This window comes from Streptomyces sp. NPDC047085 (assembly GCF_040643735.1).
In the GTDB taxonomy this organism is placed as follows: domain Bacteria; phylum Actinomycetota; class Actinomycetes; order Streptomycetales; family Streptomycetaceae; genus Streptomyces.
In genome coordinates, this window is sequence record NZ_JBEYUW010000016.1 from 1 (window position 1) to 57,110 (window position 57,110).

Here is a 57,110-nt window from a genome sequence, read left to right on the forward strand (position 1 = left end):
CGCCCGGTTACATTCCGAACCCGGAAGCTAAGCCTCACAGCGCCGATGGTACTGCAGGGGGGACCCTGTGGGAGAGTAGGACGCCGCCGAACAATCTTTGGAGGACCCCTGGTCCCAGCGTTCAGCTGGGACCAGGGGTCCTTTCGTTTTTACAATGCTTGTGGTACCGAAGACAGGAGTCACCATGTCCACCAACTCTCCCGACGACCGACCGGAGCGCGACCAGCGGCGACGGGACAGTGGTGACCGCGGTGAACGCGGCGGCTACCGCGGGGACCGTGGCGGCTTCCGGCGCGACAACGACCGTACCGATCGCGGCGGTTACGGCCGGCGCGACGACAACCGCGGTGGCGGTTCCGGAGACCGCGGTGACCGTGGTGGCTTCCGTCGCGATGACCGTCGTGACGACCGCGGCGGCTTCCGTCGTGACGACCGCCGCGATGACAACCGAGGCGGCGGCTACGGGCGCCGGGACGACCGGGGTTCGCGTCCGGGGTTCCAGCGTGACGACCGTGACCGTGGGCCGCGTCGTGACGACCGCGGTGACCGCGGCTTCCGCCGCGACGACCGGGGCGGCGACCGTCCCGCCTTCCGTCGTGACGAGCGCCGTGACGACCGGGGCGGCGACCGCCCCGCCTTCCGTCGCGACGACCGTCGTGACGACCGCGGTGGGTTCCGCCGTGAGGACGACCGTGGCGACCGTGGTTTCCGCCGCGATGAGCGTCGTGACGACCGCGGTGGCTTCCGTCGTGACGACCGTCGTGACGACAGCCGTGGTGGCGGTTACGGCGACCGTGGCGACCGTGGTGGTTACGGCCGTCGGGACGACCGCCGTGAGGGCGAGCGGGGTTCGCGTCCGGGGTTCCAGCGTGACGACCGTGACCGTGGGCCGCGTCGTGACGACCGCGGTGACCGCGGCTTCCGCCGCGACGACCGGGGCGGCGACCGTCCCGCCTTCCGTCGTGACGAGCGCCGTGACGACCGGGGTGGCGACCGCCCCGCCTTCCGTCGCGACGACCGCGGCGACTTCCGGCGCGACGAGCGTGGCGACTTCCGTCGTGACGACCGCCGGGGCGAGGACCGTGGCGGTTTCCGGCGGGACGACCGTCGTGACGACCGCGGTGAGCGCGGTGGCTTCCGGGGCCGGGACGACCGGGGTGCCCGTGGGCCGCGTCGGGACGACCGCGGTGGTCGGCCTGGCGGCTTCCGGGGGCGTGACGGCCGGGACGAGCGCCGTGACGACCGGCGCGGTGGTGGCTTCCGTGGCCGGGACGAGCGTGACCGCGACCGGGACCGTGAGCCGATCAAGCGGCTGCCGATCCACGAGGACGTCACCGGTGACGAGATCGACAAGGACGTCCGGCAGGAGCTGCAGAGCCTGCCCAAGACGCTCGCGGACGACGTCGCCAAGAACCTGGTGATGGTCGCGCGGCTCATCGACGAGGACCCCGAGCGTGCCTACGGCTACGCCAAGGTGGCGCTGCGCCTCGCGTCCCGTGTGGCCGCCGTACGCGAGGCCGCCGGTTTCGCGGCGTACGCCAACCAGAAGTACAGCGAGGCCCTGGCCGAGTTCCGTGCCGCGCGGCGCATGACCGGCACCGTCGACCTGTGGCCGGTGATGGCCGACTGCGAGCGTGGGCTCGGGCGCCCGGAGAAGGCGCTGGACATGGCCGGCGCCCCCGAGGTGCACAAGCTGGACAAGGCCGGGCAGGTCGAGATGCGGCTCGTCGCGGCGGGCGCCCGGCGTGACATGGGGCAGCTGGACGCGGCCATCGTGACCCTGCAGAGCCCCGAGCTGGCGTCCAACTCGATCCAGCCGTGGACCGCGCGTCTGCGCTACGCCTACGCCGACGCCCTGCTGGCCGTCGGCCGGGAGAGCGAGGCGCGGGAGTGGTTCGCGAAGGCCGTCGAAGCGGACCGGGACGGCAGCACGGACGCCTCCGACCGGCTGGCCGAGCTGGACGGTGTGGAGTTCGTCGACGCTCTCGACGAAAGTGAGACCGAAAGCGAGACCGAAAGCGACACCGAGGGCGAGACCGAGGGCGAGACCGAGGGCGAGGCCGAGAACAAGAGCGCCGAGTCCGCGGACGCCCCCGCGGTGGAGGACGAGGACTGACCCGAACGGGTGAGGACGTGACAAAGGGCGGGACCGATGCGGTCCCGCCCTTTGTCATGCCTGCCGTGGGTCAGATCTCCAGGGCCCGCAGTACCAGCCCCGACGCCGGCTTGGGGCCGAACGACGTCGACTTGCGGGGCATGGTCACGCCCTGGCGGGCCAGGTCGCGTACGACCTCCTCGCGGACGGGGTGCATCAGTACGGCCGTACCGCCGTCCTGTTCCGCCTTGGCGACCGTGGCCGCCGTGTCGTGGATGTAGGCGATGTGGGCGGGGGAGTCCTCGGGAATGTGCCAGACGTGGTCGAGGAGCGTGGCGTGCAGGACGGTGGCGTCCAGGGAGCGCCAGGCGGCCGGGCGATCGGCCGGGATCGTGCGGGCGAGCAGGTCCGGGTCCGGGCGGTCGATCAGGTGGAAGGCGCCGTCGCCGGCCAGCAGGAAGGCGTTGCCCGCGCAGGCCGCGTCCGCCAGCGCCTCCAGGGCCTCGGCCAGCGGCGCCTCGTCGAGGTGTCGTACCCGGAACAGGCCGTCCACGGCCGCCAGCGCGTCCGCGACCGGAAGGCTGTGCAGCAGGCGGTGGATGGCGCGGACGCGCAGGGGGTAGCGGGCGGTGTCGACCAGGAGGACCAGGCCGTGGTCCCAGGGGCTGGGGGAGGGGTGCTCGGCGCGCAGCCGCCGGTAGGTGGCCCAGCGGTGGTGGCCGTCGGCGATGAGGGCCTGGTGGTGGGCCAGGTCGGACTGGATGCGGCTCACGTCCGCCGGGTCGGTGACCGCCCAGAGGGTGTGGTGGAAGCCGTCCTCGGTGGTCGTGGCCAGCAGCGGTGGCCGCGCCGCCGTGCGTTCCACGACCTCGGCCGCCCCGCCGTTGCCGCGGTAGGTGAGCAGCAGGGGTTCCAGGTTGGCGCGCGTGGCGCGCATCAGGGCCGCGCGGTCGGCGACCACGGGCGGCATGACGTCCTCGTGGGGGAGCACCACGCCCTCCGAGGGCTCCGACACGCGCAGGGCGCCGATGACGCCGCGCTGGAGCATTCCGTTGCCGTCGCGCTGCTCGTACACGTACAGGGCGGGGTCCGGGTCGGCGGCCAGTATGCCCTCGGCGAGCCAGCGGCGCAGGGTCTCCGCCGCCTGTTCGTTGCGGGCGCTGGGGGTGTCGGCCTGGGGAAGGATCAGCCGGACGATGTTGTGCGGATCGGCCGACTGGAGGTGGTACAGGCCGTCGGGGCGTACGACGACGTCGTACGGAGGGGAGGTGACGGAGGCCAGGCTGCCGACCCGGTCGGGGTCGTACCGAAGGCCGCGGAACGGGGTCAGTTCCAGGCCTCGGCGCGCCGTTGCTTCCGAGTGACCTGCAGTGTTCATCCCGGCATCGTACGTGTGTCAGTGGGGTGGGGGATGATCGGGGGAAAGACGGTCGAACGAGGAGCGATGTGGAATGAGCCAGAGCGTCAGGACGAGGCCCGAGGGCACTGGGCAGCCCCTGAGCGAGGCGTACGACACGGCGCTGCTCGACCTCGACGGGGTGGTGTACGCGGGCGGGAGCGCGATCGTGCACGCCGTCGACTCGCTGGCCCGGGCCCGCGCGGGCGGGATGCATCTGGCCTACGTCACCAACAACGCGCTGCGGACGCCGGACGCCGTGGCGGAGCATCTGACGGAGCTGGGGATACCGACGGCGGCGCATGACGTCATCACCTCGGCGCAGGCGGTCGCGCGGCTGATCAGCGAGCAGGTGCCGGCCGGGTCGCGGGTGCTGGTGGTCGGCGGTGAGGGGCTGCGGGTGGCGCTGCGCGAGCGCGGCCTGACGCCGGTGGAGTCGGCGGACGACGAGCCGGCTGCCGTGGTGCAGGGATACGGCGGACCTGAGCTGCAGTGGGGCCGGTTCGCGGAGGCGTGCTACGCCATCGCGCGCGGGGTGCCGTGGTTCGCGTCCAACACCGACCTGACGATTCCGAGCGGCCGGGGCATCGCGCCGGGCAACGGCGCGGCGGTGGAGGTCGTACGGATCGCGACCGGGGCGGAGCCGCAGGTGGCGGGCAAGCCGCTGCCCCCCATGCACCGGGAGACGATCCTGCGGACGGGCGCGAAGCGGCCGTTGGTGGTCGGGGACCGGCTGGACACGGACATCGAGGGCGCGTTCAACGGCGGGGTGGACTCGCTGCTCGTCCTCACCGGCGTCACCGACGGCGCCCGGCTGCTCGCCGCGTCGCCGCAGCACCGGCCGACGTATGTGGACGCCGACCTGCGGGGGCTGCTGACCGGGCAGCCGGACGTCACGCAGGACGGGGACGGCTTCCGCTGCGGGAAGTGGACGGCGACGGCCGGCGCGGACCGGCTGGAGCTGGAGGGCGACGGCGAGCCGCTCGACGGGCTGCGTGCCCTGTGCGCGGCGGCCTGGTCGGCGGCCGGTGAGGGGGTGTGCGAGCTGGACGGCGGCAAGGCGCTGGCCCGTCTCGGACTCTGACGCACCGGCACCTTCCCCGGACCCTCGGCGTCCGGGGATCCGCACCGCACCGCGGGATCGAGATCGTATGCGAGGGTAGGCTAACCTAACCTCGTGTTGGTCGACAGTCCTCCGGAACAGCGCGCGGAGACCGCCCCCGCGCCCCCAACCCGCCGGGCGGTGCGGGCCCTTGGGCTCCTCGCATCCGTCGCGCTTCTGGTGCTCGTCGCGCTGGCGAGCATCGCGATCGGGGCGAAGGCGCTGACGTCGGACCAGGTCTGGCACGGCCTGTTCCACGACACGGGGACGTACGGCGACGTCATCGTCGACGAGCGGATCTCGCGCACGGTCCTCGGTCTGCTGGCCGGTGCCGCGCTCGGTCTGTCCGGGGCCGTGCTCCAGGCGCTCACCCGCAATCCGCTGGCCGACCCCGGGCTGCTCGGCATCAACGCGGGTGCCTCCGCGGCCGTTGTCACGGCCATCACCTACTTCGGCGTCACCAGCCTCACGGGCTATGTGTGGTTCGCCTTCGGCGGTGCGGCGGCCGTGGGCACCCTGGTGTGGTTCCTGGGCGGCAGCCGGGGTGCCACACCGGTACGGCTCGCACTCGCCGGTACGGCGATCAGCGCCGCGCTGTACGGCTACCTCCAGGCCGTGATGATCATGGACGACGCGGCGCTGGGCAGGATGCGCTTCTGGACGGTGGGTTCGCTCTCCTCGGCCACCGGATCCACGATCGCGCAGGTGCTGCCGTTCCTCGCGGTCGGCACGGTCCTCGCGCTCGCCCTGGCCCGGCCGCTGAACGCGGTGGCGATGGGCGACGACACCGCCCGCGCCCTCGGCGCCAACCTGGGCCGCACCCGCGCCCTGGCCATGCTGGCCGCCACGGTGCTGTGCGGTGCCGCGACCGCCGCCTGCGGTCCGATCGTGTTCGTCGGCCTGATGGTCCCGCACGTCGTGCGCTCCTTCACCGGCCCCGACCTGCGCTGGATCCTGCCGTACGCCACGGTTCTGTCGCCGGTGCTGCTGCTCGGCGCCGACGTCGTCGGCCGGGTCGTCGCCCGCCCCTCGGAACTCCAGGTCGGCATCGTCACCGCGATCATCGGCGGGCCGGTCTTCATCTTTCTCGTACGACGGCGGAGGACGGCCCAGTTGTGAGGACCCGCACTGTGAAGACCCACGCCGTGAAGACCGATGTTGTGAAGGCCGGCCGTGTCGTGCGGGCGCCGGGCGGGCTGTCACTGCGTCTGGACGTCCGGGCCGTCACCGTCGTCGTCCTGTTGCTGCTCGCCGCGCTCGCCGCGAGTGTCGTGCTGATCGGCACCGGCGACTTCCCGATCTCGGCGGGCGACGTGGTGAAGACCCTGCTCGGCAACGGCGACGCCGGCCAGGAGTTCATCGTGCGAGAGTTGCGGCTGCCGCGGGTCCTGGTCGGGCTGCTGGTCGGCGCCTCCCTCGGGCTCGGCGGGGCGCTGTTCCAGGCCGTCACCCGCAATCCGCTGGGCAGCCCGGACGTGCTCGGCCTCGGGCAGGGGGCGACCGCCGGGGCGCTCGTGATGATCGTGCTGTTCTCCGGAAGCGCGGCCCAGGTCACCCTGGGCGCGCTCGTGGGCGGGCTGGTGACCGGGCTCGCCATCTATCTGCTCGCCTGGAAGCGGGGCGTGCACGGCTATCGACTGGTCCTGGTCGGAATCGGCGTCTCCGCGATCGTCACGGCGATCAACGGCTATCTGCTCACCGTGTCCGACATCGTCGACGCGGCCCGTGCCGTCGTCTGGATGACGGGGTCCCTGGGCGGCCGCGACTGGGACCAGGTCTGGCCGCTGCTCGGGCTGTGTGCCGTCCTCGTGCCGATCGTCCTCGCCAACGCGCGCGGCCTGCGGATGATGGAGATGGGCGACGACGTCGCGAACGCCCTCGGCGTGCGCGTCGAGCGCGTACGGGCCCTGCTGATGATGGCCGCCGTCCTGCTCACCGCGACCGCCACCGCCGCGGCCGGCCCGGTCGCCTTCGTGGCGCTCACCGCACCCCAGCTCGCCCGTCGTCTGACCCGGTCTCCCGGCCCGAACCTGCTGCCGTCCCTGTGCATGGGCGCCGCCCTCCTGGTCACCGCCGACTGGGCCTCTCAGCGCGCCTTCGGCGCCGACCAGCTCCCCGTCGGCGTGGTCACCGGCGTCCTGGGGGGCGTCTACCTGCTGTGGCTGCTCGTCACCGAACGCAGGGAGGGCCGGATATGAGCGGGCCGGAGAGCGGCTCCGGGAAGCCGGACATGAGCGGTTCAGCGATCAAGAAGACCCGAAGGAGCACAAGGAGCACCGTGAACCGCAGCACCGTGAACCGCTTGTCCGCCGAGAACGTCACCCTCGCCTACGACCAGCGCGTCATCGCCGAGCAGCTGTCGGTGGAGATCCCCGACCACTCCTTCACGGTGATCGTCGGCCCGAACGCGTGCGGCAAGTCGACACTCCTGCGGGCGCTGTCGCGGATGCTCAGGCCCAGCCAGGGCCGGGTGCTGCTCGACGGGCAGGTCATCCAGTCGATGCCCGCGAAGAAGGTCGCCCGGACCCTCGGCCTGCTGCCGCAGTCGTCCATCGCACCCGACGGGATCACGGTCGCCGACCTCGTCGGCCGCGGCCGCTACCCGCACCAGGGCATCCTGCGCCAGTGGTCCGCCGAGGACGAGCGGGTCGTCCAGGAGTCCATGGCGCAGACGGGCGTCGCCGAACTCGCCGACCGGTACGTCGACGAACTCTCCGGCGGCCAGCGCCAGCGCGTGTGGATCGCCATGGCGCTCGCCCAGCAGACCCCGCTCCTGCTCCTGGACGAGCCGACCACCTACCTCGACATCCAGCACCAGATCGACGTCCTCGACCTGTGCGCCGAGCTGCACGAGACCCAGGGCCGCACCCTTGTCGCCGTCCTGCACGACCTCAACCACGCCGCCCGCTACGCCACCCACCTCATCGCCCTGCGCGGCGGCACGGTGATCGCCGAGGGGGCGCCGAACGACATCGTCACGGCCGAGCTGGTCGAGGAGGTCTTCGGGCTGCGCTGCCAGATCATCGAGGACCCCGAGACGGGAACCCCGCTCGTGGTGCCGGCCGCCCGGCAGGCGCGGGCGGCGAGGGTCACAGCAGCTTCCTGAGCCGGAACAGGTCCAGCAGGCTCGCCTCCAGCCTGACCCGGCCCGAGCCCCAGGCGGTCGCGAAGTTCAGCTCGCCGTTCACCAGGGCCACCAGGTCGTCGCCCTTCATGGTGAGCCGGATCCGGGCCTTCTCCCGCGGTGGCCCGGGATACGTCTCGTCCACCTCGATCCGGCCCCCGGTCATCCGCCCGGCGAAGGTGACGTCCAGGTCCGTGATGTGACAGCTCACCGAGCGGTCCAGGGCGGCGGCCGCGCGGACGTCGCCCTCGGCCCCCTGCATGTTGTCCGAAAGCTTTTCCAGTGCGGCGCGGCACTCCTCGATCGTGGCCATCGTGGACGACGGTACCCGAGCCGTTCGCGGTAGCGTCTGGGCATGAGCGAGTCCGTGTCAGAGGCCGAGGTCGTGGCCGCGTCGGAAGCCGCGGCCGAGCGGGTGGCCAGGGCCGAGCCGGGAGCCGGTGCCGAGCCCCAGGGCGTGCCCGAGCCGGCAGGTGTGCCCGAGCCCCAGGGAGTGCCCGAGGCGCAGGGCGTGTCCGCGGCCGAGCCCGCGTACGACCCCGCCGAGCCCGCCCCCCTGGGCATCCCCCGCACCCCCACCGGCAACGCCGAGGCCGACGCCCAGCTGGAGCGGCTGGCCGACGTCGACCACCTCGCCACCGACGGGCATCTCGAGGTGTACGAGGATGTACATCGGGGGCTGCGCGACGCGCTCACCGCGCTCGACGCCCGCCCGGGACCTCCGGTGCCCCCGCGGCCGTACGAAAGCAGGAGCTGAACCGAACGTGGCAGGAGTCGCACGCCGTCGTCTGGACGCGGAGCTGGTCCGCCGGAAGCTCGCGCGCTCGCGCGAGCACGCCAGCCAGCTGATCGCCGCCGGGCGGGTCACCGTCGGCAAGACCGTGGCGACCAAGCCGGCCACGCAGGTGGAGACCGCGGCGGCGATCGTGGTCCAGGCCGACGACAGCGATCCCGACTACGTCTCCCGGGGCGGCCACAAGCTCGCCGGCGCGCTGCAGGCCTTCGTGCCGCAGGGGCTCGTCGTCGAGGGCCGGCGCGCGCTGGACGCCGGCGCGTCCACCGGCGGCTTCACCGACGTGCTGCTGCGATCGGGCGCCGCCCATGTCGTCGCCGTGGACGTCGGATACGGACAGCTCGCCTGGTCTCTCCAGAACGATGAACGCGTCACCGTCAAGGACCGTACGAACGTACGCGAGTTGACGCTTGAGGCGATCGATGGGGAGCCGGTGGATCTTGTCGTGGGCGATCTGTCCTTCATTCCGCTCGGGCTGGTGCTGCCCGCCCTGAAGCGGTGCGTGAAGCCGGACGCCGACCTGGTGATGATGGTCAAACCGCAGTTCGAGGTGGGGAAGGAACGGCTCGGCAGCGGGGGTGTCGTACGGAGTCCCGAGCTGCGGGCGGAGGCCGTGCGCGGGGTGGCCGAGAAGGCCTGGGAGCTGGGGCTCGGTGTGCGGGGAGTCACCGCGAGCCCGCTGCCCGGGCCGTCGGGGAACGTCGAGTACTTTCTGTGGCTGCGTGCCGGGGCGCCCGCCCTGGACCCGGCCGATGTCGACCGAGCAGTGGCGGAGGGGCCGCGTTGACACAGAACCGAGCGCGTACTGTTTTCCTGCTCGCCCACACCGGGCGGCCCGCGGCGATCCGCAGTGCGGAACTGGTGGTCAAAGGACTGCTGGGGCACGGCATCGGGGTGCGGGTGCTGGAGGAGGAGGCGCGCGACCTGCCGCTGCCCGACGAGGTGGAACTCGTCAGGGAGGCGACACCCCAGTGCCTGGACGGCTGCGAGCTGCTGATAGTCCTCGGCGGTGACGGCACGCTGCTGCGCGGCGCCGAGTTCGCGCGGGCCTCCGGGGTGCCGATGCTCGGCGTCAACCTCGGCCGCGTGGGCTTCCTCGCGGAGGCCGAGCGGGACGACCTCGACCGGGTGGTCGACCGGGTGGTGGCGCGGTCGTACGAGGTCGAGGAGCGGATGACCATCGATGTGGTGGTGCACCGCAACGGGGACATCGTGCACACGGACTGGGCGCTGAACGAGGCGGCCGTGCAGAAGGCCGGCGCCGAGAAGATGCTCGAGGTCGTGCTGGAGATCGACGGGCGGCCGGTTACCGCTTTCGGGTGTGACGGGATCGTGCTGTCGACGCCCACCGGGTCCACGGCGTACGCGTTCTCGGCCGGGGGGCCTGTGGTGTGGCCCGAGGTGGAGGCGCTGCTCATGGTGCCGATCAGCGCGCACGCGCTGTTCGCGAAGCCGCTGGTGACGTCGCCGGACTCGGTGCTCGCGGTGGAGGTGCTGCCGCACATCCCGCCCGGGGTTCTGTGGTGCGACGGACGGCGGACCATCGAGTTGCCGCCCGGGGCGCGGGTGGAGGTGCGGCGGGGAGCCGTGCCGGTGCGGCTGGCCCGGTTGCATCACGCGTCGTTCACGGACCGGCTGGTGGCGAAGTTCGCGTTGCCCACGCACGGGTGGCGGGGGGCGCCGCACTAGGGCCTGTCCGGCGGATCAGGTCGCAGGAAGGAAACGGAGCCTCATCAGCGCTGGTGAGCGGGGTCTGGTGCGTGCAGCTGCAAGGCGGAGGAGGGAGTCGACGCGGAGCGTCGGCGACCGACGACAACGCCGCAGATGTGCGTGCCAGACCCCGCGTCTGCGACAGGATCCGCCGGACAGGCCCTAGGCACCTGTGGGGCGAAGGCCGCCAAAGGCACCCGTAGGGGGAAGGTGGGGCGGGCCATGTGCACTCCCCGCCCCGGACCTCGTATGGTCTGTTCCGTGTTGGAGGAGATGCGGATACGGTCGCTCGGGGTCATCGACGATGCCGTCGTCGAGTTGTCGCCGGGGTTCACCGCGGTCACCGGTGAGACGGGTGCGGGCAAGACCATGGTGGTCACCAGCCTGGGGTTGCTGCTCGGTGGGCGGGCGGACCCGGCGCTCGTGCGGATCGGTGCCGAGAAGGCGGTCGTGGAGGGGCGGGTCACCGTGGCTCCGGGCGCCTCCGCCGTCGTACGCGCCGAGGAGGCCGGGGCCGAGCTGGACGACGGGGCCCTGCTGATCAGCCGTACCGTTTCCGCCGAGGGGCGCTCGCGGGCGCACCTGGGCGGGCGCAGCGTGCCCGTGGGCGTGCTCGCCGAGCTGGCGGACGAACTGGTGGCCGTGCACGGGCAGACCGACCAGCAGGGGCTGCTGAAGCTGTCCCGGCAGCGGCAGGCGCTCGACCGGTACGCCGGGAACGCGGTCGCGGTGCCGCTGGCCAAGTACACCGAGGCCTACCGACGGTTGCGGGCCGTCTCCACCGAGCTGGAGGAGATCGTCACGCGCGCGCGTGAGCGCGCCCAGGAAGCCGACATGCTCCGCTACGGCCTCGACGAGATCGCCGCCGTGGAGCCGAGGGCCGGGGAGGACACCGAGCTGGCCGAGGAGGCGGAGCGGCTGGGGCACGCCGAGGCGCTGTCGTCCGCCGCCACCGCCGCGCACGCCGCTCTCGCGGGCAACCCCGAGGACCCCGAGGGGATCGACGCCGGCACGCTCGTCGCGAGCGCTCACCGGGCGCTGGAGGCCGTACGGTCCCATGACCCGGAGCTGGCCGCGCTCGCGGACCGGATCGGGGAGATCGGGATCCTGCTCGGTGACGTGGCCGGGGAGCTGGCGGGGTACGCCGACGACCTGGACGCCGATCCGCTGCGGCTGGCCGCCGTGGAGGAGCGCCGGGCCGCGCTCACCGCCCTCACCCGCAAGTACGGCGAGGACGTGGGAGCCGTCCTCGCCTGGGCCGAGCAGAGCGCCGCACGGCTGACCGAGCTGGACGGCGACGACGAGCGCATCGGCGAACTGACCGCCGAACGGGACGCGCTGCGTACCGAACTGGGCGGTCTGGCGCAGGCGTTGACGGACGCGCGGACGGAGGCCGCCGCGCGGTTCGCCGCCGCGGTGACCGCCGAGCTTGCCTCGCTGGCGATGCCTCACGCGCGCGTGTCCTTCGACATCCGGCAGACCGAGGACCCCGAGGGCGTCGAGGTCGGCGGGCGCACGGTCGCGTACGGGCCGTCCGGCGTGGACGAGGTCGAGCTGCTGCTCGCCCCGCACCCGGGGGCGCCGCCGCGGCCCATCGCCAAGGGCGCGTCCGGCGGTGAGCTGTCCCGCGTGATGCTCGCCGTGGAGGTCGTCTTCGCGGGCACCGACCCGGTGCCGACGTACCTCTTCGACGAGGTCGACGCCGGTGTCGGCGGCAAGGCCGCGGTCGAGATCGGGCGGCGCCTTGCGAAGCTCGCCAAGACCGCGCAGGTCGTGGTCGTCACCCATCTCCCGCAGGTCGCTGCCTTCGCCGACCGCCAGCTGCTGGTCGAGAAGACCAACGACGGCTCGGTCACCCGGTCCGGTGTGAAGGTCCTGGAGGGCGAGGACCGCATCCGCGAACTGTCCCGCATGCTGGCCGGCCAGGAGGACTCGGAGACAGCCCGAGCCCACGCGGAGGAACTCCTGGCCACGGCCCGCGCGGAGGGGTAGCGATCCGGCGGACGGGTCCGGGCGGATCCGCGGTGCAGGGCCGGCGATTCCTCCGGCGGGGGCCGGGGGCGGCCGCGTTGTCGAGGACGGCTGCGGTCGGTGCGGCCATGGTTTCAGGCCGGGGCCGTCGCTCCGGGTGCGGGCGCCGTGGCGCGCGGCGGGCTGTCGAGGTCGGGAGCGCTGTCGTCCGGGTGGCGTCTCGCCGGCGGGTCCGGCGGGCTGCCCCGAGCGGGCCCCGAGCGTCTGCCTCCGGCCTCCTGCCGGGGTCGGCGTACGGCTGTCGTGGGCCCGTGCGGTTTCGGCCCCTCGGATTCGGTGTGCGGCGGTGGTCGCCTGCGGGTGGATCCCTCCCGGGTTGCCACAGAGGGTGCCGCAATCACCTGCGTCCGGCCCCCGGATCAGCGGGCGGCCGTCGCGGGCTCCTGGGGGCGTGGCGGGGCGTACAGCCCCATCAGGGTGTCCAGGTGGCTCTCCAGGGCGGTGAGGGCGTCCAGGGCGGCCTGGGTGGTGGGTGAGGACGTGGCGGCCGTGTGGGGCTGCGCGGATAGGGGCTCCGGCGTGGGTGGCTGGGGGCGGCGGCCGATGGTGCGGCGGACGGCGAGGGCGTGGGCGGTGACCTCGGTGCGGCGGTGGGTGAGTGCCGGGTCGTCGGCCAGCTGGGCGGGGGCCGCCGTGATGGCGGTGATGAGGGCGTCGAGCGGGCCGGTGCAGTCCCGGAGCGTCGCCCAGGCGAGCAGCGCGTGGTCCTCCGTGTGCCGCCTGGGCATCGGGAGTGAGGCCAGGACGCGGAGGGGCGCGGTGGCCAGGGTCAGCTGGTCGACGCGGTGGGTGAAGCGGGCACGGGCCCGGCGTACGGCGCGTACGTCGTGCCAGTCGGCCTCCAGCAGCTCGCCCAGGCCGGCCAGGGCGGCGGCGGTGCGGGCCCGGGCCACGGCCCCCGTACGGATCGGCAGGACCAGCCAGGACGCGGCGAGGCCGATGACCGCGCCCACGGCGATGCCGGCGAGACGCGTGTGCAGCAGATCGCCGGGGCTCTGCCCGAACCAGTCGTAGAGCAGGGAGAGCACGGCGGTGACACAGGCCGCCCAGTAGGCGTAGCTCAGCTCGCGCAGCCAGGTCGCGACGGCCAGCACCACGAAGATCACGACCACGGCGGCGTCCGAGCGCGGCCCGAACGAGCCCGAGACCGCGCTCGCCACCAGCGTGCCGACCGCCGCGCCGGCCGTCCGCCAGGCGCCCTTGACCAGCACGTCCCCCCGGCTGCGCGCGCCGCTGCACACCAGGAACGCGGTGAGGACCACCCAAGCCCAGTGGTCGGGCCAGACGTTGCGGCCCACCACGAACGCCACCGTCAGGGCCGCCGCCATCTGCAGGGCCATACGGGTGCTCGCCGACAGGCCGCCGCGCGCGGTCGGCGGTGTCTTCACCACCCAGGCGGCCGGCGGCGTGTGCAGGAACCCCGTGCGGTGCGAGGTCCAGGTCAGCAGGGTTCCCCAGACGACCGCGAAGAGGGCGGTCAGCGCGGCCCAGCCGGTGCGCTCGTGCCCGGCGGCCGGCACGACCCCGGCCGGCACCACCAGCACGGCGACCAGGGGGAGGACGACGAGCGTGCCGGCCCGCGTGGCGCGCGTCCCGAACCGGCGGATCCAGATGGCCCCGGCCACACCCAGCACGAACACCGCGTCTCCCACGTTCGGGTGATGCTGGATCAGCGTGCCCAGCTCCGTCCCGCCGGCCGCGGCGCACGGCAGCACCGCGCAGGCCACCAGCCGGTCGGTGCGGTCGAAGGCGCGCTGCACCCGGCCCAGCGCGGACGCCACCACGACGGCCTGGACGACGCTGTCCACGCGCAGCCCGGCGAGGTGCTCGACGAGCAGGGACCAGGCGTAGGTGCCGAGCACGGTGCCCATGGTGACGGCCGTCGTCCGCAGGTGCAGCCAGGCCGTGTCGAAGCGCAGGGCGCGGCGCAACGCCACCGAGAAAGTACGCATTACGTAGGATCACCGCCGGTGTGAATCTCGCGTTAAAGACATTCGTGGGGGTTTCGCGCCATGATTTAGTGAGTGTTACCTTAACAAGGTGATGGTGGAGCGACCAGAGCGCGAGAACAGCGGCGGCAGGGACCCGGAGGGCGTCGCCGCCCGGGGCCGGGACCGGGCCGAGGACCAGGTCGAGGGTCGGGTCGAGGGCCGGGAGGCGGCGGAGATCCGGCAGGGGGTCGTACGGCTCGCCCGCCGGCTGAGCGCTGAGCGGCCCGAGGACGGGCTCAGCCTCAACAAGAGCAGCGTGCTCGGGCACCTGCGGCGCAACGGGCCCATGTCGGCGGGCGCGCTGGCCGCCGCCGACCATCAGCAGCCGCAGTCCCTGACCCGCGTCTTCGCCGAACTCGAGAGCGACGGCCTGATCAGCCGCAGCCGGGACCTCCACGACGGCCGGCAGCGGGTGCTGGAGCTGACCGAGGAGGGCCGCAAGGCGCTCGCCCAGGACATGGCCCAGCGCGACGTCTGGCTCGACGGCGCCCTCGACGAACTGACCGAGACCGAACGGCAGGTGCTGCTGCTCGCCGCCCGGCTGATGAGCCGCCTCGCCGACTCACCGACCGGCCGCTCCAGCCGACCCCCCAGAACCGGCTGACCGTCCGAACCCGCCGGCGGTCCACCCCGAGCGCGTTGACCGTCGTCCGCCGCCAACCTGCTGACCGTCGTCCGCCGCCAACCCGTTGCCCTTCCGCCGCGCATCCGTTGACCGTCCGTCCCATTCCCAACGCGTTGACCATCCGCCCCGAACCCGTTGACGGAGGCTTCCGTGCCCTGGTCCGACCACGCCATCTGGTGGCACGTCTATCCCCTCGGCTTCCTCGGCGCCGAGCGCGCCGCCCTGCCCCCGGACGAACCGCCCCGCCACCGGCTGCCGGTGCTCGTCGACTGGCTGGACCACCTGGTCCGGCTCGGCTGCAACGGACTCGCCCTCGGCCCCGTCTTCGCCGCCGAGACACACGGCTACGACACGGTCGACCACTTCCGGATCGACCCCCGCCTCGGCACCGAGGACGACCTGACCGAGCTGATCGAGCGCGCGGCACAGCGGGGCGTGCGCGTCCTGCTGGACGGCGTCTTCAACCATGTGGGCCGCTCCTTCGGCCCCTTCGCCGACGTCCAGCGCAACGGTGCCGCCTCGCCGTACGCGGACTGGTTCGTCCCGGAGGGCGACGACTTCCGCACCTTCGAGGGGCACCGGCACCTGGTCGCCCTGAACCACGCCGACCCCGCCGTCGCCGCCTACGTGACCTCCGTCCTCGACCACTGGCTGGAAAGGGGCGTGGCCGGCTGGCGGCTGGACGCCGCGTACGCGGTGCCGCGCTCCTTCTGGCGCACCGTCACCGACCGGGTACGGGCCCGGCATCCGCGGGTCTGGTTCAGCGGGGAGGTCATCCACGGGGACTACGCCGCGTACGTCACCGAGGGCGGCCTGGACTCGGTCACGCAGTACGAGCTGTGGAAGGCGGTCTGGAGCTCGCTCAACGACACCAACCCGCACGAGCTGGCCTGGGCGCTCAAGCGCCACAACGCCCTGCTCGACACCTTCGTACCGGCGACCTTCGTCGGCAATCACGACGTCACCCGCATCGCCAGCCGACTGCGCGAGCCGCGGCATCTGGCCCATGCCCTCACGGTGTTGTTCACCGTCGGCGGGGTGCCGTCCGTCTACGCGGGCGACGAGCGCGCCTGGCGGGGCGTCAAGGAGGAGCGCGAGGGCGGGGACGACGCCATCCGCCCGGCGTTCCCTCCGCATCCCGCGGGTCTGGGCGACGACCAGCTGGCGGTGGAGCGGCTGCACCAGACGCTGGTGGGTCTGCGCCGGCGCAACCCCTGGCTGGTGCGGGCCCAGACCCAGGTCCACACCCTCGGCAACGCCGTCCTCACCTACACCCTCGCCGACCCGGAGGGTGGTGCCGCCCTCGCCGTCGGGCTCAACTTCGGCGCGGCGCCCGCGACCGGTTCGGTGCCGGGCGCGTCGTGGGCGTGGGCCGCGGGGGAGGGGGCGGTGGACGGCGTGTCCGGAACCGTGTCCCTGCCCGCGTACGGCTGGTGTGTGGCCACGGCTCCGGAAATCCCGTGAAGCACGGGCGGTATTCGGCCGATGGGCGGGATGCCCGGCCCGCCGAGGGGCCGGCCCTCGGCCGATCGATTGGCGTGATCTTCGGCCAACCGATCGGCCGGACCTCGATCCACCGATTGGCTTGATCTTCGGCCGAAGAAGGTGCGGGACCGCCTTTTCCCGGGGTTTAATCGCCGGTCTCGGGAAAGATTCCACGCCATTTCCAGGGAATTAATTCACCGATCGAACCCGGCCATATCCGTGCCCTGGGCGCGGGCCCATGCGTGCCGCCAGAGGGTCAGCAGGTGTCCTTGCTCGCCGCATGCCCGTACGTAGGCGATGAGGAGTTCCTCCGACGGCATCCGGAACCCCGCCAGAACATCGGCGAGCGTGCTGCGCGGAAGCGGGCCCGTGCCCAGGTCCCGGGCCCGCTTCTGTAATTCGCGCAGGGAGGGCTGGCCGGCCGCCAGCCGCACCCGGTGCATCGCCTCCAGGAGATGGGCCGGGCGATAGACGAATTCGAGCCGCCGCCCGGGAGGGGACACGGGAGGCGCCTGCCCGCCGGCGCCGGGAACCGGGTCGGACTGCTGAGCCGCACGCTCCCACTGCACCCGGGCCTCGCGCCGCGTCGCCCCGCAGACCTGCGCATACGCCTCCACGACCTGCCGGCGCGGCAGGAACGTGCCCCGGTCGGCGCGCAGCAGGGTGACGGCCGAACACCCCGGTCCGGCCATCCGGTCCTCCTCGATCAGCTGCGACATCCGCCGGTACGTCAGCCCTGACCGCCGGCGTAGCGAGCGCAGCCATTCGGCCAGTTCGTAGTACTGCGCGGACTGCGGGACCGGAGTTTTGCTGCGCCCCACGAGTTTCCCCCTGTACATCTAGCCACTCGGTCTGACGGTCAATCAAACAACTGCGGATCCGGAGGGGTGTTCGCGAACGCGGATCAACCTTATGAAGCGCCCTGACGGGTGGTCAAGGGAACTTTACCGTGCTTTACCTTGACGCTGTCTTTCCGCTGGTCGACCCGGATTGCTGATTCATCCTGTCCGAGAAGTGGAGAAACAAGTTCCGTCGCCCGGCGTGGAGTTCTTCTGTCGTCGCGATGTAGACACACAACCGATTGTCCGGTGATCGGGAAGGGAAGCGCGTTGCCATCGCTTTCCACGCTCTGTTGGCATGGATTGCGGCAGCCGGGAATCCGGCCGCGCCACCACTCGCGACCTCTGGGGAGGAACACGATGACCACGGCATCCAACACCACGCTGGACGAGCTCATCGATCTGCTCAAGGACGTCAAGCCGAGCATCGCCGAGCAGAGCGTCGAGCCGGCTCACTCGGTGGTCGAGGACCTCGGCCTCGACTCCCTCGACCTGCTCCAGCTCGCCCGCCGGATCAACCGGCACTTCGGCACCGAGTTCGACCTGGACGCCTGGAACGCCGAGGCCGAGCAGCACCACCGCAGCGTGGCCTCGATCGCCGACGCCGTCGCCGCCGGCCGTGCCTGAGCCGGCCGTGTCCGAGCGAACCTCTTCCGAGCGAACCTCTTCCGAGCGGGCCTCCGCCGAGCCGGCCTCTGCCGAGCGGACTTCCTCCGAGCGGCTCTCGTCCGACCCGGCCGGATCCGGCCGGGTGGCCCTGGTGACCGGCGGCTCGCGCGGCATCGGTGCCGCCATCGCCCGCCGGCTCGCCGCCGACGGATTCACCGTGCACGTCGTGTGCCACAGTGCGCTCGACTCGGGGCGCGCGGTGGTCAAGGACATCGAGGCGAGCGGCGGCCGGGCCGCCCTGCACCAGGCCGACGTCGGCGACGAGGCCGCCGTCGAGGACCTGGTGAACAAGGTGACCGCGCAGGAGGGCGCCCTGCACGTCCTGGTCAACAACGCGGCCGTGATCGACGACCAGCTCCTCGCCGTCACCCGCACCGACCGCTGGGAGCGGGTCCTGCGGACCAATCTCACCGGCCCCTTCCTGACCAGCAGGGCCGTGCTGCCGGCCATGCTCGACCAGGGTTGGGGGCGCATCATCAACATCTCCTCCAACTCGGCCCGCACCCCCGGCCCCGGACAGAGCGCCTACGCGGCCTCCAAGGGCGGCATCGAGTCGCTCACCCGGGCCCTGGCCGTGGAGGTGGGCCGCAAGGGCATCCGGGTCAACTGCGTGGCACCCGGCAAGGTCCGCACCGAGATGACCTCCGCCGTCGCCGACCGGCTCGGCTCCGACGGGGACGGCACCCGGTGGGGCCTGCCGGAGGACATCAGCGGACTCGTCGCCTTCCTGGCCGGCGACGAGGCCGACTACATCCAGGGCCAGACCTTCACCGTGGACGGCGGCCGCATGGTCATGCGCAGCGCGGCCGGACGGCGGTCCCGGTGAGCGGGGCGGACCGAAAGGCGGTACGGCCATGGGGGCCGTGAAGTACTGGGAGGACCTGGTGGACGCGCCCGTACGCAAGTTCGGGCCCGTCGTCTTCAGCGGGGCGCTTCTCGACCAGCTCCTCGACCTGATGGGCGAGAAGCACCCCGTGCACGACAGCGACGACTTCGCCCACGGCACCGACCGCAGACAGCGGATCGTGCCCGGCGGATTCATCCACTCGATCACCTCCGGCTGGGTCGTCCAGCACGGCTCGCCGGCCGCGATCGTCGGGATGCGCAGGCTCGGCTGGGACTTCGTGCGCCCGCTCTATCCCGACACACCGTTCTGGTTCACCACGAGCACCGACCGGGCGACGGAGATCGACGACCGGATCGGCCTGATCGAGACCACCCGCCGGGTCTTCGACGAGAACGACCGGACGTACGCCATCGGACGCATGAGCGTCGTGCTGCTGCGGCGGGCCGAGCGGCCCGCCACGACGGGAAGGGTTCAGTGATGTCAGTGACGGGGAAACCCGCGGAAAACCAGTACCAGCCGCTCAAGGGCCGGGTGGCCCTGGTCACCGGCGGCTCGCGTGGCATCGGCGCCGGCATCACCCGTAAGCTCGCCGACTGGGGCGCCACCATCGCCATCAACTACGTCGACCGCGAGCGCCCCGCCAAGGAACTCGCCGCCGAACTGGCCGAGCGGGGCACGGAGGTGACCCTGCACCGGGCCGACCTGAGCGACCCGGCGGACATCGAGCACCTGATCACGGAGATCGGCGAGATCCACCAGGACCTGCACATCCTCGTGCAGAACGCGGCCGCGACGAAGTTCACCCGGCTCGAGGACGCCTCCCTCGGCGACTGGCAGTTCGTGCAGGACACCAACTCCCGGGCCACCTGGCTGCTCGCCAAGCACGCGCTGCCGCTGATGCGCGAGCGCGAGGGTGCCCGCTTCATCACCATCACCAACTCCACCACCACGCGCATCATCCCGCGCGCCGGCCTGTTCGCGGCGGCCAAGGCGGGCCTGGAGGCGCTGACCGACTACCTCTCCTACGAGCTGGCGCCGTACGGCATCGTCGCCAACTGCGTACGCCCCGGACTCGTCCAGACCGGCGTGTTCAAGGTCCGCCCCGACTTCAAGCACGGCGTCGCCAAGGAACTCGCGGTCTCCCCGTGGCCCGACGACCGCATGACCACTCCCGAGAACAGCGCCGACGTGGTCGCCCTGCTCTGCCTGGACGAGGCGTCCTGGATCGCCGGACAGACCATCACCGTCGACGGCGGCTACCGCCTGTGGGGCGGCATCAGCAGCGGAGGCCGCCGTGCCGAGTGACCGCCCCGCCATACGGCCGGACATCGTCGTCACCGGCACCGGTGTGATCTCCCCGGCCGGCCTCGGCGCGGCCCGGCTCTGGGAGGCCATGGCCGCCGGCAAGACCTTCTTCGACCACCCCGGCGGCGACGGCGCCTCCTCCGGGCTGCCGTGGCCGACCGCCGTCGTGGACACCTCGGAGATCACCTGGCCCGAGGGCCGGTCCTGGGCCGACGCGAGCAAGTACGCCAACCAGTCCGCCCGGTGGGCCGTCGCCGTCGCCCGCCAGGCCCTGGCCCAGGCCGGCATCACCGGCGAGCGCGAGGACGTGCGCGGCGGCACGATCATGGCCGTCGCCAGCAGCGGCGACGAACTGAGCGACGTCATCCCGCAGCTCGCCTCCAAGTACCGCGGCGACGCCCGGCCGCTGGCCAAGTTCCTGCACGACGAGGTGCCCGACTACTCCTACATCCGCGGCATCCCCTCCCAGCTCGGCCAGTTCGTGTCCATGGCGAGCGGCTTCCGCGGCTCCAACGTGGCCGCGTACGGCGAGGCCGCCGCCGGTGGCGCCGGCGCGCTCGCCCTCGCGGGGCGCCTGCTGGAGACCGGCGAACTCGACCGGGTCCTGGTGGTCGGCGTCGGCGCCCCGCTGACGGTCACCGGCATGGCCGCCTTCGACCAGGACGAGCCCCTCGGCACCCGCGCCACGACCGGCGCCGGGCCCTTCGACGCCGAACGCTCGGGCACCCTCGCCGGACAGGGCGCGGCCGCCGTGCTGCTGGAGCGGGCCGACGTGGCGGCGGGGCCCGCGCTGGCCCGGTTCCTCGGCTGCGAGGTGCTGGCCGCGGCGGACCTGCCCACGGCCGCGGGGCTCGCCGTGGACGCCGTACTCGCCGGCGCGGACGCCGGGCCCACCGTGTGGTGGGCGCACGGGGCCGGCTCGGCCCGCCTGGACCGCGTCGAGGCCGACACCGTGCTGCCGCGCACGGGCAGCCTGCCCGTCACCGGCTCCAAGGGCACCATCGGCAACGCGTTCGAGTGCTCCGCGCTCATCGACACCGCGCTGGCCGTGGAGAGCCTCACCCGCGCCGAACTGCCCCCCGTCGGCCTCCTGAACCGGCCCGACCCCGCCCTCCCCGGCCTCGACCCGGTCCTCGGCGCACCCCGGCCCCTACCGCCTCCGGCGACGCTCCTGCTCACCGCGCTCAACCAGGGCGCGGAGGCGACGGCGGCCGGCGCCCTGCTCCTCGCGACCGCGCACGGAAAGGCACACGCATGACCGACGCCAGCGACGACATCGTCATCACCGGCATGGGCCTGGTCACCCCCATCGGCGGTGACGTCGAGACCTTCTGGTCGGCGAACCTCGAAGGCCGCTCCGGGATCGTCCTGGAGGAACGCATGGACACCGCGGGGCTGCCCTGCGGCTGGACGGCCGGACTGATCCCGGAGGACGTCAAGGAGAAGGTCGCCGCCGGCCACAGCGCGCCCGGCCGCTCCTGGGGCGACACCCTCATGCACGCCTCCGTCGAACAGGCCCTCACCGACGCCCGCCTCGACGCCCAGCCCGCCGCCGCGGGCCCCGCCGCACTGGTGTACGCCCGCGTGTGGCCGGGCCCCACCGGATCCTTCCCGCAGGACTACGTCACGCACATGGAGGACCTCGCCGAGCGCTACGACACCATCGGCAACGACCCCGCCGCCGTCCTGAACCATCTGCGCGGCAGGAACCTGCCGTTGGAGACCCGCGACCTGTCCGCCTACCCGAGAGAGATCGCCGAGCGCCTCGGCACCGCCGTGCTCCCGGTCCGCCTGGAGGCGACCTGCTCCGGGGGACTGCGCGCCATCGCCGAGGCCGTCCGGCTGCTGCGGGCCGGCCGCGCGCGGTACGCCGTCGTCTCCGCCGCCGTCTCCCGCAACACCCCCTACGTCCTGTCCCAGTACGGCCAGCTCATGGCGCTGTCCCGCTGGAGGGGCGACCCGGCGCAGGCGTCCATGCCGTTCGACCGGCGCCGTACCGGCATGGTCATCAACGAGTCCGCCGGCGCGCTGGTCCTGGAGACCGCCGAGCACGCCGCCGGACGCGGGATGACCGAGCCGTACGCCGTCGTCGGTGGCTGGGGACTGGCGGTGGACACCAGCCACATGACCGCTCCCCGCGTGGAGATGATCGAACGCGTCATGCGCACCGCCCTCGCCGAGGCGGGCGCGCACCCCGACGACGTCGACACGGTCAACGCGCACGGCACCTCCACCCGCCTCAACGACGTCACCGAGGCCCGCGCCCTGCACAAGGTCTTCGGCGAGCGGATGGCCGAACTGCCGGTCAGCGCGGTGAAGTCGCTGACCGGGCACGGCTCGGCCGCCTCCGGAGTCGTGGAGACGGTCGCCTCGGCGCTCACCATGTGCCGCGGTGTCGTACCGCCCGTGCCGACCTGCACCGAACCCGACCCGGCGTGCGCCGTGCGCACCTCGCTCACCCCGGTGCGGCGGCCGGTCGGGGCGGTCCTGAAGAACTCCTTCGGCTTCGGCGGGCAGTACGCGTCGATGCTCTTCCGGCGTCCCGCCGCGCCGCGCCCGGCCCCCCAGCCCGGGTGAGCGCGATGGACCGTCTGGAGTACGAGGAGACCGAGCCGGCCGGAACGCACCGGGCCACCGTCATCTGGCTGCACGGCGTCGGCCAGGTGCCCGGTGATCTGCGGGTCGTCGCCGAGCGGTTCGGGCTCGCCGAGGCGGGCGTGCGCGGGGTGTTCCCGCGCGCGCCCGTCGAGGCGCCGAGCCTGCTGACCGGGCTGCCGGTGCCGTGCTGGTTCCCGCAGAACCTGTTCGCGCTGGACCGGATCGACGTCCCAGGCCTGCTGGCCGCGCACCGCTCGCTCATCGGCCTGCTGCGGGCGGAGACCGAGCGGATCGGCGCCGCGAGGACCGTCGTCGCCGGGTTCTCCCAGGGGGCGACGGTCGCCCTGACGCTGGCGCTGCGGCATGGCGAACCCCTCGCGGGTACGGCCCTGTACGCGCCCTTTCTGCCGCCCGACCTGTCCGCGCTGCTCCCGGAGGGGCGGCCGGCGCCCGCGAACAGCCGGCTGCCGGTGTGGATCGGACACGGCGCCCGCGACTGGATCGTGCCCGAGCGCAGCGGAAGCGTACTGCGGGACCTGCTCGCCTCCTGGGGCCATCCGGTGACCTGGCAGCGCTACCCCGGCGGGCACGAGCCCTTCGCCGGCGTACGGGCCTCCCTGCCGAAGTTCCTCACCGAGGTGCTCGACACCCCGGTCCCCGGGCTCGCCGAGTCGGGGCACGCGGCACGGGCGAGCTGAGGAGATGCCATCATGCCGGTGCCTCTGCTGGTGCCTCCGCCGGTCGCTGCGGCGGTCCCGCCACGAGTCCCTCGGCCGGATCCGCTGGCGCCGCCCCCGCCCGGCCTGGTGCACGTCTGGCGCGTTCCGCTGAGCGGCCCGGCGGCGGACGACTCGCTCGCCGTCGCCGGGCAGGTGCTCGGCGCGGACGAGGCCGCCCGCGCCGCCCGGTTCGTCCTGCGGGAGGACCGGCGGCGGTGGACGGCCGCCCGGGTGGCCCTGCGCACCCTGCTCGCTGGCTACCTCGGCGTGGCCCCCGGCCGGGTCACGCTGGAGTACGGCCGGCGCGGCAAGCCCCGGCTGCCCGGCCAGGGGGCCGACGGGCTGCGGTTCAGCCTGAGCCACAGCCGGGACCGGGCGCTGGTCGCGGTGTGCCGTGGCGCGGAGGTCGGAGTGGACCTGGAGCACCTGTCGGCCGGTCCGGCGCGGGCGGCCGACCTGGACGACCTGGCCGGCGCCGTGCTCGCCCCCGAGGAACTGCGCGCCTACCTGCTGCTGCCGCCCGCCCGCCGGCGTGCCGCGCTGCTGCGCCGCTGGACCGGCAAGGAGGCCGTGCTCAAGGCGACCGGACACGGAGTGACCCTGCCGGCCGCACGGCGCCTGGTCGTCCCCGACGGCACCGGCACGCCCCGCGGCGTGCCCGGCGCGTGGACCCTGCTCCGGCCCCGGCCGGGGGAGGGGTTCACCGCGGCCGTCACCGTCCGAGGAAGGAACTGGACCCATGTCTGCACGGACTTCCTGCCCGCCCACCACGGCACCCGATACGGCCCCGCCCCCGCACCCGAACGCCCCACTCACTCCACCTGACACCCCCCTCGCCCTCCTCTTCCCCGGACAGGGCGCCCAGCGTCCCGGGATGGGGGCGCCCTGGCGGGAGACCCCGCACTGGCAGGTCGTCGAGGACCTCTCCGAGTCCTGTGGACGGGACCTCGCGGACCTCCTGTTGCATGCCGACGCCGAGCGGCTCACCCGTACCGACAACGCCCAACTGGCCACCTTCACCCTGGAGATGGTGCTGCTGGACGCGCTGCGGACCGCCCTCGGCACCGTGCGCCTGCGTCCCGCCGTGTGCGCGGGGCACAGCCTGGGGGAGTACGCGGCCCTGACCGCCGCCGGTGTGCTGGCTCCCGAGGACGCGGTGCGGCTGGTGGCCGAGCGGGGCGCGGCGATGGCGGCGGCGGCCGGGCTGGTGCCGGGCACGATGACCGTGCTGGTCGGACCGGGCGTGGCGCGGAGCGCCGAACTGCTCGCCGCGCGGCTGCGCGTCGCCGAGCGGGCCGAGGTGTGGGTGGCGAACGTCAACGGCCCCGACCAGGTGGTGGTCTCCGGCCGTCCCGACGCCGTCGCGGCCCTCACCGAGCAGGCCACGGACGCGGGCGCGCGGGCGGTCCGCATCCCGGTCGGCGGGGCCTTCCACAGCCCGCTGATGGCACCGGCCCGGCCCCGCCTCGCCGCCGCCGTCCGCGACACGCCCGTCCGGGCCGGGCACTGCCCGGTGATCACCAATGTCGACGGCCTCGCCCACCACGGCGACGCCCCGGACTTCTGGCGCGAGTCGATGTGCCGTCAACTCGTCCTCCCCGTCCGCTGGTCGGACTCCATGGCGACCCTCGCGTCCCTCGCCTCCCTGGCGGACGGCCCGCTCCACCTCGTCGAACTGGGCCCCGGCTCCACCCTGACCGGCCTGGCCCGCCGCCTCCTGCCCCCCGAGCTCCCGGCCCGCTCCGCCGCCACCCCGGCCCAGCTGAACGCCCTCGTCACCGCATGGTGGCCCGAACCCCTGGCCACAGTCTCACCGTGAACTCCCATCTAGAGTGACCGGATGAGCACACGAACCGGCCGGTGCGCGGCCTTCCTCACGGCGGCCCTGCTGACGCGCGGAACGACCGCGGCCCTGCGCGGGATCGCCACCGGCGGCTCCGACCGCTGGCGGCGGAAGAACTACGCCGGCCGGACCGTCGAGCTGTACGCCGGACCGGCCGCCGCGCTCGCCACGGCCCTCGCCGCCGCGCGGGTGCGCCCCGCGGCCGGGCTCGCCGTGCTCGCGGCCGGCGTCTGCGGGGCGTACGACGACGTCGTCGGCGCGGAGGATCCGCGGCGCGGCTTCCGGGCGCATCTGGGCGCGCTGCGCCACGGCGAAGTGACCAGCGGCGCCGTCAAGTTGTTCGGGATCTCGGCGGCCGGGCTGGTGGCCGGCGCGCTGCTCAAGGAGCGGCCGCTCGACCGGCTGCTGGCGGGTGTCGTGATCGCCGGGGCCGCGCATTTCGTGAACCTCGTCGACGTACGGCCCGGACGCGCGGCCGGCGCCGTGCTCGCGCTCGGGGCGCCGGGGCTGGTGCGGACCGGGCCGGGTGGCGCGCTGGCCGCCGTCGCGACCGGCGCTGCCGCGGCCGTGCTCCCGGACGACCTCGGGGAGCGTGCCATGATCGGTGACACGGGGGCGCACGCCCTGGGCGCGGCGCTCGGCAGCGCGGTGGTGGTGTGCAACCGGCGCGCGGGACTGCTGGCGCACGCCGTCGCCGTGGTGGCCGCCGCGGTGTACGGGGACCGGGTGAGTGCCTGGGCGCGGGCGTGGTGAGGCGCTGACCTCGGGGTACGGGCCGGGGGACCGTGCGTCCGGGCCGGGCCTTCATTCACCCGTGTGGGTGATGTGCTCCGGCGCATTGCCCCCGCCTGCCGCGCTGTGCGCCTCCCCGTGCTTCCCGGAACGGCCGTACGTACTGGCATGCTTGGCAGGGAACGCGGGGCGGGTGGCGGGCCGGACGCGGTCCGCGTGGGAGGCGCGCGCGGTACGTCCTTCCGCCCTTCCCCGCCCGCTGCCTTCTGTACGTTTTCTTCTGACCCCTGACCCGTGACCCGTGACCGCCCGCGCCGAATCAGGAGCCCCGGCCTCGTGAGCCCCGTGAGCCCCGTGAGCAGCAACGCACCGCACGGCCAGTCGCCGCTGCGCACCGTGCAGGTGCTGGGCGGGGGCAACGCCGGCAGCAGCGCGCACGTGCGCTCCCTGGCCGAGGGGCTCGTCGCCCGGGGCGTGCAGGTCACGGTGTGCGCCCCGGCCGAGGCCGATCTGGCCTACGACTTCAGCGGCACCGGAGCGGACCACGTACCCGTGCCGCGCAGCAGCGACCCCGCCTCCGTGGCCGCGCTCCGGGCGGCCTGCGCGGACGCCGACCTGGTCCATGCGCACGGGCTGCACGCCTCCTTCCGCGCCGTGCTCGCGCTCGGCGGCCGGAGCACCCCTCTCGTGGTCACCTGGCACGACCGGGCACGGGCCGAGGGCGCGCGGGCGCATCTGCTGCGGCTGCTGGAGCGGCGCGTGGTGCGCACGGCCGCCGTGGTGCTCGGCACCTCCTCCGACCTGGTGGACCGGGCCCGCCGGACCGGTGCCCGGGACGCCCGGCTCGGTGCCGTGGCCCTGCCGGGGCGGCGCGGGCCCGTCGACACCGACGACCCCGACCGGCCGGGCCCCAAGCTCCACGCCGAACTCGGCGCCACGGGGCGCCCGTTGCTCGTCGCGGTCGGCTCCCTCGACCGGTACCGCGGCTACGACGTCCTGCTGGACGCGGCCCGGGCCTGGCGGAGCCTCGACCCGCCGCCGCTGGTCGTCGTCGCGGGGGAGGGCCCGCTGCGGCCCGCGCTGCAGCGCCGCGTCGAGGACGAGGAGCTGCCGGTCCGGCTCATCGGGGCCCGCGACGACGTGCCCGATCTGCTCGCCGCCGCCGACCTGGCGCTGCTGACCAGCAAATGGGAATCCCGCTCGGTGCTCGCCCAGGAAGCCCTGCACGCGGGCGTGCCGCTCGTCGCGACGGCCGTCGGCGGCGTCCCGGACCTCGTGGGCGACGCCGCCGAACTCGTCCCGTACGGCGACGCGAAGGCGCTCGCGGACGCCGTCGTACGCCTGCTCGCGGACCCGGAGCGGCGGGAACTGCTGCGGGAGCGCGGCGGGCGGCAGGCCGCGACCTGGCCGACCGAGGACGAGACGGTGGCTCAGGTCCTGAGCATCTATGACGAGTTGACCCAGCCGAGACCACTGGCGTAGCCCAGCTGAGACCACTGGCCCAGCCACCCTCCAGGATCCGGGGCAGCATGCTCGGGCGTGTCTAGGGCACGTGCCGGCGGGCGCGCAGGGCGAGGCTCAATGCCAGGACCGTCTGGGGGTCGTCGAGGTCGGTGCCCAGCAACTCGCCGATGCGGGCGAGGCGGTTGTACAAGGTCTGGCGGTTGAGGTGCAGCTCGCGGGCGGTCTCGGCCTTGCGGCCCGCGTGCGCGAGATAGGTCTCCAGGGTGGGCAGCAGCGGCGGCTTGGAGCGGTGGTCGTGGTCGCGCAGCGGGCCGATCGCGCGGTCCACGAAGGCCGCCAGGTCCGGGTGGTCGCGCAGCCGCCACAGCAGCAGGTCGATGTCGAGGCGGCGGGCGTCGTACCAGGGGCGGTCGGTCAGCCCCTGGGCCGCGGTCGCCGTCTCCGCCGCGTGCCTCAGGCCCGCCGACGCGGCCGCCCAGCCGCCGGCCACCCCGACCACCACGACCGGCGGCGGGGCGCCCGGCCGCCGCATCCCGGCCCGCTCGACGCCCGCCCGCAGCGCCGCGGCCACCCGGTCCGCGACCGCGGAGCGCTCCGACTCCGAGCGCAGCCCGAGCAGCACCGGCACCCGGCCCTCGACCGGCCGCACACCCAGCAGCACCGGGACGCCCACCGCGGCCAGCTCCTCGGCGACCGCCCGCGCCAGCACCGCCCAGCCGCCGCCGGGGGACAGGGGGTCTCCGACCCGCATCACGACCGGCAGCAGCGGGCTGTCGCCGGGCTTGAAGCCGAGGACCCGGGCCTGCGCGGGCGCGTCCTCGGCCGTGATGCGGCCCTCGGCGAGGTCGGTGAGGAAGTCGCCCCGGCCGCGCGCCGCGAGCTCCTCCTCCTGCCGCGCCTGCATGAGCACCACGGCCAGGATCCCCGCGGCCCGCTCGGCGGCGATCCGGTGCACCGGAGCCAGCAGCCCCCGCACCGGCAGCAGCACCAGCCGGGCCCGCACCGCCCCGGGTCCGCTCCCGGGTCCGCCGCCGGGCACGTCCACGAGTACCGATCCGGCGGGCGGCGGCGCGTCCTTGTGCGGACCCCGCAGCCCCTCCCACACCTGCAGCGGATCCGCGCCCTCGGGACCCTCCCCGGCGGCGTACAGCAGCCGGCCGTCGGCCGTCTCCAGGAACACCGGGTTGCCGCTGAAGTCGGCCAGGATGCCCAGCACCTGCGGCACCCCGCCCCCGCCCAGCAGCGCCTCGGTACACCGCCGGTGCACCTCCTCCGCCCGCTGGAGCAGCGCGTAGTGCCCGTTGACGATCTCGGTGTGGATCTCCTCGGTGACGGTCACGAACGGTACCTCGCGGTGCAGCTGGACCAGCGGCAGCCCGGCGCCGCGGGCGGTGTCCACCAGGGCGGCGGGCAGCCGGGTGAAGCGCGGGCCCAGCTCCACCACCAGCGCGGCGATGCCGCGCTCGGCGAGGGTGCGCACGAACGCCCGCTGCTCGGCGGGGCGGGTGCCGAGGCCGTAGCCGGTGGTGAGCAGCAGCTCGCCGCCCTTGAGCAGCGAGGCGATGTTGGGCACCTCGCCCGCGTGCACCCAGCGCACGGTGCGCCCCAGCCGGTCGGCGCCCGCCAGGATCTCCGGGAGCCCGCTGCGCAGCCCGGGCAGCTCCAGCGCCCTCCGAACGGTGATCCCGGAACCCTGCGTGGCGAGTCTGCTCTCCGTACCGCTGTCCATGCAGCGGACGCTACCTGCGCAAACGCCCGATGCACACCTCCGGGCTACACGGGTCGGATGTTGGGGTTGAAGCGGAACACGTTGTCGGGGTCGTAGGCCCGTTTCACCTTCTCCAGCCGCAGCAGGTTCCCCTCGCCCAGGCCCGCCCGCACGCGCTCGGGACCCTCGTCGCCGATGTAGTTGAGGCAGACGGCGCCCGTGCGCCACGGCGCGACGTCGGCGCGCGCGTCCCGCACCCAGGCCGTCGCCCGCTCGTCGTCGGCCGCGTCCGTCCACAGCGCGCGCGGATGCACCGCCCACGGCGCGTTCCGGTACGCCACCGGGTACGCGTGCGGGCCCGCGGCGACCGCCCCGCCCTGCGGGAGGAGCAGGTACCGGGAATCGGTCGGCACGGGCATGCCGTCCGCGCGGGCGCAGAAGACGTCCACCAGCTCGTCGGGCAGGCCGGTCAGGCACTCCGCCGACCAGGCGTTGCGCAGTCCGGCCGGTTCGTCCAGCAGCCGCTGCAGCCGGGCGTACGGCACGGCACCGGTCAGCTCCGCCTCGTGCGGCAGCGCGAGCAGCGGTTCGGCGAGCTTGCGCAGCTCCTCCTCGCCGCCCGCGTACGTCAGCACCACCACGCACACCAGCCTGCCGACCAGGTGCTCCGGTACGACCTCCGCGGGCGGCCCGGTGACGTACAGCACCGTGCCGCCCGTCTCGTCGGGCCCGGTGCGGATGATCTCGCGGAAGGTGCGGGTCACGTCCGGGCCGGTCTCCGGCAGGTACAGCAGCAGGGCGACGGTGAACTCGGGCAGCTCGTGCAGCTCCAGGGTGAGCGCGGTGGCGACGCCGAAGTTCCCGCCGCCGCCGTGCAGCGCCCAGAACAGCTCGGGGTTCTCGTCCGCGTTCGCGTGGACCTGCTCGGCGTCGGCGGTCACCAGCTCCACGCCGATCAGGTTGTCGACGGCGAGCCCGAAGGCGCGGTCCAGCCAGCCGGTGCCGCCGCCGAGCACGTATCCGGCGACCCCGGTGGCCGAAGCCCGGGCGCCGGTGGTGGCGAGTCCGTGGGGCTGGGTGGCCCGGTCGAGGTCGCCGGTCGTGGCGCCGCCCTCGACCCGGACCGCCTCGGTCGCGGGATCCACGCTCACCCGGCGCATCCGGCGCAGGTCCACCACGAGCGCGCCGTCACCCAGGGCCGTACCGGCGACGCCGTGCCCGCCCCCGCGCACCGCGATGTGCAGGTCCAGCTCCCGTGCGAACCGCACGGCACGGACCACGTCGGTCACGTGCGCGCACTGGGCGATCACGGCCGGGCGCCGGTCGACCAGCCCGTTGAAGACGGCACGGGCGTCGTCGTAGCCCTCGTCACCCGGGGCGAACACCTCGCCGGCCAGTTCGTCGCGCAGCGCGGCGAGGGCCGCGTGCGCTGTGGAACGGGAAGCCATGCGAGCCCCCTTCCGGAAGGGAGACTCCCTTGTGCTTCCAGTGTGCTTCCGCCGAGGCGGGAAGCTCAGCCTCCGTACGCCCCCGAAGCCGTCAGCCGCAGTGCCGTGTCGATCAGCGGCACGTGGCTGAAGGCCTGCGGGAAGTTGCCGACCTGGCGCTGCAGGCGCGGATCCCACTCCTCCGCGAGCAGACCTAGGTCGTTGCGCAGCGCGAGGAGCCGCTCGAACAGCTTGCGGGCCTCGTCCACCCGGCCGATCATCGCCAGGTCGTCCGCCATCCAGAAGGAGCAGGCCAGGAAGGCCCCCTCGTCGCCCGGGAGGCCGTCGACGCCCGCGCGGTCGCCCTCGGTCGGGTAGCGCAGGATGAACCCGTCCGGGGTGGACAGCTCGCGCTGGATCGCCTCGATCGTGCCGATCACCCGCTTGTCGTCCGGCGGCAGGAAGCCCATCTGCGGGATCAGCAGCAGCGAGGCGTCCAGCTCCTGGGAGCCGTAGTACTGGGTGAAGGTGTTGCGCTCCTTGTCGTAGCCCTTGTCGCACACCTCGCGGTGGATGTCGTCGCGCAGTTCCTTCCAGCGCTCCAGCGGACCGTCCACGTCACCGGACTCCATCAGCTTGATGGTGCGGTCCACGGCCACCCAGGCCATCACCTTCGAGTGCACGAACTGCCGGCGCGGCCCGCGCACCTCCCAGATGCCCTCGTCCGGCTCCTGCCAGTGGTCCTCCAGGTAGCGGATCAGCTTCAGCTGGAGCAGGGAGGCGTAGTCGCTGCGGGCCAGACCGGTCATGTGCGCCAGGTGCAGGGCCTCGGTGACCTCGCCGTAGACGTCCAGCTGGAGCTGGTGGGCCGCGCCGTTGCCGACCCGGACCGGGACCGAGCCCTCGTAGCCGGGCAGCCAGTCCAGCTCGGCCTCGCCCAGCTCGCGCTCGCCCGCGATGCCGTACATGATCTGCAGGTTCTCCGGGTCGCCGGCCACCGCGCGCAGCAGCCACTCGCGCCAGGCGCGGGCCTCCTCGCGGTAGCCCGTGCGCAGCAGCGAGGACAGGGTGATCGCCGCGTCCCGCAGCCAGGTGTAGCGGTAGTCCCAGTTGCGGACGCCGCCGATCTCCTCGGGGAGCGAGGTGGTGGGCGCGGCCACGATGCCGCCCGTGGGGGCGTACGTCAGCGCCTTCAGGGTGATCAGCGAGCGGATCACCGCCTCGCGGTACGGACCGTGGTACGTACAGTGCTCCACCCACTCGCGCCAGAACTCCTCCGTCGCCTCCAGCGACTGCTCCGGCTCCGGTAGGGGCGGCGGCTCCTTGTGCGAGGGCTGCCACGAGATGGTGAACGCGATCCGGTCACCCGGGGCGACCGTGAAGTCCGAGTACGTCGTCAGGGACTTCCCGTAGGTCTCGGCCTCCGTGTCGAACCACACCGAGTCGGGACCGGCGACCGCCACCGTCCGGTTCTCGTGCTTGTGCACCCACGGCACCACCCGGCCGTAGGAGAACCGCATCCTCAGCTCCGAGCGCATCGGCACCCGGCCGGTGACGCCCTCCACGATCCGGATCAGCTGCGGCGCGCCGTCACGCGGCGGCATGAAGTCCGTCACACGCACGGTGCCGCGCGGGGTGTCCCACTCCGATTCCAGGATCAGCGAGTCGCCGCGGTAGGTCCGCCGGGCGGCCGTGGGCGGCGGGGAGTCGGCCGCGTGCGCCGGGCCGAGCCGCCAGAAGCCGTGCTCCTCGGTGCCCAGCAGGCCGGCGAAGACGGCATGCGAGTCGAAGCGGGGCAGGCACAGCCAGTCCACTGTGCCGTCCCGGCAGACCAGGGCAGCGGTCTGCATGTCTCCGATGAGTGCGTAGTCTTCGATGCGCCCGGCCACGTGCAACTCCAGTCGAACGGCCACGTCACCCCCGCGCGTGGGGGCTGTCGCTAGTGCGGTCAAGGGGTCGTTGTTGTGCGTCGTTGAGCGGTGAAGCAAACCAGCCCGCCGAGCCCTGAGGCAATACGACAGTCTTTGCTCAACGAACTGCCGCGCTCTCGTTGTTCCGGGTGGTACGGGGCGGGGGTGTGCCGTCGTTCCGGCCGGGCTCGGCAGCGAGTGTCCGAGCAGGATACGACGCACGTAGATGATCTGCGTGCCGCTCCGGGCAACCCGTGTGGGCCGAACGAGTGAGCACCAGGTGAAGCCATGTGACCGGTGTACGCCCCTGTGTACGGGTGTGGCGGACATCGGTCCCATGTCCGTGGCGGCGCGTGCGCGGAGCGTGGCCGGAAGCCATCCCGCCCCGGCGCTGATACCCTGGTAGCCCGTGGACCGGTGGGCCCCAGAGGAAAATAAAAGGGTCCCCCGAACCGCAGCGACGGCGCCTCCGCGAGAAACTTCGTTCCTCCGGGCCTGCAGCCGCACCGCACGACACATCGCGACCACGGGAGCCCCCTCTTGGCCATGCCGCCGAAATCTACGACGACCAAGCACATCTTCGTCACCGGGGGTGTCGCCTCCTCGCTCGGCAAGGGCCTCACCGCCTCCAGTCTGGGCATGCTGCTCAAGGCCCGCGGCCTGCGCGTCGTGATGCAGAAGCTCGACCCGTACCTGAACGTCGACCCGGGCACGATGAACCCCTTCCAGCACGGTGAGGTGTTCGTCACCAACGACGGCGCCGAAACCGACCTGGACATCGGACACTACGAGCGCTTCCTTGACCGCGACTTGGACGGCTCCGCAAACGTCACTACAGGCCAGGTGTACTCGACCGTCATCGCCAAGGAGCGGCGTGGCGAGTACCTGGGCGACACCGTCCAGGTCATCCCGCACATCACCAACGAGATCAAGCACCGCATCCGCCGCATGGCCACCGACGAGGTGGACGTCGTCATCACCGAGGTCGGCGGCACCGTCGGCGACATCGAGTCGCTGCCGTTCCTGGAGACCGTCCGCCAGGTCCGCCACGAGGTCGGCCGGGACAACGTCTTCGTCGTGCACATCTCGCTCCTGCCGTACATCGGCCCCTCCGGCGAGCTGAAGACCAAGCCCACCCAGCACTCCGTCGCCGCCCTGCGCAACATCGGTATCCAGCCCGACGCGATCGTGCTGCGCTGCGACCGCGAGGTGCCGACCGCGATCAAGCGGAAGATCTCGCTGATGTGCGACGTCGACGAGGCCGCCGTCGTCGCCTGCCCGGACGCCCGCTCGATCTACGACATCCCGAAGACCGTGCACGGCGAGGGCCTGGACGCCTACGTCGTGCGCAAGCTGGACCTGCCCTTCCGGGACGTCGACTGGACGACCTGGGACGACCTGCTGGACCGCGTCCACAACCCCGACCACGAGATCACCCTCGCCCTGGTCGGCAAGTACATCGACCTGCCCGACGCCTACCTGTCGGTCACCGAGGCGCTGCGCGCGGGCGGCTTCGCCAACAAGGCCCGGGTCAAGATCAAGTGGGTCACCTCGGACGACTGCAAGACCCCGGCCGGCGCCAAGGCCCAGCTGTCCGACGTCGACGGGATCTGCATCCCGGGCGGCTTCGGCGACCGCGGTGTGCTCGGCAAGGTCGGCGCGATCCGCTACGCCCGCGAGAACAAGATCCCGCTGCTCGGCCTCTGCCTCGGCCTGCAGTGCATCGTGATCGAGGCCGCGCGCAACCTCGCCGACATCCCGGACGCCAACTCCACCGAGTTCGATCCTGCCACCGCCCACCCGGTCATCTCCACCATGGCCGAGCAGATGGACATCGTCGCCGGTGAGGGCGACATGGGCGGCACCATGCGGCTCGGCATGTACCCGGCGAAGCTGGCCGAGGGCTCGATCGTGCGCGAGGTCTACGACGGCAAGGAGTACGTCGAGGAGCGCCACCGCCACCGCTACGAGGTGAACAACGCCTACCGCGCCGAGCTGGAGAAGAAGGCGGGCATCCTGTTCTCCGGGACGTCGCCCGACAGCAAGCTCGTCGAGTACGTCGAGTACCCGCGCGACGTGCACCCCTACCTGGTCGCGACGCAGGCCCACCCCGAGCTGCGCTCCCGGCCGACCCGGCCGCACCCGCTGTTCGCCGGCCTGGTGAAGGCGGCTGTCGAGCGGAAGACGGCGAAGTAGCACGACAGTTGTACGGTGGCCGGGGTGCTTACCTCTCAGTAGGTGGGCACCCCGGTTTTCCGTTCGGCCGGTCTCCCGTGACCGGTTTCCCGTGACCGGTCTTTGTTGAACGTGTGTGGAAGGACAGGGCATGACCATCAAGGACACCCCCGAGGAGTGGGAGATCCGCTCGGCGGAGACCCCCTTCACGGGCAAGAAGACCTCCGTCCGCGCGGACGACGTGGTCATGCCCGACGGGTCGGTGGCTCGCCGCGACTACCAGGTCCACCCCGGCTCGGTCGCCGTCCTCGCCCTCGACGAGGAGGACCGGGTCCTGCTCATCAACCAGTACCGCCACCCGGTGCGGCACAAGCTCTGGGAGATCCCGGCCGGCCTGCTCGACGTGCCCGGCGAGAACCCGCTGCACGGCGCCCAGCGCGAGCTGTACGAGGAGGCGCACGTCAAGGCCGAGGACTGGCGGGTGCTCACCGACGTGTACACCAGCCCCGGCGGCTGCGACGAGGCCGTACGGATCTTCCTCGCCCGCGATCTGTCCGAGGCCGAGGGGGAGCGGTTCGAGGTCGAGGCCGAGGAGGCCGACATGCAGCACGCGCGCGTGCCGGTCGACGAGCTGGTGCGCCGGGTGCTCGCCGGTGACGTGCACAACAACTGCCTGGTCGTGGGCGTCCTCGCGCTGGTCGCCGCCCGGGCCGGGGACGGTCTGGACGCCCTGCGCCCGGCCGACGCGCCGTGGCCCGCGCGTCCCTTCGCGTCCTGACGCCCCCAGGGGACGCATTTGGTGTGACGATCTCCTGATCCGATCGGGCGATGTGTCCCCCGTGCTCCGCCGTGCTCCGCAGGGAACGTCGCAGAGGGTGAACTAGGCTCTCAACGCCCGTTCCGGAGTCCCGGCGGGCTTGCGCGTGCGGTGGGACGGGAGTGTGGCCCGTGACGGATCAGGCGGTGGGCACAGGCGACGTGCGGCTGTCGGTGCCGTCGGCCGCGGCGGACCATTTCCTCGGCCGTACACGGGAGTTGAAGGAACTGTGCGCCGACATCGAGCGCGCGGGCCTGGACACCCTCTCCGGCCGCAAGGCTCCCCGCGCCCGCGTGCTCCTCATCGCGGGCCGGCCCGGTTCCGGCCGCACCGCCCTCGCCGAGGAACTCGCCCGGAAGGTCGGTGGGCGCTACCCCGACGGAGTGCTGCGGGCCCGGCTCAGCGAGCCCGACGGCACCCCGGTACCCGTCGAGCGCACCGCCCGCGACCTGCTCGCCGCGCTGGACGTGCGGGCACCGGCCGGGGCCGCCGAGGACGACCTGACCGAGGCGCTGCGCGCGGCCCTCGCGGAGCGGCGGATGCTGCTCCTGCTGGACGACGCGCCCGGCGCCGAGCAGGTCGACGCGCTGCTGCCGGACGCGCCGGACTGCCTGGTCGTCGCCGTCTCCGGCGGCCCGCTCACCGGCATCGCCGACGTCCGTCCCTGCACGCTCGGCGGCATGGACACCAAGTCGGCGGTGGAACTCCTCGCCCGCCACACCGGCTCGGTCCGCATCACCGTCGACCCGCGCTCCGCCGAGAGCCTGGCCGAGATCTGCCAGGGCCACCCGGCCACGCTCACACTGGCGGGCGGCTGGCTCGCCGCCCGCCCCCAGGCGGCCGTCTCCGACCTGGCCAAACGCCTGCACACCTATGCCGACGAGAGCACCCCGCTCGCGCGCGTCCTCCGGCTCGTCCACGACCAGCTGCCCGGACAGGCCGCCCGGATACTGCGCCTGCTCTCCCAGGCCCCGGCCGGAGCCGTCGACCCGCACACCGCCTCGGCCCTGGCCGGCTGCTCGGTGAGCACGGCCCGCACCACGCTGGACGAGCTGGCCACCCTCGGCCTGCTGCGGGCCGTGGACTCCCCGCTGCCCGAGTACGACGTCCCCGGCTGCCTGCACCCGCTGCTGCGCTCCCTCGCCGAGAGCCAGGACCGCCCGGCGGAGCTGCAGCTGGCCCGCGCCCGGCTGCTGGAACGCGACGTACGGCTGCTGCAGTCCTGCCGGGCGATCACCGAGACGGACAGCCCGGGGGTCCGGGAGAAGCTGGGGGCCCTGCCCTCGGCGCTGCGCTTCCCGAACCCCCAGGCCGCCGCCGAGTGGCTGCGGGTCAGGCGGCCCGCCCTGCTGGCCGCCGCCCGTCTCGCGGTGGCCGACGGGGAGCTGGACACCCTCGCCCGCCGGCTGATGTCCCAGCTGGTCCGGGCCATGGTGGCGCACTTCGGCACCCAGGCGGCCGCACCCGACCTGTACGGCGTGCACGGCCTCGTCCTGGACGTGGCCGAGCGCCGCGGACTGCCCCGGGAGCAGGCCGCGGCCCTGCTGAACCTGGGTGACGTGGACGCCCAGACCGGCCGCACCCGGGAGGCGCTGGCCCGCTACCGGGCCGCACTGGACGCCGCACGCGCGGCGAACGACCCGTACGCGACCGGCCGCGCGATGGAATCCGTAGGCGGCGCGTACCAGGAGCTGGCCGACTACGACCGGGCCGCCGACTGGTTCGGCCGGGCGCTGGCCGAGCGGCTGGCCCGGGACGAGCGCGCGCAGGCCGCCAGGCTGTACGGCCGGATCGCCACCGCCCACACCTACGCGGGCCGCTACGGCGAGGCGCTGCGGAACTGGCGGGCCGCCGTCGCCGGGTACCGCAAGGACGGGGATGTCGCCGCCCAGGCGCGGGCGTTGAGCGAGCTGGCCCGGGTCCAGGAGTACGCGGGGCGGCCCGAGGAGTCGCTGCGGACCTGCCGGGAGGCGATCGACTGGGCGCGCCGTGCCGAGGACGCCCGGCTGCAGGCCGCGCTGCAGCTCAGGCTGGCCGACACCCTGGACCGCCTGGGCGACCCCGCGGCCGCCCTCCTGCACCGCGCGGCGGCTGAGCGCATGCTGGGTGAGGAGGCCCAGGAAGACGGGGCAAGCCAGGATCAAGCCGCGAGCGCCTGCGAAATCCGTAGTACATCTGATGAAGATTGATGCAATGAAAGGCTAGACACGCGGAACACCTTCATTAAACTGGCTCTGCCGCACGTTCTCCTGCGGTGTCTCCCGGTGTGCCGCGGTATGCCTGGGTATGTCTTGTAATGCACCCCCTCTGAGCCAAGGACCGTGATCCACGTGAAGGTCGGCATCCCCCGCGAGGTCAAGAACAACGAGTTCCGGGTGGCCATCACCCCCGCCGGTGTGCACGAGCTGGTGCGCAACGGCCACCAGGTCGTCATCGAGCGGGGTGCCGGCCTCGGCTCCTCGATCACCGACGAGGAGTACGTCGCCGCCGGCGCCGCGATCCTCGACACGGCCGACGAGGTGTGGGCCACCGCCGACCTGCTGCTGAAGGTCAAGGAGCCCATCGCGGAGGAGTACCACCGCCTCCGCAAGGACCAGATCCTCTTCACCTACCTGCACCTGGCCGCCTCCAAGGAGTGCACGGACGCCCTGCTGGAGTCGGGCACCACGGCGATCGCCTACGAGACGGTGGAGCTGCCCAACCGCGCGCTGCCGCTGCTCGCCCCGATGTCCGAGGTCGCGGGCCGCCTGGCCCCGCAGGTCGGCGCCTACCACCTGATGGCCCCGGTCGGCGGCCGCGGTGTGCTGCCCGGCGGTGTCCCCGGTGTGACCCCGGCCAAGGCCGTCGTCATCGGCGGTGGCGTCTCCGGCTGGAACGCCGCCCAGATCGCCATCGGCATGGGCTTCGAGGTCACCCTGCTGGACCGCGACATCAACAAGCTGCGCGAGGCCGACAAGATCTTCGGTACGAAGGTCAAGGCGGTCATGTCCAACTCCTTCGAGCTGGAGAAGGCCGTCCTCGACGCCGACCTCGTCATCGGCGCCGTCCTCATCCCGGGCGCCAAGGCCCCGAAGCTGGTCACCAACGAGCTGGTGTCCCGCATGAAGCCCGGAAGTGTCCTTGTCGACATCGCGATCGACCAGGGCGGCTGCTTCGAGGACTCCCGCCCCACCACGCACGCCGAGCCGACCTTCCGGGTCCACAACTCGGTCTTCTACTGCGTGGCCAACATGCCGGGCGGCGTGCCGAACACCTCCACCAACGCCCTGACCAACGCGACGCTGCCGTACATCGTCTCCCTGGCCAACAACGGCTGGGTGGAGGCGCTGCGCCGCGACGCCGCGCTCGCCAAGGGTCTGAACACCCATGACGGCAAGGTCGTTTACAAGGAGGTCGCCGAGGCCCACGGCCTGGACCACATCGACCTGGAGACCGTGATCGGCTGATAGCCCGGCCGACGCCTCCGACCCGGTGAGTCACTAAGTCACCATCAGGTAAAAGGCGATTCGTCAACACAGATCGTCAACGCTGCGCAGCCGGCCGGACCTTGCCCGACAAGGTCCGGCCGGATGTGTGTATGGTCACTTTGCGGCTCTCGGTCAACTCGCCTCGAACGCAACCCTTCGACCGATTCGTACACCGGTGAAACCTACGGTGCGACGGCCGTACGCCCTTGACAGCGGGATGTTTCATTGCCGACACATCCTGCCGGGTCCGGCGGATTGTGTTGCTGCGGACCGCCGACACGCCATAGAGTCGCCAACCGTCGGCATGGTGCCACGCTGACCTTGTCTAGAAGTTTCCTGGTCACCAAGGAGGTAAGACGACTTGTGAATGAGTCGACATTTTCTCCCGGGGGTGGTCAACCAGGAATGCCGGCACGGGGCCAGGGCCCCGCGGGATTCGAGGCTGTCGGCTCCGTCGCAGTGCGTACCTTCGCAGCCCACCAGAGTCCAGGTCCGCACGCGACCCGGACAGCACACCAGAGCATGGATGGCCATCACGTGAACGCCATGGCCGGCGACGGAAGTGGCGCGCCCCACAACCACTTCGCCGACTACGACGAACTGCCCGAGGGGCACTTCTACGACCCCGACGCCGAGTACGAGCCCGATCCGGAGTACGCGGCCACACTCGCGCCCGACGCGGCCCGCCAGCGCCGCGAGCGCATCGGCCCGACCGGACGCCCGCTGCCGTACTTCCCGATCCCGGGCCCGCTGACCGACCACGGCCCCGCGAAGATCATCGCGATGTGCAACCAGAAGGGCGGCGTCGGCAAGACCACGTCGACCATCAACCTGGGTGCCGCGCTCGCGGAGTACGGACGGCGCGTGCTGCTCGTGGACTTCGACCCGCAGGGCGCGCTGTCGGTCGGCCTCGGCGTCAACCCCATGGAGCTCGACCTCACCGTCTACAACCTGCTCATGGAGCGGGGCATGTCCGCGGACGAGGTCCTGCTGAAGACGGCGGTCCCCAACATGGACCTGCTGCCCAGCAACATCGACCTGTCCGCCGCCGAGGTCCAGCTGGTCTCCGAGGTCGCCCGCGAGTCGACGCTGCAGCGCGCCTTGAAGCCGCTGATGCCCGACTACGACTACATCGTGATCGACTGTCAGCCCTCGCTCGGCCTGCTCACGGTCAACGCCCTGACGGCCGCTCACAAGGTGATCGTGCCGCTGGAATGCGAGTTCTTCGCGCTGCGCGGCGTGGCCCTGCTGACCGAGACGATCGAGAAGGTCCAGGAGCGGCTCAACCCCGAGCTGGAGCTGGACGGCATCCTCGCCACGATGTACGACTCGCGCACCGTGCACAGCCGTGAGGTGCTCGCGCGTGTCGTCGAGGCGTTCGACAACCACGTCTACCACACGGTCATCGGGCGTACGGTCCGCTTCCCGGAGACCACGGTCGCCGGTGAGCCGATCACCACCTACGCCTCCAACTCCGTCGGTGCCGCCGCCTATCGCCAGCTCGCCAGGGAGGTGCTCGCCCGGTGTCACGCCGAGTGAGTCTGCCCGGGGCCGACGAACTCTTCCGTACGACAGGGGGGATGGCGCTCCAGCCGTCCACGCCCCGACGCGCGGCCAACGGTGAGGCCCGGGTGCCGGCTCCCGCGGGGGAGAGCGATCCGGCGGCCTCGGCCGCCGTGGCGGAGGACGCGCCGCAGTCCGTGCCCGCACAGGGCGGGGACGGCGAGGGTGCGGAGCACGTGGCGGCCGTCGAGACGGAACCGGCCGACTCCGCCGAGTCCCGCACCCGGCCGGCCCGGCGACAGGCGGCGCAGGAAGGTTCTTCTGCGGCCTCCGCCGGCGCGGCGGCCGCACAGCCCCGCAAGCGCGGGCGGGCGGCCAGCCGGCGGCCCAGCGGGCGCGAGCGGCACGACGAGAAGATCACCGTGTACGTCTCGGCCGAGGAACTCATGGACCTCGAGCACGCGCGCCTGGTCCTGAGAGGCGAGCACGGACTCGCCGTCGACCGCGGCCGCATCGTCCGCGAGGCCGTCGCCGTGGTCCTGGCCGACCTGGAGTCCCGCGGCGAAGCGAGCATCCTGGTACGGCGGCTGCGGGGTCGGTAGCCCGCCCCGCCGGTGCCAGACGGTAGCCTGCGACGGCTATGACCTCGTACGAACCCGGCTCGGCCGGGCGCCGCCGGGTCCTCGGGCGGGGCCCGGGGGCCGCACCCCGGCCTGCCCCGCCCGCGGCGGAGAGCCGGTCCGTGGCGGAGGTCGTGGCTCCGGCCGAGCCCGGTGGGCCGTTGTGCCCACCCGTTCCTCCCCCAGTGCCTGGGGGGACCCCCAGCGGAACGCCTGCCCACAACGGCGGCGAGCTGGAAGAGGTCCCGGAAGCTGCCGTACCCGAAGAACCTTCAGCCGCCGTAGCCGACGAGCCCGCTGCCGCCGAACCCGACGAGCCTCGTGACGGTGTCTTCAAGGTCCGGCTGTCGAACTTCGAGGGTCCCTTCGACCTGCTCCTTCAGCTCATCTCCAAGCACAAGCTGGACGTGACCGAGGTCGCGCTGTCCAAGGTCACCGACGAGTTCATGGCGCACATCCGGGCCATGGGGCCGGACTGGGACCTGGACCAGACGACCGAGTTCCTCGTCGTCGCCGCCACCCTGCTCGATCTCAAGGCCGCCCGGCTGCTGCCCGCCGCCGAGGTGGAGGACGAGGCGGACCTGGCGCTGCTGGAGGCCCGGGACCTGCTGTTCGCGCGGCTGCTCCAGTACCGCGCGTACAAGCAGATCGCCGACATCTTCAACCAGCGCCTGGACGACGAGGCCCGCCGCCACCCCCGTACCGTCGGCCTCGAACCCCACCACGCCGAGCTGCTGCCCGAGGTCGTCATCAGCATCGGACCCGAGGGCTTCGCCAAGCTCGCGGTCAAGGCGATGCAGCCCAAGGCGAAGCCCCAGGTGTACGTGGACCACATCCACGCCCCGCTGGTGAGCGTGCAGGAGCAGGCGGGGATCGTGGTCGCACGGCTGCGGGAACTGGGCGAGGCCAGCTTCCGCGTGCTGGTGGAGGACACCGACGACACCCTCACGGTCGTCGCCCGCTTTCTCGCGCTGCTGGAGCTGTACCGCGAGAAGGCCGTCGCCCTGGACCAGGAGACCGCGCTCGGCGAGCTGCTGGTGCGCTGGACCGGCGGGGACGGGGACGCGGTGCCGAGGGTCACCGACGAGTTCGACCGGCCGCCCGAGGAGCCCAAGGAGGAGAAGAAGCCGTGACCGAGGACACCACCGAGATCCCGGCGGGGCCCCGAGGCGTCGCCGATCTCGACCTCAAGCCCGCCCTGGAGGCGGTCCTCATGGTCGTGGACGAGCCCGCGACCGAGGAGCACCTGGCCAGGATCCTGGAACGGCCCAAGCGGCAGATCCGGGACGCCCTGCGGGAGCTGGCCGACGACTACACCGTGCAGGGCCGCGGCTTCGAGCTGCGGTTCGTCGCGGGCGGCTGGCGCTTCTACACCCGCGCCGAGTACGCGCCCGCCGTCGAGCGGCTGGTGCTGGACGGCCAGACGGCCCGTCTCACCCAGGCCGCGCTGGAGACGCTGGCTGTCGTCGCCTACCGCCAGCCGGTCAGCCGCAGCCGCGTCTCCGTCGTGCGCGGAGTGAACTGCGACGGCGTGATGCGCACCCTCCTCCAGCGGGGTCTGGTCGAGGAGGCGGGCACGGAACCCGAAACAGGTGCGATCCTGTACAGGACGACGAACTACTTCCTGGAGCGGATGGGCCTGCGCGGCCTGGACGAGCTTCCGGAGCTCGCGCCCTTCCTGCCGGAGGCGGAGGCGATCGAGGCCGAGACCCAGGAGGGCGTACCGTCGTTCGACCCGGACGCGCCCGACGCGCCCGGCGGTCAGGACGCAGACGACTAAGACGGAACTTTGATGCGAAGCAGCGGCAGCGGAAAGAGTGGCGGGCGCGGTAACTACCGCGGCGCCGGCAACAACCGGGACGAGCGGCAGGGCCAGGGCCGTCCCCGCAAGCCCCGCCCCGAGGAGCGCCGCTACGACGTGGGCCCCGGCGCCACCAAGGACGGCCCCAAGTCCGGGCGCGGCGGCTCCGCGCGTGGCGGCGCGAAGGGCGGCCCCAAGCAGGCCCAGCAGCGCGGCGGGCGGACCGCTCCGGGAACCTCCCGCGAGTACGAGGCACGCGCCGAGGAGCGCAACCGCGAGCGCTACGCCGGCAAGAAGGACGTCAAGCTCCCCAAGACCTTCCCCGGCGCCGAGCAGGAGGGCGAGCGGCTGCAGAAGGTCCTCGCGCGCGCGGGCTACGGCTCCCGGCGTGCCTGCGAGGAGCTGATCGAGCAGGCCCGCGTCGAGGTCAACGGCGAGATCGTCCTGGAGCAGGGCAAGCGCGTCGACCCGGAGAAGGACGAGGTCAAGGTCGACGGCCTCACCGTCGCCACGCAGTCGTACCAGTTCTTCTCGCTCAACAAGCCCGCCGGTGTCGTCTCCACCATGGAGGACCCGGAGGGACGCCAGTGCCTCGGTGACTACGTCACCAACCGCGAGACCCGGCTCTTCCACGTCGGCCGCCTCGACACCGAGACCGAGGGCGTCATCCTGCTCACCAACCACGGCGAGCTGGCGCACCGCCTCACGCACCCCAAGTACGGCGTGAAGAAGACCTACCTCGCCGCCATCGTCGGGCCGATCCCGCGCGACCTCGGCAAGCGCCTCAAGGACGGCATCCAGCTGGAGGACGGCTACGCGCGCGCGGACCACTTCCGGGTCGTCGAGCAGACCGGCAAGAACTACCTGGTCGAGGTGACCCTGCACGAGGGCCGCAAGCACATCGTCCGCCGGATGCTGGCCGAGGCCGGCTTCCCGGTCGAGAAGCTGGTGCGCACCTCCTTCGGGCCGATCACCCTGGGCGACCAGAAGTCGGGCTGGCTGCGCCGCCTGTCCAACACCGAGGTCGGGATGCTCATGAAGGAGGTCGACCTCTAGGGAGCGCCTGCGCGGCTCAGGACGCGCCTGCGTGGCTTTGCGACGGCCGGTTCCGGGTTTCCCGGGGCCGGCCGTCGGCGTATGGGCGTACGGCTCTCAGGCGGGCGCCGAGGGGCTTGCGGATCACCGCTCCCGGTCTTTATAGTCGTAGCGACTATTAGTCGTGCTGACCATAAATCGCGAGGAGGTGGCCGGGGATGGAGGGCTACGACAAGCACGCCTACGAGCCGTTCGCCGTCACCGTCGACCTCGCCGTCCTCACCCTGCGCGAGGGCGCCCTGCACGTGCTGCTGGTCGAGCGCGGGCAGGCGCCGTACGCCGGACACTGGGCGCTGCCCGGCGGCTTCCTGCTGCCCCACGAGTCCGCGGAGACGGCGGCCCGGCGCGAACTCGCCGAGGAGACCGGGCTCGACGACGTCTCAGGACTCCACCTGGAGCAGTTGCGCACCTACAGCGAGCCCGACCGCGACCCCCGCATGCGGGTCGTGTCCGTCGCCTTCACCGCGCTGCTGCCCGAGCCTCCCGAACCGCGCGGCGGCGGCGACGCGGCGCAGGCCCGCTGGCTGCCGTACGACACGGCCCGGCCGCTCGCCTTCGACCACGACCGGATCCTCACCGACGCCCACGAACGGATCGGCGACCGACTGGAGAACACCTGCGTCGCCACCGCCTTCTGCCCGCCCGAGTTCACCCTCGGCGAGCTGCAGCGGGTCTACGAGACGGTGTGGGGCACGGACCTGGACCGGCCCAACTTCCGCCGCAAGGTGCTCGCGACCCCCGGCTTCGTCGAACCCGTCCCCGGCGCCGCCCGGCTGACCGGTGGCCGCGGCAAACCGGCCGCCCTCTACCGCGCGGGCACCGCCACCACCCTGCACCCGCCCCTGCTCCGACCGTCCCGGGAAGGACGCCCCGCATGACCACCACCCACGCGAGCAAGCGCGCCGCCACCGGATCCCTCGTCGGACTCGCCCTCGGGGACGCCCTCGGCTTCCCGACCGAGTTCAACGACGTGCCGTCGATCCTCGCCAAGTGCGGGCCCTGGCGGGAGATGGAGCTGCCGCGGCGCGCCTTCGTCTCCGACGACACACAGATGACCCTCGCCCTCGGACGCGGGCTGAGGACGGCCATGGAGCGCGGGTCCCTCGCGCCCAAGCGGCTCGAGCGGCCGGTGCGCGAAGAGTTCGTGGACTGGTACCACTCGCCGGAGAACAACCGCGCCCCCGGCCGCACCTGCCTCACCGCGTGCTCTCTCCTCAAGGAGGAGGGCAGGCCCTGGCAGGACGCCAGCCAGATCGGCTCCAAGGGCTGTGGCGCCAACATGCGGGTCGCCCCCATCGGGCTCGCCCCCGGACTGAGCGAGGAACAGCGCGCCGGCGCCGCCCAGTTGCAGTCCGCGCTCACCCACGGCCACCCCACCGCGCTGGCCGCCTCCGACCTCACCGCCCACGCCGTCCACCTGCTGGCCAACGGCACCGACCCGGCCGGACTCGTCGGACACCTCCGCTCGTACGCCTACGACCACCGCACCCACTACGACCACACCTGGCTCGGCGACCTGTGGACCCGCTCCCAGGACCCCAGTCCCGAGCACTTCATCGCGCGCGGCTGGGACGAGTGCCTGGAGATCCTGGGGCGCCTCCAGGAGGCCGTGCGCACGGTCTCCCCGGAGACCGACCCGTGCCTGGCCACCGGCGAGGGCTGGATCGCCGAAGAGGCCCTCGCCACCGGGCTGCTGTGCTTCCTGCTCTTCCCCGACGAGCCCGTCACCGCCCTGCGCCGGGCCGCCTGCTCCGCCGGCGACTCCGACTCCATCGCCTGCCTGACCGGCGCCTTCGCGGGCGCCTGGCTGGGCGCGGACGCCTGGCCCGCCGAGTGGGCCGACCGGATCGAGTACCGGGGCGACCTGTTGGCCCTGGGGGCGCTCTGGGACGCTTAGGTCCATGATCGACGACCTCGACATCGACCTGACGCCCGTGATCGCCGAACAGCCCCACACCCTGCTGTTCGCGACCGTCTCCGGAGCCCACCTGTACGGCTTCCCGTCCCAGGACTCCGACCTGGACCTGCGCGGCGTCCACCTGCTGCCCGCCGCCGACCTGCTCGGGCTGCACGAGCCGGAGGAGACGCGCTCGCGCGCGTGGGTGCGGTACGGCGTCGAGATGGACCTCGTCACCCACGACCTGCGCAAGTTCGTACGGCTGATGCTCCGGCGCAACGGCTATGTGCTGGAGCAGCTGCTCTCGCCGCTGGTCGTGCACACCACCGACGCGCACCGGGAGCTGGTCGCGCTCGCGCCGGGCGTGCTCACCAGCCACCACGCCCACCACTACCGGGGATTCGCGGTCACCCAGTGGCGGCTGTTCGAGAAGACCGGCGAACTCAAGCCCCTGCTCTACACGTTCCGCGTGCTGCTCACCGGCGTCCACCTGATGCGCAGCGGCGAGGTGCAGGCCCATCTGCCCACCCTCCTGGAACAGGTGGACGCGCCCGGCTACCTGCCCGAGCTGATCGCCGCCAAGGCCGAGCATGAGCACGGCACCGCCGACATCGAGCACGCGCGCGTGGAGGCCGACGTGGAGCGGCTGCACGCCGTCCTGGACGAGGCGCAGGCCGCCTCAGCCCTGCCCGACGCGGCCGGTGCGCACGACGCCCTGCACGACTTCGTGGTGCGCGTCCGGCTGGACGGGCTCCAGGGCTGACGGGTCTGACAGGGCTGACGGGTCTGACAGGGCTGACAGGGATGACAGGGCCGACAGGTCTGACAGGGCTGACTGGGCTGAGGCGCGGCGCGTTCGGAAGAGGAAGTCGGCCACGCGCGCGTGGTCCGGTTCCGGCGGGAGCGGGGTGCGGTGCAGGGCCTCGTCGGCCTCGTCGGCCAGCCGGACCATGCGGGCCTCGACCTCCGCCCAGGGCACCTCGCCCCGCTTCACCGCGAGCAGCGGCTCCCGCCGTTCGCCGACGTCGATCCGCAGCTCCCCGGTGCGCAGCAGGTCCCGCGCGCTCATCAGCAGGCGGAGCAGATGCATCGCGTGCTTCCAGCGCGGGGCACCGGTCGCGCGGACGTCCGCGTCGAGTTTGCGGCGCTGGCCGAGGGCGTAGCGGGTGAAGGTGCCGTGGACCTGCTGGGAGAGGAACGCGTCGCGCAGGGACAGCAGCTCGCGGCCGGTGTCGTCCACGTGCTCCACCAGTGGGGAGTGGAGGCACTCCAGGATGTTCGGGTTGCCGCGCAGCGCCAGTTCGCAGAACCGCTCGAGCTCCCAGGAGAAGCGCTCCTCGCCCGGCCCCTCCACATGCGTCGGCGGCTTCTCGAACCGCCAGTACAGGGGAGTGGGGGCGAGGAAGACGCCCCGCCGGTCGGTGTCACTGGCGTCCGTCGCCAGGCCGAAGGCCCGTGAACCCATGACACAGGCGTAGACCGTGTGGTCGCGTACGAGATCCTCGGCGTCTTCGGCGTTCTCGGGCTGCATGCCGGGAGCGTACGCGGGCCGGTCACATGAGGTGGATCGAGTTTCCCTCCACCATGATCTTCTTGGGGGGCAGCGGCCGGGTCGCCGGGCCGTGCGCCACCGACCCGTCGGCGACGTGGAACTTGCTGCCGTGGCAGGGGCAGTCGATCGTGCCGTCCGCGACCTTGGCCACCGTGCAGCCCTGGTGCGTGCAGATGGCCGAGAAGGCCTTGAAGTCGCCCTTCTTCGGCTGTGTGACCACGACCTTCCGTTCCTTGAAGATCTTGCCGCCGCCTTCCGGGATGTCACTGGTCATCCCCAGGACCGTCCCGGTGGCCGAGGTGTCCTGTGTGCCGGCGGGCGCGCTGCTCGGGCCGCTGGGGGACGTGGCGGGCGGACTGGCGGGCGTGCTGTTGGAGGACGAGCCGCTCTTGCTCTCGTTTCCGCATCCCACGCAGCCGACGGCGATCGTCGCCGCACCCGTCGCGAGAACCGTGCGCCGCGTCGCGGGCTGGGTCATGTGATCACTCCGAACGTAAGAGGGAGAAATGTGTCGATAATCGGCATCCTGGCATTGAAGGGATCAAGGGCGAAGGAACCGGGATCGGGCCATCACCGGATCGGCCCCGCCACGACAGCGCGCCGCCACACGGGGGCGCCCGTCTCAGCGACCGGTCGTCGCGCGCCCGGCCCTCGCCGCTCTGACTACGCTGGACGCACGAAGAGCCGACAGCAGTCGACACGCACGTCAGCAAGGAGCAGCGCCGTGGCGGTACGAGCGGTCCGGGGGGCCGTCCAACTGGAGCGGGACGAGGCCGGTCACATGGACGAGCAGGTCGGGGCCCTGCTCACCGCCGTCCTGGAGCGGAACGGACTCACCACCGACGACCTGATCAGCATCTGGTTCACGGCCACCCCCGACCTGCACAGCGACTTCCCGGCCGCCGCCGCCCGCAAGCTCGGCATCATCGACGTCCCCCTGATCTGCGCCCAGGAACTGGACGTCGAGGGCGCCATGCCCCGCGTCGTCCGGGTCCTCGCCCACATCGAGTCGGACCGGCCCCGCGCCGACATCGCCCACGTCTACCTCGGCGCCGCCGCCGCCCTGCGCAAGGACATCGCCCAGTGAGGACCGCACTCGTCATCGGCACCGGGCTCATCGGCACCTCCGCCGCACTCGCCCTGACCCAACGGGGCGTCGCCGTCCACCTCGAGGACCACGACCCCCAACAGGCCCGTACGGCCGCCGCGCTCGGCGCCGGCACCGACGAGGCGCCCGAGGGCCCGGTGGACCTCGCGATCGTCGCCGCGCCGCCCGCCCATGTGGCCGCCGTCCTCGCGGACGCCATGGCCCGCGGCGTCGCCCGCGGCTACGTCGACGTGGCCAGCGTCAAGGGCGGACCGCGCCGCGAACTGGAGGCACGCGGCCTGGACCTGTCGACGTACATCGGCACCCACCCCATGTCCGGCCGGGAGAAGTCCGGGCCGCTGGCCGCCACCGGCGACCTCTTCGAGGGCCGCCCCTGGGTGCTCACCCCGACCCGGGACACCGACACCGAGGTGCTCAACCTCGCCCTGGAACTGGTCTCGCACTGCCGGGCCGTACCGGTCGTCATGGACGCCGACGCCCACGACCGCGCCGTGGCCCTCGTCTCCCACATGCCCCACCTGGTCTCCAGCATGGTCGCGGCCCGCCTGGAGAACGCCGAGGAGGCCGCCGTACGGCTGTGCGGGCAGGGCATCCGGGACGTCACCCGGATCGCGGCCTCCGACCCCCGGATGTGGATCGACATCCTCTCCGCCAACCCGGGCCCGGTCGCCGACCTGCTCACCGACGTCTCCGCCGACCTCGACGAGACCGTACGGGCGCTGCGCGCCCTGCAGTCCTCCGACGAGGAGAAGCGGCGCGAGGGCGGCCAGGGCATCGAGGACGTGCTCCGGCGCGGGAACGCGGGACAGGTGCGGGTGCCCGGCAAGCACGGGTCGGCGCCGCGGGTCTACGACACCGTGGTCGTGCTGATCGACGACCAGCCGGGCCAGCTGGCCCGCATCTTCGCCGACGCCGGCCGGGCCGGGGTCAACATCGAGGACGTCCGCATCGAGCACGCGACGGGACAGCAGACCGGTCTGGTCCAGCTCAGCGTGGAGCCCAAGGCGGTGGCGGTGCTGAAGGAGGCCCTGCGGGAGCGAGGGTGGGCGCTGCGCCAGTAGGACGCCCGGCGTCGGCGGGTGCGGGGTGGTCCCGCCCTGCAAGCGCGGGTCCGGACGAGTGACCCACACCCAGTAACCTTGTGCAGGGCGCACTCGCTCCCCGCACCCCGCTCACCGCACCGCACCGCACCGCACCGCACCAGGAAGGTGTCCCCCCGTGGAAAACGGCGCCACGTCCGCCAAGCCCGTGATCGTCGCGATCGACGGCCCCTCCGGCACGGGCAAGTCGAGCACGTCGAAGGCCGTGGCCGGGCAGCTCGGCCTGAGCTACCTGGACACCGGCGCCCAGTACCGGGCGATCACCTGGTGGATGGTGGCCAACGGCATCGACCTGGAGGACCCGTCCGCGATCGCCGCCGTCGCCGGAAAGCCGGAGATCGTCTCCGGCACCGACCCGGCCGCACCGGCCATCACGGTCGACGGCGTCGACGTCTCCGGCCCGATCCGCACCCAGGAGGTCACCTCCAAGGTCAGCGCGGTCAGCGCGGTGCCCGAGGTGCGCACCCGGATCACCGAGCTGCAGCGCACGCTGGCCCGCGGCGCGGAGAAGGGCATCGTGGTCGAGGGCCGGGACATCGGCACGACCGTGCTGCCGGACGCCGACCTGAAGATCTTCCTCACCGCCTCCCCGGAGGCCCGCGCCGCCCGCCGCAGCGGCGAGCTGAAGAACTCCGACGTCGACGCCACCCGCGAGGCGCTGATCAAGCGGGACGCGGCCGACTCCAGCCGGAAGACCTCGCCGCTGGCCAAGGCCGGCGACGCGGTCGAGGTGGACACCACCGACCTCACCCTCGCCCAGGTCATCGAGTGCGTCGTCACCCTGGTCGAGGAGAAGCGGGCCGGGAAGTGAGCCTTCCGTCACGCGGGGAGGGGGACCTTCCGTCCGAGCGGGGTGCCGAGGTCGGCCGGCGCATCGGCGTCGGCCTGATGCACGGCCTGTGGAAGCCGCGCGTGCTGGGCGCCTGGAAGGTGCCCGCCGCCGGCCCGGCGATCCTCGCCGTGAACCACTCCCACAACATCGACGGCCCCATGGTCATGGGCGTGGCGCCCCGGCCGACGCACTTCCTGATCAAGAAGGAGGCGTTCGTCGGCCCGCTGGACACCTTCCTGACCGGCATCGGCCAGCTGAAGGTGGACCGCGCCTCCGCCGACCGCACCGCGATCACCCGGGCCCTCGGCGTGCTGGAGGCCGGGGGAGTCCTGGGCATCTTCCCGGAGGGCACCCGGGGCGGCGGCGACTTCGCCTCGCTGCGCGCCGGGCTGTCCTACTTCGCGGTCCGCAGCGGGGCACCGATCGTCCCGGTGGCGGTCCTCGGCAGCGCCGACCGGAGCGGACGACTGATCAAGGGACTGCCCCCGCTGCGCTCCCGCATCGACGTCGTCTTCGGCGACCCCTTCGAGGCGGGCGACGGCAGCGGACGGCGCACGCGCGCGGCGCTGGACGAGGCCACCGAGCGCGTCCAGAAGCAGCTCACCGCCCACCTGGAAAACGCCAGGCGCCTGACCGGGCGCTAGGCGACACTTGAGTAGTGGTCCGGCCCACCACGGCCCGGCCCACCGATCACCACGAACGAACGAGGTACGGACTTCATGAACGACCAGATCCAGCCCGACGGCTCGGACGCGCACGAGGACGCGCACGAGTACGACCACGGGGCGCTCGGCGACGCCGAGTACGCGGAGTTCATGGAGCTCGCCGCCGAAGAGGGCTTCGACATCGAGGACGTCGAGGGCGCCATCGAGGCGGCGGGCCACGGCCCGCTGCCCGTGCTCGCCGTCGTCGGCCGCCCCAATGTCGGCAAGTCGACCCTGGTGAACCGGATCATCGGCCGCCGCGAGGCGGTCGTCGAGGACAAGCCCGGCGTCACCCGCGACCGCGTCACCTACGAGGCCGAGTGGGCCGGCCGCCGCTTCAAGGTCGTCGACACCGGCGGCTGGGAGCAGGACGTCCTCGGTATCGACGCCTCCGTGGCCGCGCAGGCCGAGTACGCGATCGAGGCGGCCGACGCGGTCGTCTTCGTGGTGGACGCCAAGGTCGGCGCGACCGACACCGACGAGGCGGTCGTACGACTGCTGCGCAAGGCCGGCAAGCCCGTCGTCCTGGCCGCCAACAAGGTCGACGGCCCGAGCGGCGAGGCCGACGCGGCCTACCTGTGGAGCCTCGGCCTCGGCGAGCCGCACCCGGTCTCGGCCCTGCACGGCCGCGGCACCGGCGACATGCTGGACGCCGTCCTGGAGGCGCTGCCGGAGGCCCCCGCGCAGACCTTCGGCGGGGCCGGCGTCGGCGGTCCGCGCCGCATCGCCCTCATCGGCCGCCCGAACGTCGGCAAGTCCTCGCTGCTGAACAAGGTGGCCGGCGAGGAGCGCGTCGTCGTCAACGAACTGGCGGGCACCACCCGTGACCCGGTCGACGAGCTGATCGAACTCGGCGGCACGACCTGGAAGTTCGTCGACACCGCCGGTATCCGCAAGCGCGTCCACCTCCAGCAGGGCGCCGACTACTACGCCTCCCTGCGCACGGCCGCGGCCGTGGAGAAGGCCGAGGTCGCGGTCATCCTGATCGACGCCTCCGAGAACATCTCCGTGCAGGACCAGCGGATCATCACCATGGCCGTCGAGGCGGGCCGCGCGATGGTCATCGCCTACAACAAGTGGGACACCCTCGACGAGGAGCGCCGCTACTACCTGGAGCGGGAGATCGAGACCGAGCTGGGCCAGGTCGCCTGGGCGCCCCGCGTCAACGTCTCGGCGCGCACCGGCCGGCACATGGAGAAGCTGGTCCCGGCCATCGAGACCGCCCTGGCCGGCTGGGAGACCCGCGTCCCCACGGGCCGTCTGAACGCCTTCCTCGGCGAGCTGGTCTCGGCCCACCCGCACCCGATCCGGGGCGGCAAGCAGCCGCGCATCCTGTTCGGCACCCAGGCCGGCACCAAGCCCCCGCGGTTCGTGCTCTTCGCCTCCGGCTTCATCGAGGCGGGCTACCGGCGGTTCATCGAGCGCCGCCTGCGCGAGGAGTTCGGCTTCGAGGGCACCCCGATCCATATCTCGGTCCGGGTGCGCGAGAAGCGCGGCGCGAAGAAGAAGTAGCGGCGCGCGGGAGAAGCAGTCGCATGCCGAAGGGCGGCCCTGTCACAGGGAGCCGCCCTTCGGCATGTCAGGCGCCCCGGCGGGGCGCCGGGGGCAGCGCGGCCGGCACGGGCTGCGGCGTCCCGGACCCCTGCTGCTGCCGCCCGATCGTGCCGACCCGCTGCCACTGCGACGGTGACTGCGACTGGGACTGCTGCCGCGCGCTGTAGGCCCCGGCGCTGTAGGCGCTGTACGAACTGCTGAACGTCCCCGGCCGGTAGCCCCCGTACGAGCCCGTGCTCTGCGGAAGGTTCCCGAACGCGACGAAGCCCAGCTCCTCCTCTCCACTGCGGTCCCCCGGCAGTGTGCGGAAGGCCTTCACCCACTCCGCGTAGAGCGAGTCGTAGATCGGCGTGGTCGATGCCCCGCCGGAACCCTCCTGCCCCGTCCGCGCGGAGGGAATGGAGGAGAAGCCGGACCGACGGGGAGGAGGAGTGTCGTATGCGTGCACGTATGTCCAAACGACGGCGCCCTGCAAGAAGATGCGGCCGGCGTCATGCTTTTGAGGGGCGCGGGGCTGTATCACTCGCGCCCCTCGGGCGACTGTCAGGTACCCGCGAGCGGCAGCGTCGCCGCCACCAGCTTTCCGTTCGCCGCGGCCTTGTCGAGCGCGTCCCGCAGCAGGTCCTCCCGGGGCTGCCGTCCGATGGACCCCACCGGCGCCGCGAACATCAGCACCTGCTGATGCTTGTTCGCGGCGGCCCGCCAGCCCTCCGTGACCTGCAGCGGCTGGTGCGCCTGCCACCAGGCGACCGGCTGCCCGCCGCTCGCTCCCGGCTGGAGCACGGCGTGCAGCTGGCCCATGGCGAGCAGCACCGACCAGCCGTGCAGCACCGGCGGGACGGACGTCAGCTCGGTCATCGGCATGTAGCCCTGCTCGATGAGCAGCGGCAGGAAGTCGTCGCCGGCCCCGAAGGAGCCCGGGCGCGCGATCGGCGCGGTCGGCTCGACCACGAGCGCCGGGTGCAACTCGCCCTCGATCAGGACCAGTCCGCTGGTCACGCCCAGCACGGCCTGCTCCGGCACCGCCCTGTTCGGGCCCTCGCCGGGAGCGATGTCGCCGCCGATGGAGCGGACGGCGCCCCGCAGCTGCTCCTCGGTGACCTGGACGACCTGCGAGGGCAGGCAGCTGGCGTGGGCGAAGGCGAGGACGGCGGTCTCGTCGCCGATGAACAGAACGGTGCTGGTGCGCTCCTGCTCGGAGTCGCCCGGGGTGCGGCAGGACGTGCAGTCGTAACTGCCCGGGGCGTTCTCTCCGGCGAGCAGCCGGTCGGCTTCTTCGTCGCCGATCTCGGCGCGTACGGCGTCACTGACGTCGAGCATGCGCGGCACGGTGGCTCCCTCGGGATGCGTGCTGGGGCGGCCGGGTGGCTCCCGGCCGCTGAGCCCCGGGGTTCCGGGCTCATGAAGAAGACAACGGGCGTCCTGTGGTGGTGGTCACGCCCCGAGGGGATCGGAATCGAACCATCCACCGCACAGGGTCACCTCCGGTACGGAATCGGCCACTCACCGTCAACTTCGTTCAGTGTCAAGGAACTTGATCGGGTGAAGTGAGTCACAGATCGTCTCGATCACTGGTCGACACATCATGAAATCAGCGCATAAAAAGGCTGGCCGGAAATCGCCGATACCTTCGGTAACAGCGAACTGGCCTGGAATGACAGGGAGTTGGTTGATATCGGACGCCCCTCCTCCCTACATTCCTCCGCCGTGTGCAACGAGCACCGCTCGGGTACGTTCGCCGGCCGGCACCAGGCAGAGCACGATCGACGCACGGTCACGGCGGACGGGGCGAGTGCGCAGCGTCGCGGTCCTACGCGGCGAGGCGCGCCCCGCCTCGGGGGAGCCCGGGTTCGTGGAGAGGGAATTACATGTCCGAGTGTGCCGATACCACCCGCAACACCGCTCGTCACGACAGCGCCCGCAAGGGCCGTACGACGGCCGCCCTCGCCGGGGCGGCGCTGCTGGCCCCGCTGGGGCTGCTGGCCGCGACCGGCAACGCCGCCGCGGCGGACAACGGAGTGTGGGACCGCATCGCCCAGTGCGAGAGCGGCGGCAACTGGCACATCAACACCGGCAACGGCTACTACGGCGGGCTCCAGTTCTCCGCCGGCACCTGGCGCGCGTACGGCGGCACCGCCTACGCCCCGAGGGCCGACCAGGCCTCCAGGAGCGCCCAGATCGCCGTCGCCACCAAGGTCCAGCACGCCCAGGGCTGGGGCGCCTGGCCGGTCTGCTCGGCCCGGGCCGGAGCCTCGGGGACCGCGCCCGCGGCCGGCTCCTCCGGTACGACCGTCTCGAAGAGCAGCGCGACGACGAAGTCCGCCCCGCTGAAGTCCAGCCCGGCGAAGTCCACTCCGGCGAAGACGCCGGACCACCCGACCGCCCGCACCGGCCACAACGGCCACGGCGCCTCCCACGGCGACTACACGGTTCGCGAGGGCGACACCCTCAGCCTCATCGCCGCCCGGCACGGCACCACCTGGCAGCGGATCTACGCCGCCAACAAGAAGGTCATCGGCGACGACCCCGATCTGATCATGCCGGGCCAGCGCCTCGCGCTCCGAGCGCTCTGAACCCTCTGAGCGCCCCGAGCGACCCGAGCGCCCGGAGCGACCCGAGCACGCGACGGGTGCCGGTCACCTGAGCCCGGAACAGCCGCTGTCCTCGCCTCGACGAGGACAGCGGCTGTCCGCATCGGCTGGCAGACTCGCCCCATGTTGGAGACCTCGGCACGTCTGCTGCGTCTGCTCTCGCTGCTCCAGGCCCACCGCGAGTGGTCCGGCGCCGAACTCGCCGATCGGCTCGGCGTCACCCCGCGCACCGTCCGCCGGGACGTGGACCGGCTGCGCGAGCTGGGCTACCCGGTCAACGCCAGCCCCGGCACCGGGGGCGGCTACCAGCTGGGCGCGGGCGCCGAACTGCCCCCGCTGCTGCTGGACGACGACGAGGCCGTCGCCGTGGCCGTCGGACTGCGCACCGCCGCCGGACAGGGCATCGAGGGCATCGGTGAGACCTCCGTACGCGCCCTCGCCAAGCTGGAACAGGTGCTGCCGAACCGGCTGCGCCGCCGGGTGAGCGCCCTCAACGCCTTCACCGTGCCGATGCTGCGCCCCGGTCCGCCCTCGGGACCCGTCGACCCGGCCGTGCTCACCGAACTCGCGCACCTGTGCCGGGACGCCGAGCGGCTCCGCTTCGAGTACCGCAGCCACACGGGTGCCCCCAGCCGCCGTACCGTCGAACCGCACCGGCTGGTGTGCACCGAGCGGCGCTGGTACCTGGTCGCCTGGGACGTGGACCGGGCGGACTGGCGGACCTTCCGCGTCGACCGGATCACCCCGAAGCCGCCGCACGGCCCCCGCTTCACGCCGCGCGAGGCGCCCGCCGAGGACCTCGCCGCCTATGTCTCGGAGGGCGTCTCCCGGCGCGCGTACGCCACCCAGGCCGCCGTCCGGCTGCTGGTGCCGCTGCACGAGGCGGCCGAGCGGATCTCACCGTCGGCGGGGATGCTGGAGGCCGACGGCGAGGACGCGTGCGTCCTGCGTTCCGGCGCGGCGAACCTCGACGCGATGGTCGTGCACGTGATGATGACGGGCTTCGAGTTCGAGGTGCTGGAGCCCGAGGAGCTCACCGAGGCGATCAGGACGGCCCGGGACCGCCTGGCTCGCGCGCTCGGGCGTGCTCCAGCGCCGCGATCTCCGGATGGTGCAGATCGAACGCCGGCGACTCGGAGCGGATCCGGGGCAGGGTGACGAAGTTGTGCCGGGGCGGCGGGCAGGAGGTCGCCCACTCCAGCGAACGGCCGTAGCCCCAGGGGTCGTCCACGTCGACCCTCTCGCCGTACCTCGCGGTCTTCCAGACGTTGTAGAGGAACGGCAGCGTCGACACGCCCAGCAGGAAGGAGCCGATGGTCGAGACCGTGTTGAGCGCAGTGAAGCCGTCGGCGGCGAGGTAGTCGGCGTACCGGCGGGGCATGCCCTCCGCGCCCAGCCAGTGCTGCACCAGGAACGTCATGTGGAAGCCGACGAACAGCGTCCAGAACTGGATCTTGCCGATCCGCTCGTCCAGCATCTTCCCGGTGAACTTGGGCCACCAGAAGTGGAAGCCGGCGAAGATCGCGAAGACGACCGTGCCGAAGACGACGTAGTGGAAGTGGGCGACGACGAAGTACGAGTCCGTGACGTGGAAGTCCATCGGCGGCGACGCGAGGATCACCCCGGTCAGACCGCCGAGCAGGAACGTCACCAGGAAGCCGGTCGCCCACAGCATCGGTGTCTCGAAGGACAGCGAGCCCCGGAGCATCGTCCCGGTCCAGTTGAAGAACTTCACGCCCGTCGGGACCGCGATCAGGAACGACAGGAAGGAGAAGAACGGCAGCAGCACCGCGCCCGTGGCGAACATGTGGTGCGCCCACACCACCATCGACAGACCGGTGATCGCCATGGTCGCGGCGACCAGGGTCAGGTAGCCGAAGA

At 72.7% G+C, this 57,110-nt stretch carries 54 protein-coding genes and 1 rRNA gene (1 of these 55 running past the window's edge); 42 read left to right on the forward strand and 13 right to left on the reverse strand.

All coding sequences use genetic code 11. The features are described 5' to 3' along the window. A 5S ribosomal RNA gene (gene rrf / locus ABZ865_RS36610) occupies nt 1-92 on the forward strand; the annotation flags it as partial. 29 nt (nt 93-121) lie between these two features. On the opposite strand, the gene ABZ865_RS36615 is transcribed toward rrf, so the two are convergent. Beyond that, nucleotides 122-1,324: a hypothetical protein gene (locus tag ABZ865_RS36615; protein ID WP_361240434.1), complete on the reverse strand. Its 1,203-nt coding sequence runs from the start codon at nt 1,322-1,324 to the stop codon at nt 122-124. Here ABZ865_RS36615 and ABZ865_RS36620 point away from each other — a divergent pair. After that, the gene (locus tag ABZ865_RS36620; RefSeq protein WP_361240398.1) at nt 1,313-2,116 is read left to right on the forward strand and encodes a hypothetical protein; all 804 of its coding nucleotides are present in this window, start codon (nt 1,313-1,315) and stop codon (nt 2,114-2,116) included. The two genes, ABZ865_RS36615 and ABZ865_RS36620, sit on opposite strands and share 12 nt — an antisense overlap. A gap of 70 nt (nt 2,117-2,186) precedes the next feature. Here ABZ865_RS36620 and ABZ865_RS36625 read toward each other — a convergent pair whose 3' ends face one another. Further along, nucleotides 2,187-3,473, reverse strand: a complete 1,287-nt coding sequence (locus ABZ865_RS36625) for a DUF1015 domain-containing protein (protein WP_361240073.1) — start codon at nt 3,471-3,473, stop codon at nt 2,187-2,189. A gap of 73 nt (nt 3,474-3,546) precedes the next feature. Between ABZ865_RS36625 and ABZ865_RS36630 the strand changes: the two genes are divergently transcribed. The 4 genes from ABZ865_RS36630 (at nt 3,547) to ABZ865_RS36645 (ending at nt 7,699) form a co-directional block, all read left to right on the forward strand. Further along, a complete protein-coding gene (locus ABZ865_RS36630; RefSeq protein WP_361240075.1) occupies nt 3,547-4,575 on the forward strand; it encodes an HAD-IIA family hydrolase in 1,029 nt (342 codons plus the stop codon). Between the two features lie 93 nt (nt 4,576-4,668). Beyond that, a complete protein-coding gene (locus tag ABZ865_RS36635; RefSeq protein WP_361240077.1) occupies nt 4,669-5,712 on the forward strand; it encodes an iron chelate uptake ABC transporter family permease subunit in 1,044 nt (347 codons plus the stop codon). Between the two features lie 41 nt (nt 5,713-5,753). Continuing rightward, nucleotides 5,754-6,791, forward strand: coding sequence for an iron chelate uptake ABC transporter family permease subunit (locus tag ABZ865_RS36640; RefSeq protein WP_361240401.1), 1,038 nt, complete (start codon nt 5,754-5,756; stop codon nt 6,789-6,791). A 95-nt stretch (nt 6,792-6,886) separates the two neighbouring features. Further along, on the forward strand, nt 6,887-7,699 hold the full coding sequence (locus tag ABZ865_RS36645) for an ABC transporter ATP-binding protein (RefSeq protein WP_361240404.1): 813 nt from the start codon (nt 6,887-6,889) through the stop codon (nt 7,697-7,699). Here ABZ865_RS36645 and ABZ865_RS36650 read toward each other — a convergent pair. Further along, nucleotides 7,683-8,030, reverse strand: coding sequence for an SCP2 sterol-binding domain-containing protein (locus ABZ865_RS36650; RefSeq protein WP_361240079.1), 348 nt, complete (start codon nt 8,028-8,030; stop codon nt 7,683-7,685). The two genes, ABZ865_RS36645 and ABZ865_RS36650, sit on opposite strands and share 17 nt — an antisense overlap. Before the next feature lie 102 nt (nt 8,031-8,132). Between ABZ865_RS36650 and ABZ865_RS36655 the strand changes: the two genes are divergently transcribed. The 4 genes from ABZ865_RS36655 to recN all read left to right on the forward strand — a co-directional run bounded on the left by ABZ865_RS36655 (nt 8,133) and on the right by recN (nt 12,212). Continuing rightward, nucleotides 8,133-8,474 carry a hypothetical protein gene (locus tag ABZ865_RS36655; protein ID WP_361240407.1) on the forward strand — a complete coding sequence of 114 codons (342 nt, stop codon included), beginning with the start codon at nt 8,133-8,135 and terminating at the stop codon, nt 8,472-8,474. Nucleotides 8,475-8,481: 7 nt separating this feature from the next. Next, nucleotides 8,482-9,297, forward strand: a complete 816-nt coding sequence (locus tag ABZ865_RS36660; protein WP_361240081.1) for a TlyA family RNA methyltransferase — start codon at nt 8,482-8,484, stop codon at nt 9,295-9,297. Then, nucleotides 9,294-10,199, forward strand: coding sequence for an NAD kinase (locus ABZ865_RS36665; RefSeq protein ID WP_361240083.1), 906 nt, complete (start codon nt 9,294-9,296; stop codon nt 10,197-10,199). Before ABZ865_RS36660 ends, ABZ865_RS36665 begins: the two co-directional genes overlap by 4 nt. A gap of 270 nt (nt 10,200-10,469) precedes the next feature. Further along, complete coding sequence (recN, locus tag ABZ865_RS36670) at nt 10,470-12,212, forward strand: DNA repair protein RecN (protein WP_361240085.1); 1,743 nt, start codon at nt 10,470-10,472, stop codon at nt 12,210-12,212. A gap of 398 nt (nt 12,213-12,610) precedes the next feature. Here recN and ABZ865_RS36675 read toward each other — a convergent pair whose 3' ends face one another. Beyond that, on the reverse strand, nt 12,611-14,203 hold the full coding sequence (locus tag ABZ865_RS36675) for an FUSC family protein (RefSeq protein WP_361240087.1): 1,593 nt from the start codon (nt 14,201-14,203) through the stop codon (nt 12,611-12,613). 91 nt (nt 14,204-14,294) lie between these two features. Here ABZ865_RS36675 and ABZ865_RS36680 point away from each other — a divergent pair, with 91 nt between their 5' ends. Further along, on the forward strand, nt 14,295-14,846 hold the full coding sequence (locus tag ABZ865_RS36680) for a MarR family transcriptional regulator (RefSeq protein WP_361240089.1): 552 nt from the start codon (nt 14,295-14,297) through the stop codon (nt 14,844-14,846). A gap of 171 nt (nt 14,847-15,017) precedes the next feature. Beyond that, nucleotides 15,018-16,331: an alpha-amylase family protein gene (locus tag ABZ865_RS36685; RefSeq protein ID WP_361240091.1), complete on the forward strand. Its 1,314-nt coding sequence runs from the start codon at nt 15,018-15,020 to the stop codon at nt 16,329-16,331. Nucleotides 16,332-16,546: 215 nt separating this feature from the next. Here the strand turns inward: ABZ865_RS36685 and ABZ865_RS36690 are convergent, their stop codons facing one another. Then, entirely contained in the window at nt 16,547-17,173 is a 627-nt protein-coding gene (locus ABZ865_RS36690) for a helix-turn-helix transcriptional regulator (RefSeq protein WP_361240093.1), read from the reverse strand. A gap of 378 nt (nt 17,174-17,551) precedes the next feature. Between ABZ865_RS36690 and ABZ865_RS36695 the strand changes: the two genes are divergently transcribed. The 11 genes from ABZ865_RS36695 (at nt 17,552) to ABZ865_RS36745 (ending at nt 27,386) form a co-directional block, all read left to right on the forward strand. Further along, nucleotides 17,552-17,818 carry a phosphopantetheine-binding protein gene (locus tag ABZ865_RS36695; protein WP_361240095.1) on the forward strand — a complete coding sequence of 89 codons (267 nt, stop codon included), beginning with the start codon at nt 17,552-17,554 and terminating at the stop codon, nt 17,816-17,818. Between the two features lie 7 nt (nt 17,819-17,825). Continuing rightward, a complete protein-coding gene (locus ABZ865_RS36700; protein WP_361240097.1) occupies nt 17,826-18,686 on the forward strand; it encodes a 3-oxoacyl-ACP reductase family protein in 861 nt (286 codons plus the stop codon). Between the two features lie 28 nt (nt 18,687-18,714). Then, nucleotides 18,715-19,185: a hypothetical protein gene (locus ABZ865_RS36705; protein WP_361240099.1), complete on the forward strand. Its 471-nt coding sequence runs from the start codon at nt 18,715-18,717 to the stop codon at nt 19,183-19,185. Between the two features lie 5 nt (nt 19,186-19,190). Further along, entirely contained in the window at nt 19,191-20,012 is an 822-nt protein-coding gene (locus ABZ865_RS36710) for an SDR family oxidoreductase (protein WP_361240101.1), read from the forward strand. Continuing rightward, nucleotides 20,002-21,270 (forward strand): beta-ketoacyl synthase N-terminal-like domain-containing protein, encoded by a 1,269-nt coding sequence (locus tag ABZ865_RS36715; protein WP_361240103.1) that lies wholly within the window; start codon nt 20,002-20,004, stop codon nt 21,268-21,270. The genes ABZ865_RS36710 and ABZ865_RS36715 overlap by 11 nt, the downstream gene beginning before the upstream one ends. Beyond that, nucleotides 21,267-22,589 (forward strand): beta-ketoacyl-[acyl-carrier-protein] synthase family protein, encoded by a 1,323-nt coding sequence (locus tag ABZ865_RS36720; protein WP_361240104.1) that lies wholly within the window; start codon nt 21,267-21,269, stop codon nt 22,587-22,589. The genes ABZ865_RS36715 and ABZ865_RS36720 overlap by 4 nt, the downstream gene beginning before the upstream one ends. Before the next feature lie 5 nt (nt 22,590-22,594). After that, nucleotides 22,595-23,308 (forward strand): hypothetical protein, encoded by a 714-nt coding sequence (locus tag ABZ865_RS36725; protein ID WP_361240106.1) that lies wholly within the window; start codon nt 22,595-22,597, stop codon nt 23,306-23,308. A gap of 12 nt (nt 23,309-23,320) precedes the next feature. Next, the gene (locus tag ABZ865_RS36730) at nt 23,321-24,154 is read left to right on the forward strand and encodes a 4'-phosphopantetheinyl transferase superfamily protein (protein ID WP_361240108.1); all 834 of its coding nucleotides are present in this window, start codon (nt 23,321-23,323) and stop codon (nt 24,152-24,154) included. Next, on the forward strand, nt 24,069-25,148 hold the full coding sequence (locus ABZ865_RS36735) for an ACP S-malonyltransferase (protein WP_361240109.1): 1,080 nt from the start codon (nt 24,069-24,071) through the stop codon (nt 25,146-25,148). The genes ABZ865_RS36730 and ABZ865_RS36735 overlap by 86 nt, the downstream gene beginning before the upstream one ends. A 21-nt stretch (nt 25,149-25,169) precedes the next feature. After that, complete coding sequence (locus ABZ865_RS36740; protein ID WP_361240111.1) at nt 25,170-25,925, forward strand: hypothetical protein; 756 nt, start codon at nt 25,170-25,172, stop codon at nt 25,923-25,925. Nucleotides 25,926-26,249: 324 nt separating this feature from the next. After that, the gene (locus ABZ865_RS36745; RefSeq protein WP_361240410.1) at nt 26,250-27,386 is read left to right on the forward strand and encodes a glycosyltransferase family 4 protein; all 1,137 of its coding nucleotides are present in this window, start codon (nt 26,250-26,252) and stop codon (nt 27,384-27,386) included. Between the two features lie 61 nt (nt 27,387-27,447). Here ABZ865_RS36745 and ABZ865_RS36750 read toward each other — a convergent pair whose 3' ends face one another. The 3 genes from ABZ865_RS36750 to ABZ865_RS36760 form a co-directional block, all read right to left on the reverse strand. Then, complete coding sequence (locus ABZ865_RS36750; protein ID WP_361240112.1) at nt 27,448-29,097, reverse strand: PucR family transcriptional regulator; 1,650 nt, start codon at nt 29,095-29,097, stop codon at nt 27,448-27,450. 44 nt (nt 29,098-29,141) lie between these two features. Next, nucleotides 29,142-30,524, reverse strand: coding sequence for an FAD-binding oxidoreductase (locus ABZ865_RS36755; RefSeq protein ID WP_361240114.1), 1,383 nt, complete (start codon nt 30,522-30,524; stop codon nt 29,142-29,144). 65 nt (nt 30,525-30,589) lie between these two features. Beyond that, nucleotides 30,590-32,392: a glycoside hydrolase family 15 protein gene (locus tag ABZ865_RS36760; protein WP_361240413.1), complete on the reverse strand. Its 1,803-nt coding sequence runs from the start codon at nt 32,390-32,392 to the stop codon at nt 30,590-30,592. Nucleotides 32,393-32,959: 567 nt separating this feature from the next. On the opposite strand from ABZ865_RS36760, the gene ABZ865_RS36765 reads away from it, so the two are divergent. The 12 genes from ABZ865_RS36765 to ABZ865_RS36820 all read left to right on the forward strand — a co-directional run bounded on the left by ABZ865_RS36765 (nt 32,960) and on the right by ABZ865_RS36820 (nt 46,551). Continuing rightward, the gene (locus tag ABZ865_RS36765) at nt 32,960-34,609 is read left to right on the forward strand and encodes a CTP synthase (protein WP_361240116.1); all 1,650 of its coding nucleotides are present in this window, start codon (nt 32,960-32,962) and stop codon (nt 34,607-34,609) included. 130 nt (nt 34,610-34,739) lie between these two features. Next, the gene (locus ABZ865_RS36770) at nt 34,740-35,366 is read left to right on the forward strand and encodes an NUDIX hydrolase (protein ID WP_361240118.1); all 627 of its coding nucleotides are present in this window, start codon (nt 34,740-34,742) and stop codon (nt 35,364-35,366) included. A gap of 170 nt (nt 35,367-35,536) precedes the next feature. After that, nucleotides 35,537-37,594, forward strand: a complete 2,058-nt coding sequence (locus tag ABZ865_RS36775) for a tetratricopeptide repeat protein (protein ID WP_361240120.1) — start codon at nt 35,537-35,539, stop codon at nt 37,592-37,594. Nucleotides 37,595-37,735: 141 nt separating this feature from the next. Then, nucleotides 37,736-38,851 (forward strand): alanine dehydrogenase, encoded by a 1,116-nt coding sequence (gene ald / locus ABZ865_RS36780; RefSeq protein WP_361240416.1) that lies wholly within the window; start codon nt 37,736-37,738, stop codon nt 38,849-38,851. 426 nt (nt 38,852-39,277) lie between these two features. Beyond that, the gene (locus tag ABZ865_RS36785) at nt 39,278-40,411 is read left to right on the forward strand and encodes a ParA family protein (protein ID WP_361240121.1); all 1,134 of its coding nucleotides are present in this window, start codon (nt 39,278-39,280) and stop codon (nt 40,409-40,411) included. Continuing rightward, complete coding sequence (locus tag ABZ865_RS36790; RefSeq protein ID WP_361240122.1) at nt 40,396-40,977, forward strand: hypothetical protein; 582 nt, start codon at nt 40,396-40,398, stop codon at nt 40,975-40,977. Before ABZ865_RS36785 ends, ABZ865_RS36790 begins: the two co-directional genes overlap by 16 nt. Nucleotides 40,978-41,015: 38 nt before the next feature. After that, nucleotides 41,016-42,128 (forward strand): segregation/condensation protein A, encoded by a 1,113-nt coding sequence (locus ABZ865_RS36795; protein ID WP_361240124.1) that lies wholly within the window; start codon nt 41,016-41,018, stop codon nt 42,126-42,128. After that, nucleotides 42,125-42,775 (forward strand): SMC-Scp complex subunit ScpB, encoded by a 651-nt coding sequence (gene scpB, locus ABZ865_RS36800; protein WP_361240126.1) that lies wholly within the window; start codon nt 42,125-42,127, stop codon nt 42,773-42,775. Before ABZ865_RS36795 ends, scpB begins: the two co-directional genes overlap by 4 nt. Nucleotides 42,776-42,787: 12 nt before the next feature. After that, a complete protein-coding gene (locus ABZ865_RS36805; RefSeq protein WP_361240128.1) occupies nt 42,788-43,852 on the forward strand; it encodes a pseudouridine synthase in 1,065 nt (354 codons plus the stop codon). A 197-nt stretch (nt 43,853-44,049) separates the two neighbouring features. Further along, on the forward strand, nt 44,050-44,769 hold the full coding sequence (locus tag ABZ865_RS36810; protein WP_361240130.1) for an NUDIX domain-containing protein: 720 nt from the start codon (nt 44,050-44,052) through the stop codon (nt 44,767-44,769). After that, entirely contained in the window at nt 44,766-45,788 is a 1,023-nt protein-coding gene (locus ABZ865_RS36815) for an ADP-ribosylglycohydrolase family protein (protein ID WP_361240132.1), read from the forward strand. Before ABZ865_RS36810 ends, ABZ865_RS36815 begins: the two co-directional genes overlap by 4 nt. Before the next feature lie 4 nt (nt 45,789-45,792). Beyond that, nucleotides 45,793-46,551, forward strand: coding sequence for a nucleotidyltransferase domain-containing protein (locus ABZ865_RS36820; RefSeq protein ID WP_361240133.1), 759 nt, complete (start codon nt 45,793-45,795; stop codon nt 46,549-46,551). Here the strand turns inward: ABZ865_RS36820 and ABZ865_RS36825 are convergent. After that, nucleotides 46,468-47,319, reverse strand: coding sequence for a nucleotidyltransferase domain-containing protein (locus tag ABZ865_RS36825; RefSeq protein WP_361240135.1), 852 nt, complete (start codon nt 47,317-47,319; stop codon nt 46,468-46,470). The two genes, ABZ865_RS36820 and ABZ865_RS36825, sit on opposite strands and share 84 nt — an antisense overlap. 22 nt (nt 47,320-47,341) lie before the next feature. Next, nucleotides 47,342-47,818: a Rieske (2Fe-2S) protein gene (locus tag ABZ865_RS36830; protein ID WP_361240137.1), complete on the reverse strand. Its 477-nt coding sequence runs from the start codon at nt 47,816-47,818 to the stop codon at nt 47,342-47,344. A gap of 246 nt (nt 47,819-48,064) precedes the next feature. Here ABZ865_RS36830 and aroH point away from each other — a divergent pair, with 246 nt between their 5' ends. The 5 genes from aroH to der all read left to right on the forward strand — a co-directional run bounded on the left by aroH (nt 48,065) and on the right by der (nt 52,596). Further along, complete coding sequence (gene aroH / locus ABZ865_RS36835; protein WP_361240139.1) at nt 48,065-48,427, forward strand: chorismate mutase; 363 nt, start codon at nt 48,065-48,067, stop codon at nt 48,425-48,427. Continuing rightward, nucleotides 48,424-49,509, forward strand: a complete 1,086-nt coding sequence (locus ABZ865_RS36840; RefSeq protein ID WP_361240141.1) for a prephenate dehydrogenase — start codon at nt 48,424-48,426, stop codon at nt 49,507-49,509. The genes aroH and ABZ865_RS36840 overlap by 4 nt, the downstream gene beginning before the upstream one ends. A gap of 157 nt (nt 49,510-49,666) precedes the next feature. Beyond that, a complete protein-coding gene (gene cmk / locus ABZ865_RS36845; protein ID WP_361240143.1) occupies nt 49,667-50,359 on the forward strand; it encodes a (d)CMP kinase in 693 nt (230 codons plus the stop codon). Then, on the forward strand, nt 50,317-51,024 hold the full coding sequence (locus tag ABZ865_RS36850) for a lysophospholipid acyltransferase family protein (protein ID WP_361240145.1): 708 nt from the start codon (nt 50,317-50,319) through the stop codon (nt 51,022-51,024). The genes cmk and ABZ865_RS36850 overlap by 43 nt, the downstream gene beginning before the upstream one ends. A gap of 75 nt (nt 51,025-51,099) precedes the next feature. After that, entirely contained in the window at nt 51,100-52,596 is a 1,497-nt protein-coding gene (der, locus tag ABZ865_RS36855) for a ribosome biogenesis GTPase Der (protein ID WP_361240147.1), read from the forward strand. Nucleotides 52,597-52,663: 67 nt separating this feature from the next. Here the strand turns inward: der and ABZ865_RS36860 are convergent, their stop codons facing one another. Together ABZ865_RS36860 and ABZ865_RS36865 are read right to left on the reverse strand one after the other, a co-directional pair. Beyond that, entirely contained in the window at nt 52,664-53,086 is a 423-nt protein-coding gene (locus ABZ865_RS36860; protein ID WP_361240149.1) for a hypothetical protein, read from the reverse strand. Between the two features lie 95 nt (nt 53,087-53,181). Beyond that, the gene (locus ABZ865_RS36865) at nt 53,182-53,967 is read right to left on the reverse strand and encodes a hypothetical protein (RefSeq protein WP_361240151.1); all 786 of its coding nucleotides are present in this window, start codon (nt 53,965-53,967) and stop codon (nt 53,182-53,184) included. 539 nt (nt 53,968-54,506) lie between these two features. Here ABZ865_RS36865 and ABZ865_RS36870 point away from each other — a divergent pair. Together ABZ865_RS36870 and ABZ865_RS36875 are read left to right on the forward strand one after the other, a co-directional pair. Continuing rightward, nucleotides 54,507-55,211, forward strand: a complete 705-nt coding sequence (locus ABZ865_RS36870; RefSeq protein WP_361240153.1) for a transglycosylase family protein — start codon at nt 54,507-54,509, stop codon at nt 55,209-55,211. A 141-nt stretch (nt 55,212-55,352) separates the two neighbouring features. Next, on the forward strand, nt 55,353-56,387 hold the full coding sequence (locus ABZ865_RS36875) for a YafY family protein (RefSeq protein WP_361240155.1): 1,035 nt from the start codon (nt 55,353-55,355) through the stop codon (nt 56,385-56,387). Here ABZ865_RS36875 and ctaD read toward each other — a convergent pair. Continuing rightward, nucleotides 56,275-57,110, reverse strand: partial view of a cytochrome c oxidase subunit I gene (gene ctaD, locus ABZ865_RS36880; protein ID WP_361240157.1) — the 3' end only. 850 nt of this gene lie beyond the right edge of the window; 836 of the gene's 1,686 nt are visible here — the last part of the coding sequence; the start codon falls outside the window, past its right edge — the gene reads right to left on this strand; the stop codon is at nt 56,275-56,277. The genes ABZ865_RS36875 and ctaD overlap by 113 nt on opposite strands.

Bases quoted from the DNA above. Each gene is read 5' to 3' on its own strand.
- recN (WP_361240085.1), top strand. From the start codon at position 10,470: ATGGTCTGTTCCGTGTTGGAGGAGATGCGGATACGGTCGCTCGGGGTC.
- ABZ865_RS36875 (WP_361240155.1), top strand. From the start codon at position 55,353: ATGTTGGAGACCTCGGCACGTCTGCTGCGTCTGCTCTCGCTGCTCCAG.
- ABZ865_RS36625 (WP_361240073.1), bottom strand. From the start codon at position 3,473: ATGAACACTGCAGGTCACTCGGAAGCAACGGCGCGCCGAGGCCTGGAA.
- ABZ865_RS36830 (WP_361240137.1), bottom strand. From the start codon at position 47,818: ATGACCCAGCCCGCGACGCGGCGCACGGTTCTCGCGACGGGTGCGGCG.
- ABZ865_RS36810 (WP_361240130.1), top strand. From the start codon at position 44,050: ATGGAGGGCTACGACAAGCACGCCTACGAGCCGTTCGCCGTCACCGTC.
- ABZ865_RS36695 (WP_361240095.1), top strand. From the start codon at position 17,552: ATGACCACGGCATCCAACACCACGCTGGACGAGCTCATCGATCTGCTC.
- ABZ865_RS36815 (WP_361240132.1), top strand. From the start codon at position 44,766: ATGACCACCACCCACGCGAGCAAGCGCGCCGCCACCGGATCCCTCGTC.
- ABZ865_RS36765 (WP_361240116.1), top strand. From the start codon at position 32,960: ATGCCGCCGAAATCTACGACGACCAAGCACATCTTCGTCACCGGGGGT.
- ABZ865_RS36805 (WP_361240128.1), top strand. From the start codon at position 42,788: ATGCGAAGCAGCGGCAGCGGAAAGAGTGGCGGGCGCGGTAACTACCGC.
- ABZ865_RS36740 (WP_361240111.1), top strand. From the start codon at position 25,170: ATGAGCACACGAACCGGCCGGTGCGCGGCCTTCCTCACGGCGGCCCTG.
- der (WP_361240147.1), top strand. From the start codon at position 51,100: ATGAACGACCAGATCCAGCCCGACGGCTCGGACGCGCACGAGGACGCG.
- ABZ865_RS36650 (WP_361240079.1), bottom strand. From the start codon at position 8,030: ATGGCCACGATCGAGGAGTGCCGCGCCGCACTGGAAAAGCTTTCGGAC.
- ABZ865_RS36825 (WP_361240135.1), bottom strand. From the start codon at position 47,319: ATGCAGCCCGAGAACGCCGAAGACGCCGAGGATCTCGTACGCGACCAC.
- ABZ865_RS36785 (WP_361240121.1), top strand. From the start codon at position 39,278: ATGCCGGCACGGGGCCAGGGCCCCGCGGGATTCGAGGCTGTCGGCTCC.
- ABZ865_RS36735 (WP_361240109.1), top strand. From the start codon at position 24,069: ATGTCTGCACGGACTTCCTGCCCGCCCACCACGGCACCCGATACGGCC.
- ABZ865_RS36820 (WP_361240133.1), top strand. From the start codon at position 45,793: ATGATCGACGACCTCGACATCGACCTGACGCCCGTGATCGCCGAACAG.
- ABZ865_RS36750 (WP_361240112.1), bottom strand. From the start codon at position 29,097: ATGGACAGCGGTACGGAGAGCAGACTCGCCACGCAGGGTTCCGGGATC.
- ABZ865_RS36770 (WP_361240118.1), top strand. From the start codon at position 34,740: ATGACCATCAAGGACACCCCCGAGGAGTGGGAGATCCGCTCGGCGGAG.
- ABZ865_RS36730 (WP_361240108.1), top strand. From the start codon at position 23,321: ATGCCGGTGCCTCTGCTGGTGCCTCCGCCGGTCGCTGCGGCGGTCCCG.
- ABZ865_RS36705 (WP_361240099.1), top strand. From the start codon at position 18,715: ATGGGGGCCGTGAAGTACTGGGAGGACCTGGTGGACGCGCCCGTACGC.
- ABZ865_RS36680 (WP_361240089.1), top strand. From the start codon at position 14,295: ATGGTGGAGCGACCAGAGCGCGAGAACAGCGGCGGCAGGGACCCGGAG.
- ABZ865_RS36720 (WP_361240104.1), top strand. From the start codon at position 21,267: ATGACCGACGCCAGCGACGACATCGTCATCACCGGCATGGGCCTGGTC.
- ABZ865_RS36630 (WP_361240075.1), top strand. From the start codon at position 3,547: ATGAGCCAGAGCGTCAGGACGAGGCCCGAGGGCACTGGGCAGCCCCTG.
- ABZ865_RS36795 (WP_361240124.1), top strand. From the start codon at position 41,016: ATGACCTCGTACGAACCCGGCTCGGCCGGGCGCCGCCGGGTCCTCGGG.
- ABZ865_RS36675 (WP_361240087.1), bottom strand. From the start codon at position 14,203: ATGCGTACTTTCTCGGTGGCGTTGCGCCGCGCCCTGCGCTTCGACACG.
- ABZ865_RS36870 (WP_361240153.1), top strand. From the start codon at position 54,507: ATGTCCGAGTGTGCCGATACCACCCGCAACACCGCTCGTCACGACAGC.
- ABZ865_RS36755 (WP_361240114.1), bottom strand. From the start codon at position 30,524: ATGGCTTCCCGTTCCACAGCGCACGCGGCCCTCGCCGCGCTGCGCGAC.
- ABZ865_RS36725 (WP_361240106.1), top strand. From the start codon at position 22,595: ATGGACCGTCTGGAGTACGAGGAGACCGAGCCGGCCGGAACGCACCGG.